At 65.4% G+C, this 54818-nt stretch carries 56 protein-coding genes (1 of these 56 running past the window's edge); 32 read left to right on the top strand and 24 right to left on the bottom strand.

All coding sequences use genetic code 11. From position 1 onward, the window contains the following. The first annotated feature begins 62 nt into the window (after window positions 1-62). On the top strand, window positions 63-368 hold the full coding sequence (locus tag ACT4OC_RS13005) for a DUF1244 domain-containing protein (RefSeq protein WP_444839401.1): 306 nt from the start codon (window positions 63-65) through the stop codon (window positions 366-368). 194 nt (window positions 369-562) lie between these two features. Further along, window positions 563-835 (top strand): DUF2312 domain-containing protein, encoded by a 273-nt coding sequence (locus ACT4OC_RS13010; RefSeq protein WP_444839402.1) that lies wholly within the window; start codon window positions 563-565, stop codon window positions 833-835. 173 nt (window positions 836-1008) lie between these two features. On the opposite strand, the gene ACT4OC_RS13015 is transcribed toward ACT4OC_RS13010, so the two are convergent. From ACT4OC_RS13015 to ACT4OC_RS13035, 5 genes are all read right to left on the bottom strand, one after another. After that, the gene (locus tag ACT4OC_RS13015) at window positions 1009-2628 is read right to left on the bottom strand and encodes a DUF882 domain-containing protein (RefSeq protein WP_444839403.1); all 1620 of its coding nucleotides are present in this window, start codon (window positions 2626-2628) and stop codon (window positions 1009-1011) included. Window positions 2629-2894: 266 nt separating this feature from the next. After that, window positions 2895-5039: a L,D-transpeptidase family protein gene (locus ACT4OC_RS13020; protein ID WP_444839404.1), complete on the bottom strand. Its 2145-nt coding sequence runs from the start codon at window positions 5037-5039 to the stop codon at window positions 2895-2897. 337 nt (window positions 5040-5376) lie between these two features. Beyond that, window positions 5377-6861 (bottom strand): sigma-54-dependent transcriptional regulator, encoded by a 1485-nt coding sequence (locus tag ACT4OC_RS13025; protein ID WP_444839405.1) that lies wholly within the window; start codon window positions 6859-6861, stop codon window positions 5377-5379. Between the two features lie 245 nt (window positions 6862-7106). Continuing rightward, window positions 7107-7751, bottom strand: coding sequence for a TerC family protein (locus ACT4OC_RS13030; RefSeq protein ID WP_444839406.1), 645 nt, complete (start codon window positions 7749-7751; stop codon window positions 7107-7109). Window positions 7752-7870: 119 nt separating this feature from the next. Continuing rightward, window positions 7871-8212, bottom strand: a complete 342-nt coding sequence (locus tag ACT4OC_RS13035; RefSeq protein WP_444839407.1) for a hypothetical protein — start codon at window positions 8210-8212, stop codon at window positions 7871-7873. A gap of 97 nt (window positions 8213-8309) precedes the next feature. Between ACT4OC_RS13035 and ACT4OC_RS13040 the strand changes: the two genes are divergently transcribed. From ACT4OC_RS13040 to ACT4OC_RS13055, 4 genes are all read left to right on the top strand, one after another. Continuing rightward, window positions 8310-8642, top strand: coding sequence for a helix-turn-helix domain-containing protein (locus tag ACT4OC_RS13040; RefSeq protein ID WP_444839408.1), 333 nt, complete (start codon window positions 8310-8312; stop codon window positions 8640-8642). Then, on the top strand, window positions 8639-9082 hold the full coding sequence (locus ACT4OC_RS13045) for a hypothetical protein (RefSeq protein WP_444839409.1): 444 nt from the start codon (window positions 8639-8641) through the stop codon (window positions 9080-9082). The genes ACT4OC_RS13040 and ACT4OC_RS13045 overlap by 4 nt, the downstream gene beginning before the upstream one ends. Before the next feature lie 66 nt (window positions 9083-9148). After that, a complete protein-coding gene (locus ACT4OC_RS13050) occupies window positions 9149-11011 on the top strand; it encodes a M3 family oligoendopeptidase (RefSeq protein WP_444839410.1) in 1863 nt (620 codons plus the stop codon). A 45-nt stretch (window positions 11012-11056) separates the two neighbouring features. Continuing rightward, window positions 11057-11644, top strand: a complete 588-nt coding sequence (locus ACT4OC_RS13055; RefSeq protein ID WP_444839411.1) for a dioxygenase family protein — start codon at window positions 11057-11059, stop codon at window positions 11642-11644. A 3-nt stretch (window positions 11645-11647) separates the two neighbouring features. Here the strand turns inward: ACT4OC_RS13055 and ACT4OC_RS13060 are convergent, their stop codons facing one another. Continuing rightward, a complete protein-coding gene (locus ACT4OC_RS13060; RefSeq protein ID WP_444839412.1) occupies window positions 11648-12430 on the bottom strand; it encodes a sterol desaturase family protein in 783 nt (260 codons plus the stop codon). An 84-nt stretch (window positions 12431-12514) separates the two neighbouring features. On the opposite strand from ACT4OC_RS13060, the gene ACT4OC_RS13065 reads away from it, so the two are divergent. The 10 genes from ACT4OC_RS13065 (at window position 12515) to ACT4OC_RS13110 (ending at window position 19559) form a co-directional block, all read left to right on the top strand. After that, a complete protein-coding gene (locus ACT4OC_RS13065; RefSeq protein ID WP_444839413.1) occupies window positions 12515-13234 on the top strand; it encodes a TetR/AcrR family transcriptional regulator C-terminal domain-containing protein in 720 nt (239 codons plus the stop codon). A 72-nt stretch (window positions 13235-13306) separates the two neighbouring features. Then, the gene (locus tag ACT4OC_RS13070) at window positions 13307-13531 is read left to right on the top strand and encodes an AbrB/MazE/SpoVT family DNA-binding domain-containing protein (protein WP_291613000.1); all 225 of its coding nucleotides are present in this window, start codon (window positions 13307-13309) and stop codon (window positions 13529-13531) included. An 11-nt stretch (window positions 13532-13542) separates the two neighbouring features. Continuing rightward, window positions 13543-13938 carry a type II toxin-antitoxin system death-on-curing family toxin gene (locus ACT4OC_RS13075; RefSeq protein ID WP_444839414.1) on the top strand — a complete coding sequence of 132 codons (396 nt, stop codon included), beginning with the start codon at window positions 13543-13545 and terminating at the stop codon, window positions 13936-13938. A 101-nt stretch (window positions 13939-14039) separates the two neighbouring features. Beyond that, window positions 14040-14192 carry an aa3-type cytochrome c oxidase subunit IV gene (locus ACT4OC_RS13080; protein ID WP_444839415.1) on the top strand — a complete coding sequence of 51 codons (153 nt, stop codon included), beginning with the start codon at window positions 14040-14042 and terminating at the stop codon, window positions 14190-14192. 126 nt (window positions 14193-14318) lie between these two features. Next, window positions 14319-15443 carry a Re/Si-specific NAD(P)(+) transhydrogenase subunit alpha gene (locus tag ACT4OC_RS13085; protein WP_444839416.1) on the top strand — a complete coding sequence of 375 codons (1125 nt, stop codon included), beginning with the start codon at window positions 14319-14321 and terminating at the stop codon, window positions 15441-15443. 11 nt (window positions 15444-15454) lie between these two features. Then, a complete protein-coding gene (locus tag ACT4OC_RS13090; RefSeq protein ID WP_444839417.1) occupies window positions 15455-15772 on the top strand; it encodes a proton-translocating transhydrogenase family protein in 318 nt (105 codons plus the stop codon). A 136-nt stretch (window positions 15773-15908) separates the two neighbouring features. Beyond that, complete coding sequence (locus ACT4OC_RS13095; RefSeq protein ID WP_444839418.1) at window positions 15909-17306, top strand: NAD(P)(+) transhydrogenase (Re/Si-specific) subunit beta; 1398 nt, start codon at window positions 15909-15911, stop codon at window positions 17304-17306. 53 nt (window positions 17307-17359) lie between these two features. Further along, window positions 17360-18172, top strand: a complete 813-nt coding sequence (locus tag ACT4OC_RS13100; protein ID WP_444839419.1) for an alpha/beta hydrolase — start codon at window positions 17360-17362, stop codon at window positions 18170-18172. A 62-nt stretch (window positions 18173-18234) separates the two neighbouring features. Then, the gene (locus ACT4OC_RS13105) at window positions 18235-18519 is read left to right on the top strand and encodes a cupin domain-containing protein (RefSeq protein ID WP_444839420.1); all 285 of its coding nucleotides are present in this window, start codon (window positions 18235-18237) and stop codon (window positions 18517-18519) included. Between the two features lie 98 nt (window positions 18520-18617). Continuing rightward, window positions 18618-19559 (top strand): hypothetical protein, encoded by a 942-nt coding sequence (locus ACT4OC_RS13110; RefSeq protein WP_444839421.1) that lies wholly within the window; start codon window positions 18618-18620, stop codon window positions 19557-19559. Between the two features lie 53 nt (window positions 19560-19612). On the opposite strand, the gene ACT4OC_RS13115 is transcribed toward ACT4OC_RS13110, so the two are convergent. From ACT4OC_RS13115 to purE, 4 genes are all read right to left on the bottom strand, one after another. Beyond that, window positions 19613-20200 carry a tetratricopeptide repeat protein gene (locus tag ACT4OC_RS13115; protein WP_444839422.1) on the bottom strand — a complete coding sequence of 196 codons (588 nt, stop codon included), beginning with the start codon at window positions 20198-20200 and terminating at the stop codon, window positions 19613-19615. A 166-nt stretch (window positions 20201-20366) separates the two neighbouring features. Continuing rightward, window positions 20367-20663, bottom strand: coding sequence for a 30S ribosomal protein S21 (gene rpsU / locus ACT4OC_RS13120; RefSeq protein ID WP_444839423.1), 297 nt, complete (start codon window positions 20661-20663; stop codon window positions 20367-20369). Between the two features lie 163 nt (window positions 20664-20826). Further along, a complete protein-coding gene (locus ACT4OC_RS13125) occupies window positions 20827-21954 on the bottom strand; it encodes a 5-(carboxyamino)imidazole ribonucleotide synthase (RefSeq protein WP_444839424.1) in 1128 nt (375 codons plus the stop codon). A gap of 23 nt (window positions 21955-21977) precedes the next feature. After that, window positions 21978-22466, bottom strand: coding sequence for a 5-(carboxyamino)imidazole ribonucleotide mutase (purE, locus tag ACT4OC_RS13130; protein ID WP_444839425.1), 489 nt, complete (start codon window positions 22464-22466; stop codon window positions 21978-21980). A gap of 140 nt (window positions 22467-22606) precedes the next feature. Here purE and ACT4OC_RS13135 point away from each other — a divergent pair, with 140 nt between their 5' ends. Further along, complete coding sequence (locus tag ACT4OC_RS13135; protein ID WP_444839426.1) at window positions 22607-23302, top strand: GGDEF domain-containing protein; 696 nt, start codon at window positions 22607-22609, stop codon at window positions 23300-23302. Window positions 23303-23307: 5 nt separating this feature from the next. On the opposite strand, the gene ACT4OC_RS13140 is transcribed toward ACT4OC_RS13135, so the two are convergent. The 3 genes from ACT4OC_RS13140 to ACT4OC_RS13150 form a co-directional block, all read right to left on the bottom strand. Then, on the bottom strand, window positions 23308-23559 hold the full coding sequence (locus ACT4OC_RS13140; protein ID WP_444839427.1) for a hypothetical protein: 252 nt from the start codon (window positions 23557-23559) through the stop codon (window positions 23308-23310). Between the two features lie 22 nt (window positions 23560-23581). Further along, window positions 23582-23791 carry a hypothetical protein gene (locus ACT4OC_RS13145; RefSeq protein WP_444839428.1) on the bottom strand — a complete coding sequence of 70 codons (210 nt, stop codon included), beginning with the start codon at window positions 23789-23791 and terminating at the stop codon, window positions 23582-23584. Between the two features lie 253 nt (window positions 23792-24044). After that, window positions 24045-24251: a YdcH family protein gene (locus tag ACT4OC_RS13150; protein WP_291612967.1), complete on the bottom strand. Its 207-nt coding sequence runs from the start codon at window positions 24249-24251 to the stop codon at window positions 24045-24047. Between the two features lie 242 nt (window positions 24252-24493). On the opposite strand from ACT4OC_RS13150, the gene ACT4OC_RS13155 reads away from it, so the two are divergent. Next, entirely contained in the window at window positions 24494-24679 is a 186-nt protein-coding gene (locus ACT4OC_RS13155) for a YdcH family protein (protein WP_291612965.1), read from the top strand. 117 nt (window positions 24680-24796) lie between these two features. On the opposite strand, the gene ACT4OC_RS13160 is transcribed toward ACT4OC_RS13155, so the two are convergent. Further along, entirely contained in the window at window positions 24797-25906 is a 1110-nt protein-coding gene (locus tag ACT4OC_RS13160) for an NAD(P)/FAD-dependent oxidoreductase (protein WP_444839429.1), read from the bottom strand. Window positions 25907-26160: 254 nt separating this feature from the next. Here ACT4OC_RS13160 and ACT4OC_RS13165 point away from each other — a divergent pair, with 254 nt between their 5' ends. Both ACT4OC_RS13165 and ACT4OC_RS13170 read left to right on the top strand, forming a co-directional pair. Continuing rightward, window positions 26161-28839: a sensor domain-containing protein gene (locus tag ACT4OC_RS13165; protein WP_444839430.1), complete on the top strand. Its 2679-nt coding sequence runs from the start codon at window positions 26161-26163 to the stop codon at window positions 28837-28839. 139 nt (window positions 28840-28978) lie between these two features. Next, complete coding sequence (locus ACT4OC_RS13170; protein WP_444839431.1) at window positions 28979-30448, top strand: glycerol-3-phosphate dehydrogenase; 1470 nt, start codon at window positions 28979-28981, stop codon at window positions 30446-30448. Between the two features lie 203 nt (window positions 30449-30651). Here the strand turns inward: ACT4OC_RS13170 and ACT4OC_RS13175 are convergent, their stop codons facing one another. Beyond that, entirely contained in the window at window positions 30652-31632 is a 981-nt protein-coding gene (locus ACT4OC_RS13175; RefSeq protein WP_444839432.1) for an AraC family transcriptional regulator, read from the bottom strand. A gap of 194 nt (window positions 31633-31826) precedes the next feature. On the opposite strand from ACT4OC_RS13175, the gene ACT4OC_RS13180 reads away from it, so the two are divergent. From ACT4OC_RS13180 to ACT4OC_RS13190, 3 genes are read left to right on the top strand one after another with little or no spacing between them, the layout of a single operon-like run. Beyond that, window positions 31827-33041, top strand: a complete 1215-nt coding sequence (locus tag ACT4OC_RS13180; protein ID WP_444839433.1) for an ABC transporter ATP-binding protein — start codon at window positions 31827-31829, stop codon at window positions 33039-33041. Then, window positions 33038-33949, top strand: coding sequence for an ABC transporter permease (locus ACT4OC_RS13185; RefSeq protein WP_444839434.1), 912 nt, complete (start codon window positions 33038-33040; stop codon window positions 33947-33949). Before ACT4OC_RS13180 ends, ACT4OC_RS13185 begins: the two co-directional genes overlap by 4 nt. Then, complete coding sequence (locus ACT4OC_RS13190; protein WP_444839435.1) at window positions 33949-34767, top strand: ABC transporter permease; 819 nt, start codon at window positions 33949-33951, stop codon at window positions 34765-34767. The genes ACT4OC_RS13185 and ACT4OC_RS13190 overlap by 1 nt, the downstream gene beginning before the upstream one ends. Before the next feature lie 10 nt (window positions 34768-34777). Here the strand turns inward: ACT4OC_RS13190 and ACT4OC_RS13195 are convergent, their stop codons facing one another. Further along, window positions 34778-36709, bottom strand: coding sequence for an AsmA family protein (locus tag ACT4OC_RS13195; protein ID WP_444839436.1), 1932 nt, complete (start codon window positions 36707-36709; stop codon window positions 34778-34780). Window positions 36710-37023: 314 nt separating this feature from the next. Between ACT4OC_RS13195 and ACT4OC_RS13200 the strand changes: the two genes are divergently transcribed. Together ACT4OC_RS13200 and ACT4OC_RS13205 are read left to right on the top strand one after the other, a co-directional pair. After that, the gene (locus ACT4OC_RS13200) at window positions 37024-37731 is read left to right on the top strand and encodes a CoA transferase subunit A (RefSeq protein ID WP_444839437.1); all 708 of its coding nucleotides are present in this window, start codon (window positions 37024-37026) and stop codon (window positions 37729-37731) included. Between the two features lie 73 nt (window positions 37732-37804). Continuing rightward, entirely contained in the window at window positions 37805-38455 is a 651-nt protein-coding gene (locus ACT4OC_RS13205) for a 3-oxoacid CoA-transferase subunit B (RefSeq protein ID WP_444839438.1), read from the top strand. 126 nt (window positions 38456-38581) lie between these two features. Here the strand turns inward: ACT4OC_RS13205 and ACT4OC_RS13210 are convergent, their stop codons facing one another. Together ACT4OC_RS13210 and ACT4OC_RS13215 are read right to left on the bottom strand one after the other, a co-directional pair. Next, a complete protein-coding gene (locus tag ACT4OC_RS13210; RefSeq protein ID WP_444839455.1) occupies window positions 38582-40171 on the bottom strand; it encodes an ABC transporter permease in 1590 nt (529 codons plus the stop codon). 163 nt (window positions 40172-40334) lie between these two features. After that, window positions 40335-41342, bottom strand: coding sequence for an extracellular solute-binding protein (locus ACT4OC_RS13215; RefSeq protein ID WP_444839456.1), 1008 nt, complete (start codon window positions 41340-41342; stop codon window positions 40335-40337). Window positions 41343-41713: 371 nt separating this feature from the next. On the opposite strand from ACT4OC_RS13215, the gene ACT4OC_RS13220 reads away from it, so the two are divergent. Next, window positions 41714-42199 (top strand): Crp/Fnr family transcriptional regulator, encoded by a 486-nt coding sequence (locus ACT4OC_RS13220; RefSeq protein ID WP_444839439.1) that lies wholly within the window; start codon window positions 41714-41716, stop codon window positions 42197-42199. On the opposite strand, the gene ACT4OC_RS13225 is transcribed toward ACT4OC_RS13220, so the two are convergent. From ACT4OC_RS13225 to ACT4OC_RS13240, 4 genes are all read right to left on the bottom strand, one after another. Next, window positions 42138-42965: a metallophosphoesterase family protein gene (locus ACT4OC_RS13225; RefSeq protein WP_444839440.1), complete on the bottom strand. Its 828-nt coding sequence runs from the start codon at window positions 42963-42965 to the stop codon at window positions 42138-42140. The genes ACT4OC_RS13220 and ACT4OC_RS13225 overlap by 62 nt on opposite strands. Before the next feature lie 76 nt (window positions 42966-43041). Beyond that, entirely contained in the window at window positions 43042-43914 is an 873-nt protein-coding gene (locus ACT4OC_RS13230) for an SUMF1/EgtB/PvdO family nonheme iron enzyme (RefSeq protein ID WP_444839441.1), read from the bottom strand. Between the two features lie 62 nt (window positions 43915-43976). Continuing rightward, window positions 43977-45080, bottom strand: coding sequence for a copper-containing nitrite reductase (gene nirK / locus ACT4OC_RS13235; RefSeq protein ID WP_444839442.1), 1104 nt, complete (start codon window positions 45078-45080; stop codon window positions 43977-43979). A gap of 114 nt (window positions 45081-45194) precedes the next feature. After that, window positions 45195-45335, bottom strand: coding sequence for a hypothetical protein (locus ACT4OC_RS13240; RefSeq protein WP_444839443.1), 141 nt, complete (start codon window positions 45333-45335; stop codon window positions 45195-45197). Window positions 45336-45770: 435 nt separating this feature from the next. Between ACT4OC_RS13240 and hemN the strand changes: the two genes are divergently transcribed. Further along, window positions 45771-47123 (top strand): oxygen-independent coproporphyrinogen III oxidase, encoded by a 1353-nt coding sequence (hemN, locus tag ACT4OC_RS13245; RefSeq protein ID WP_444839444.1) that lies wholly within the window; start codon window positions 45771-45773, stop codon window positions 47121-47123. 76 nt (window positions 47124-47199) lie between these two features. On the opposite strand, the gene ACT4OC_RS13250 is transcribed toward hemN, so the two are convergent. Next, window positions 47200-47904: a Crp/Fnr family transcriptional regulator gene (locus tag ACT4OC_RS13250; RefSeq protein WP_444839445.1), complete on the bottom strand. Its 705-nt coding sequence runs from the start codon at window positions 47902-47904 to the stop codon at window positions 47200-47202. A gap of 156 nt (window positions 47905-48060) precedes the next feature. Here ACT4OC_RS13250 and ACT4OC_RS13255 point away from each other — a divergent pair, with 156 nt between their 5' ends. After that, window positions 48061-48510, top strand: coding sequence for a pseudoazurin (locus ACT4OC_RS13255; RefSeq protein WP_444839446.1), 450 nt, complete (start codon window positions 48061-48063; stop codon window positions 48508-48510). Continuing rightward, window positions 48507-49739, top strand: a complete 1233-nt coding sequence (locus ACT4OC_RS13260) for an NnrS family protein (RefSeq protein ID WP_444839447.1) — start codon at window positions 48507-48509, stop codon at window positions 49737-49739. The genes ACT4OC_RS13255 and ACT4OC_RS13260 overlap by 4 nt, the downstream gene beginning before the upstream one ends. A 25-nt stretch (window positions 49740-49764) precedes the next feature. On the opposite strand, the gene ACT4OC_RS13265 is transcribed toward ACT4OC_RS13260, so the two are convergent. Next, window positions 49765-52665 carry an ATP-binding protein gene (locus ACT4OC_RS13265; RefSeq protein ID WP_444839448.1) on the bottom strand — a complete coding sequence of 967 codons (2901 nt, stop codon included), beginning with the start codon at window positions 52663-52665 and terminating at the stop codon, window positions 49765-49767. A gap of 207 nt (window positions 52666-52872) precedes the next feature. Here ACT4OC_RS13265 and ACT4OC_RS13270 point away from each other — a divergent pair, with 207 nt between their 5' ends. The 3 genes from ACT4OC_RS13270 to ACT4OC_RS13280 all read left to right on the top strand — a co-directional run. Beyond that, window positions 52873-53520, top strand: a complete 648-nt coding sequence (locus ACT4OC_RS13270; RefSeq protein ID WP_444839449.1) for a response regulator — start codon at window positions 52873-52875, stop codon at window positions 53518-53520. Between the two features lie 158 nt (window positions 53521-53678). Next, complete coding sequence (locus ACT4OC_RS13275) at window positions 53679-54755, top strand: GGDEF domain-containing protein (protein WP_444839450.1); 1077 nt, start codon at window positions 53679-53681, stop codon at window positions 54753-54755. Between the two features lie 61 nt (window positions 54756-54816). Then, window positions 54817-54818, top strand: partial view of a PilZ domain-containing protein gene (locus tag ACT4OC_RS13280; protein WP_444839451.1) — a 2-nt sliver only. The gene runs 265 nt beyond the window's last position; just 2 of its 267 coding nucleotides fall inside the window; the start codon is cut by the window's right edge — 2 of its three bases fall inside, at window positions 54817-54818; its stop codon lies off the right edge, out of view.

The raw sequence follows: 54818 nt of genomic DNA on the forward strand, positions 1-54818 counted from the left end.
ATATGGCAAAATCCGGGATGTTAACTATGTGATCGGGATCTTCGTTCATCGAGGCTAAACTCATGCCGCTCGACCAGGCGACCCAGACCGAACTCGAGGCCGCGGCGTTCCGCACCCTGGTGCAGCATTTGCGCGCTCGCACCGATGTCCAGAACATCGACCTGATGAATCTCGCCGGCTTCTGCCGCAATTGCCTCTCGAACTGGATGAAGGACGCCGCCGACGCCAAGGGCGTCGGCCTGTCCAAGGACGAGAGCCGCGAGGCCGTCTACGGCATGCCCTATGACGAGTGGAAGGCCAAGTACCAGGGAACGGCCACGCCGGAGCAGCTGGAGGCGATGAGGAAGGTCCATCCGCACGGCCACTAACGCTTTCTGAACGCGCAGAGCTTTTCCACGGCTCTTTTTGCCCGTGCGCGTTAGCTGTGGGTGCCCCTGTGGATGACGCGATGCTTCCTTGACGGGAGGGGCCGAAAAAATCGAGGGTCGAACCGGACAAGCGTCGTGCTTCTTCGCACGCGCCCCTCGAATTTCAACCGTCAGTTCCCCTTCAGGAGTACACGATGGCCACGCCTGCCGCCGTTCAGGAAGAAGCGCCCGCGACACGATTTGCCAAGGACCAGCTCAAGGCCATCATCGAGCGCATCGAGCGGCTGGAAGAAGAGAAGAAGACCATCTCGGACGACATCCGTGACGTCTACGCCGAGGGCAAGGGCAACGGCTTCGATGTCAAGGCGCTGCGCCAGATCGTCCGCCTGCGCAAGCAGGATCCCAACGAGCGCGCCGAAGCCGAGACGATTCTCGAAACCTACATGCAGGCGCTGGGGATGTTGTGACGTCCTCATCCTGTGAGGAGCGGCCGTCAGGCCGCGTCTCGAAGGATGGCGGCATCGGGATCGGCCTTCATGGTTCGCCCGGCGATGCGAAGCATCGTCCGGAGACGCGCTCCTCACCTTGAGGGTCTTCCAGCTATCGAGCTTCCAGAAGAGTGAAGAGCTGCCGTTGGGGCCTACCGCAGCGCCGCGGTGCGCATCACGAACGACATCGTCTCGAGCCGCGCCGTCGCCGAGCCGGTGAAGCGGTCGGTGACGAGGCCGAGCGCCGGATCGTCGGAGAAGGTCATGGCGACGATCGCCTGCGGTTTGATGAAATGCTGCCGCATCAAGGTGAGGTCGGCATCGCCGAACACGGTGACCGACATCGATGTGCTCGCGCTCGGCGCCAGCATCATCACGCGCAGCCAGATCTCGTTATTGCCTCTCGAGGCGGCGAGGCGGGCCGAGGTCGCGACCATGCCGCCATGGCCGATTCCGCTCTTGGCGACCACGGTGGTGACGTCGTTGACGGCCATCGAGTAGCGCGAAGGGGCAGCCGGACGCGTGCTGCGCGGGATCGGCGCGCTGGCGGCGACGATGTTGGCGCGGTCGACCGGCGAGGCGGCGGCCGGCGCATAGGCCATCGCCCTGTTGAAGTTGTCGGAGACGCTGGCGGTCGGCTGCGGGTCGGCCGAATTGACCGCTTTGCGGGCGTTGAGGGCGGCGATCTGGGCGGGACTGGCCTGCTGCGGGGCGGGGATGTTGTCCCAGAAGCCGCGGGCGTTGATGATGTCGGCGGGGGTCTGCGGGGCGGCGGAGCCTTGCGGCTTCGCCTCGACGGCGGCGGAAGCGGCGGGCGCAGGCTTCGGTGCGGGAACGATCTTGGCGTCGGCGGAAGCGAGCTGCAGGGTCGAAGCGGCCGGCTTTGCAGGCTTCTCGGCGTGCTTCTCCGCCTTGGCGGGCGCGGCGGCGACCACTTTGGTCTTGACCGGCTGTTCGACCTTCGCGGCGGGCGCGGGGACGCTAGCCTCGTCATCCTCGTCGCTGGCAGCGGACTTGCCCTTGAACAGGGCGGCCAGGAAGTTCGTCGCCTTGCTGGCGACCTGCGTTTCCTCGCCATTGCCGCGGCGTTCGAGTTCGGCCCTGGCGAGTTCATAGCCTTTCATCGGACCGCTGGTGGACTGATGCACGGTTCGGCCGTCCGGGAACACCTTCGACAGCTGGGCAAAGGTCATGCGCGGCCAGTGCCGGACACTGCCGGTATCGAGATGCACGAAGGGCGAGCCGGAGGTCGGATAGAACCCGACGCCGCCGCGCTGCTGGCGCAGGCCCGCGTAGCGAATCTGCTCCAGTGCAACGCCCGGAATGAAGAAGTCGATCGCGTGTCCCAGCATATGCTGGCTGTGACGGGCCACGCCGGAAGACCGGCGGCGGAGCATGGCGTTGGTGGCGGGGGAGCGGTAGGAGGAGATGATGTTGATCGGCTGCTTGCCGTCGACGTCGCGGTAGACTTCCCAGAGGATGTCGAACAGGCGACGATCCATCTCGGTCTTTTCCTGGTTGCGCCAGTCACGCAGGAAGTGGTTGAGCTGCTTCAGCGCCTCCTCGTCATAGCGCCCGTTGCGCTTGAAGGTGACGGTGAGGTCTTCGCCGGAATGGGTGTGGTGGAAGGAGAGGGTGCGGGTCTCGTTCAGCGCGGTGGCGTCGCGGACGGCTCCGGCTCCGGCCAGGAGCAACACAGCCGCAAGTCCGGCGCGGTAGCCGGAATTTGGCGAACAGAGCGGTTTGAATTGGCGCGCGAAGACAGCCAGCACTAGAAGCCCACCCAAGAGACGACCGGTCGAGAAACTCCCTCGCAACCCCGCGAAGCGAAAGAGCGTGAACGTAGTCTTAACGCGGGAGGGTTAACCAAGCGTTTACCATCCCGCCCCCAAGTCGGCTTCAACCTAACCCGCCAAGTGTGGCGAAAAAGTGCCTTGGGCCCAGCGGATGGTGGAGAATGGTTAACGTAAACGGCCCCGCTCTGGGAGCGAGGCCGTTGATTTTTCTCAGTCTTTTTGCAGCCCGGCGCGGGCTGTGATTAACGGGTAATCACCCGGCGCTGCTGCTGCGGTTGACGGCCGACCGGGGCAGGCGGCGTCGGCGGTCCGAACAGGCGCTCGAAGAAGGACGGGCCGGAATAGCCGTCGTTGAAGGCGACGTTGGACGGCAGCGAGACGTCGCGCGGCCGCGAGACGCTCGGCTGGGCGCGGGCGACCACGTTCTCGAGGTCGCGGCCGCGGCTTCCCTTCAGCAGGGCGAGCATGCTGGCATCGCGGCCATAGACGTCCTTGCGAATCTGCAGCTTGCCGGCGTCATCCACGAAAGCGGTCTGGTAGGTGATGTTGACCGGGATCGGGGTCGGGAATTTCAGGTCGACCTCGGAACGGCCGTACATGCTGCGGATCTTCTCCGGCGTGTAGCCGCCGTTCGGCAAGGTGATGTTGAGCAGCGTAGCGGCGTACTGATCCGGGTTCTGCACGCGCATGCAGCCATGGCTGAAGGCGCGCTCTTCCTTGGCGAACAGGTGCTTGTCCGGCGTGTCGTGCTGATAGACTAGGAACTTGTTCGGGAAGTTGAAGCGGATGCGGCCGAGCGCATTGGCTTCGCCCGGCGGCTGAGAAATATGGATGCTGCCGTCGCGATTGCGCTCCAGCCGCAGACCCATGCGCTGCAACACCGTCGGATCCTGCTGCAGGGCCGGCAGGTATTCGTTGTAGATGATCGACGGCGGCACGTTCCAGGTCGGGTTGACCGTGATGAACTTCATCGTCTCGGTCAGCATCGGGGTGGCGTGGCCGCCCGGCTTGCCGGTCACGACGCGCGTGGTCCAGACCTGCGAGCCGCCCTGCATCACCTTCAGCGTGAAGTCGGGGACGTTGAGGATCACATAGGCGTCGTTCAGATTGGAGGCGCCGAGCTGACGCGGCAGCCAGCGCCAGCGCTCCATGTTGACCAGAACGGTGTCGATGATCTTGTCGCGCTTCGGGCTGTTGAGCGCCTTGACGGTCTTGTCGTCGAGCACGCCGGTCGGCTTGAGGTCGGCGCTGCTCTGGAATTTGCGCACAGCCTCGGCGACCTTCGCGTCATACTTCGTATCGTCGGGGTTTTCGCCGATGCCGAGCTTGGCGCGCAGCTGCGGCACGCGCGGGTCGTCCGGGATCACCGCCGGTTGCTTCTTGGTGCCTGCCTTGTAGGCCAGCGCCGGGCCTTCGGCGATGGTGAGGACCGGACCATCGCCCTGGCCGCGCAGCTCGGCGAGCTTTGCCTTCAGCTGCTTGTAGAGCCTGTGCGGCGGGTTGTAGCTCTCGAGCGCCGCGGAGGCGTCCCTGGCGCCGGTGACATTCGCCAGCACTTCCGCCGGGTCGGTCGGATGCTCCGGATACAGGATGTCGTAGGCAACCTGCGAATAGTGCATGCGGCCGCTCTGCGCCTGGCGCGCATAGTCGAGCATGCCGGAGGTGAGCTTCAGCTCGGCTTCCGCCAGCGCCTCGGGCGTCGTCGCCGCAGTGAAATCCGGCACTGGATAGTCGGAGGCGTTGAGGCCTTCGGAGGCGGCGTCCTTCAGCCGCGCGATCACGCCCTTGGCCGTCGCGGTCAGGCTGCCGGCCGACGTCCACACCGGGGCGTATTCGCGTGCCGAATAGAATTTCTCGACCGCCTGGCGCTCGCCCTTGCGGTCGAACAGGCGCAGGGTCTTGGCCGCCAGCTGTTCGCGCAGCTTGTCGGCGACCGGCTGGTCCGCCGGCGGAACGGTGCTCGCGGCCTTGACCGGTTCAGCTGCGGGCGCGGCGGCGGTCGCAGGCGCCGGGGTTGCCGGAGCCGTCGTGGTGGCACTCTCGAGCTTCGGCGGCTCGGCGGGCTTTGCCTCGCTCGCGGGTGCGGCTGCGGTCTCGGCGGGCGCGACTTCGGCAGGCTTCGGGTCGGTGTTGGCCGTGGCGCGCGGCAGCTGGATTTGCTTCGGCGGCACCGACGCGGTTGCGTCCATCTTGAAATCGTCGGCGGTCGGCGGCGGCAGGTTGGCTGGCTGCGGCACCGGGATTGCTGCCTCGATGGCGAGTTCGGCGGCGCTGCGCGGCGCATTGGACTGGGCCAGTGCCGATGTCGCCGATACCGTGAGGAAGGTAGCCGCGACGGCCATCAATGCGCGGTCAAATCCACCACGGCCCTTCGAACTATCACGCATCGTCACACCCCCTTGGGCGATGCTGTCCCGGCAGCGGGACAGATCGAATATCGTTTGCCTTCAGCCAGCGCGGCGCGCCGGCCTCGTTCCTCGTTCAAGTCGCCACGCGCACTACGAGTCAACTCGGACGATACATGCGCCGTTCTCAAGCAGCTAGCAGAGCCCGGTGCAACTCACGACAAACTGACCTCAAACGACCCCTTTTTGTTCGGGATTGCGCGCTTTTGCCACGCTATCCGCCGTTTGTCTGTTACCTGCAAGCCACGGTCCGAGGGTTCCGGGCGGAGCGAGGGGCTCCGAAAGTGCCGCCACCGCAGCCCGCGAATTCCGAATTGTCTCAGCTCGCTTCATCCGCATTGCCGGGCTCGTTCGCAGCAGCTTCGTCGAGCTTGCGATAGAGCGTGGAGCGGCCGATCTTGAGCCGCCGCGCGACTTCCGACATCTGTCCGCGATAGTGCGAGATCGCAAACCGGATGATTTCGTTTTCGAGTTCTTCCAGCGGCCGCACGTCACCGGCGCTGGTCAGCATCGCCAGCGTGCCGGCAGCAGGTAACGGCGCGATCGGTATTTCAATACCTGAGACCATGGGCGCCGTCGAGGGAGCGAGCACCAGCGGCTCGGCGGGCTGATTGATGGCTGGCGCATGCGCTGCGCCTTGCGGGAAGTCGGAAAGGCCGAGCTGGTCGCCTTCGCTCATGACGACGGCGCGGTACACCGCGTTCTCCAGCTGGCGGATGTTGCCGGGCCAGTCGAGCTGCGAGAGATACGCCATCGCCTCGCCGCCGATGGCGGAGATCGGCCGGTTCTCCTCGGCGCAGAAGCGAGCGAGGAAATGGCGGAGCAAATGCGGAATGTCCTCGCGGCGCTGGCGCAGGGGCGGGATGGTCAGCGGCAGTACATGCAGGCGATAGAACAGGTCTTCGCGGAACTGCCCTGCCTTGACGAGGTCGAGCAGCCTTCGGTTGGTCGCCGAGACGATGCGGACGTCGACCTTGACCGGCTTGCGTCCGCCGACGGCTTCGATGGTGCCTTCCTGCAGCGCTCGCAGCAGTTTCACTTGCGCCGCCAGCGGCAATTCCCCGACTTCGTCGAGGAACAGCGTGCCGCCATGCGCCTCGAGGAACTTGCCCGTATGGCGCTCGGTCGCGCCGGTGAACGCGCCCTTCTCATGGCCGAACAGGATCGATTCCACGAGATTGTCCGGGATGGCGCCGCAATTGACGGCAACGAAGGGCTTTGCCTTGCGCTCGCCGCTGCCGTGGATGGCGCGTGCGAACAACTCCTTGCCGACGCCGGACTCGCCCTCGATCAACACGGGAATGGAGGAAGTCGCCGCCTTCTGTGCGGTGCGCAGCACGCCGGCCATCGCTTCAGAGCGGGTGACGATGTCGGAGAAAGTCAGCCGGCCCTCGCGACTATGCCGGATGCGCTGCAATTCGCCTTTCAGTGCGGAGGCATTTAGCGCGTTGCGCAGCGATACCTGCAATCGCTCGATGCCGACGGGCTTCACCACGAAATCCTGTGCGCCGGCGCGCATCGCGGAGACAACATTGTCGATGCCGCCATGGGCGGTCTGTACGATGACGGGAAGGTTCAATCCGGCTTCACGGATCTTCGCCAGCACGCCCATGCCGTCCAGGCCGGGCATCACGAGGTCGAGCACCAGGCAATCGATTCCCTGGCCATCGGGGCCGGTGAGGAGCTCGACGACGGCATCGCCGGAATCGACCACGACGGTTTCGTAGCCGCACTTCTGCACCATGTTTTCAACCAGGCGACGCGCTACGGCGTCATCGTCGGCGATCAAGATGGTGGCAGCCATTGGCACTCCCCGCACGTTACAGACTATTTGTCCCGAATCGGGGCAATGTGGACGATGCCGATTAATGCACTCTTAAGCGTTGCCGTTCGGCAAGCTCTTCGCCGCCGCCGAACAGGCAAGGGATGCGCGGCCACTGGAAAATGACCGCCGATTGCGTCGCGTTTGAGATGAACTACTACAAGGCAAAGCTGGCCGATTTTGCGGCAAGGAGCGGGGCGCCACTGGCCAGCGGGCGTGTCGCGGCCTCAGATATTGACCACCGGCCACAATTCCAGTGCGCCGCGATAGATCATGTCGAGCGCGACATACAGGATTATCAAGAGGCCGACATAGGCGACCCAGCGATGCTTTTCCAGAATGCGCGCGATGAAGTTGGCGGCAAGGCCCATCAGCGCGATCGAGAGTGCGAGGCCGAAGACCAGGACCATCGGGTGCTCGCGCGCCGCACCTGCAACGGCCAGCACGTTGTCGAGTGACATCGAGACGTCGGCGAGGGTGATCTGCCAGATTGCCTGGCCGAGTGTTTTTTGAGGTGGTGCGGCATCGACGGTGGCCGCGCGCGCGGCCGAGAGACTCTGGGGGGGCGCCCGATGTTGCTGGTGCGACGCCTGCAATTCGCGCCACATCTTCCAGCACACCCAAAGCAGGAGAAGGCCGCCCGCCAGCAGCAGTCCGATAAACTGCAGCAGTTGCACCGTGATGCCGGCGAAGCCGATGCGCAGGGCCGTGGCGGCCAATATGCCTACCAGGATGGCCTTTTTCCGCTGGTCCTCAGGCAGTCCGGCGGCGGCAAGGCCAATGACGATCGCGTTGTCGCCGGCCAGCACGAGGTCGATCATCACGACCTGGAAAAGCGCCGTCAGGGATTGTGAGGAGATCAACTCCAGCATGCGGGCCACTCCGTTTCAAAGTCCAATCCGACATCGCAGTTCAGGCGAACTGCCAGAGGGGCCCGGTCTTGGATGTGACATTCGACAAGCCGCAGCCAAGCTGCGGAAAACTGTTCCTGTTACTCAGGTTGATCGGAAACTCCGGTGAGCCTGACCAGCTGGTCCGGCTCGATCAGAACGGAAAGGACGACGCCGATGAACGTCAGCCCTCCGGCAAGCTCGAACCACATGACGCCGAATCGACCGTGCCGGCAGAGCAGCGCGATCCCGGCGGTCACCGCGGCACCCGCGAACAGCAATGTGACAACTGCGGGCGCCAGCGCCTCGATCGGCACCAAGTGCCGGATTGCGAGAGCGGCAGCCAGGGCCGCCAACAGGATGCCGGCTGTCAGCTCTTGGGCGCGGGTAGTGGCGTCGCGGCCGGTAGGCCGAACAATGTGGTCACGGTCTGCCAGTGGCATTCCTGGCCCTCTCGGCAATTGCGGAACTGATGTCGGGATGAGATTGTGCTAGGGGGCACTACCTGTCCTGACATTCAGATCAGATAGTTTAGTAATCATGAAACGAGCAAAACATCAAGATGTTCCTGCTGTACATCCGGCGGCCAAGGCTGCGCCGGAAGCCCGGGAATTGCGGAAACAGGCTGGAGATTGGCTCAAGCTGCGCAGGGCGGATGCCGGATTGTCGCAGGCCGATCTGGCCGCGCGGCTCAAGCTCAAATACTACACGTTCATTTCGCAGGTCGAGAACGGGTTCAGCCGCGTTCCCACGGAATTGATGGGGGCCTGGGCGGAGGAACTCGGCCTTGAACAGCGCGTCTTCACCAGACATCTGCTAATGTATTATGAGCCGGAGCTTTACCGGTTGCTGTTCGGAGCGGAGAGCAAATGAGCGTGGTTGCGTTCGAACGCGGACCAGACGTCAGTGTGTGGACCGAAGCGGAGCTCGACACCATCCTGACTACGCTGCACGCTGCGCTCGCGCCGGCCACCGGCCGCAGCTGGGAAACCGGCGCGACGGAGAATGGCGACGTCCAGTTCTATCTGCTGGGCCCGGGGCCGGACGAGGCGTGCGAGCTGTGTCTGTCCCGGGTCGGGCGGATGTACATTCTGGAAGACGGATTCGGCCGGCTGTTGTTCGAGCATCGCAATCTCGATCTCGTCGCCTTGCATGCAAGGGCTGCGGGGTCGTCCTCAGCGCAACTCATGGTGCGGGCGATCATACTGTGGTTCGCGATCCGGAGTACGATCCAAGAAAAATTCGATCCGATCCTCGTGGAGGGCGAAGAGTTCCTGGTCCAGGTGGCGCCTCAGCTCGCAGCTTTTGCTTGATCGCAGGATCAAGCCGACCGTTTCAATTCATTCTCCGCGTCCTCCCCGCCAATTTCGAAAGTGTCCATGACCGCGAAATCATCCGCGACATCTCGCGCCGCCAAAATGTCCCGCAAAGCCGCGGCCAGCAAGACGTCTGCAGCCAAATCGAAGACCGGCAAGCTTCCGGAGTGGAATCTCGCCGACCTCTATTCCGGCATCGATGCGTCGGAAGTCGCGCGCGACCTTGCAAGGATGGATGCCGACTGCCTCGCGTTCGAGACGGACTACAAAGGCAAGCTCGCCGAGTTTACCGCCAGGGAGGATGGCGGCCGCTGGCTCGCCGAAGCGGTCAGGCGCTATGAAGCCATCGACGATCTGGCCGGCCGGCTCGGTTCCTATGCCGGGCTCGTGCATGCCGGCGACAGCGTCGATGCCGCGATTTCCAAGTTCTATGGCGACGTCTCGGAGCGGCTGACCGCGGCCTCGACGCATCTGCTTTTCTTCGCCCTCGAGCTCAACCGCGTGGACGATGACGTGATCGAGCGCGCGATGCAGACGCCGGAACTCGGCTACTATCGGCCGTGGATCGAGGATCTGCGCAAGGACAAGCCCTATCAGCTGGAGGATCGCGTCGAGCAGCTCTTCCACGAGAAAGCCCAGAGCGGTTACGCCGCCTGGAACCGGCTGTTCGACCAGACCATCTCTGCGCTGCGCTTCAAGGTCGGGGCCAAGGAGCTCGCCATCGAGCCGACGCTGAACTTCATGCAGGACCGCGCCGGCGAGAAGCGCAAGGCGGCGGCGAATGCGCTGGCGAAAACCTTCAAGGAGAACGAGCGCACCTTTGCGCTGATCACCAACACGCTGACCAAGGACAAGGAAATTTCCGACCGCTGGCGAGGCTTCAAGGACGTCGCGGATTCCCGCCACCTCAACAACCGCGTCGAACGTGAGGTAGTGGATGCGCTGGTCGCCTCCGTGCGCACGGCCTATCCAAAGCTGTCGCACCGCTACTATCGGCTCAAGGCCGGCTGGTTCAAGAAAAGGAAGCTGCCCTATTGGGACCGCAACGCGCCGCTGCCGTTTGCGGCGACCGGCACCATCGCCTGGCCCGAGGCGCAGAAGATGGTGCTTTCAGCCTATCGCGGCTTCTCGCCCAAGATGGCCGACATCGCCGAGCGCTTCTTCACCGATCGCTGGATCGACGCGCCGGTCCGTTCCGGCAAGGCGCCGGGCGCGTTCTCGCATCCGACGACGCCCTCGGCGCACCCGTATGTGCTGATGAATTATCAGGGCAAGCCGCGCGACGTGATGACGCTGGCCCATGAGCTCGGCCATGGCGTGCACCAGGTGCTGGCGGCCAAGAACGGTGCGCTGATGGCGCCGACGCCGCTGACGCTGGCGGAGACGGCAAGCGTGTTCGGGGAGATGCTGACCTTCAAGCGGCTGCTGTCGCAGACGAAGAACACGAAGCAGCGCCAGGCCCTGCTCGCCGGCAAGGTCGAGGACATGATCAACACCGTGGTGCGGCAGATCGCGTTCTATACCTTCGAGCGCGCGGTCCACACCGAGCGCAGGAACGGCGAGCTGACCGCGCAGCGCATCGGCGAGATCTGGCTCAGCGTGCAGGGCGAGAGTCTCGGACCGGCGATCGAGATCAAGGCGGGCTACGAGAGTTTCTGGATGTACATCCCGCACTTCATCCATTCGCCGTTCTACGTCTACGCCTATGCGTTCGGCGATTGCCTGGTGAACTCGCTATACGCGGTCTACGAGAATGCATCGGAAGGGTTTGCCGAACGTTATCTCGACATGCTCGCCGCCGGCGGCACCAAGCATTATTCCGAGCTGCTGCGGCCGTTCGGGCTCGACGCCAAGGACCCGACGTTCTGGGATGGCGGGCTGTCCGTCATTGCCGGGATGATCGACGAGCTCGAAATCATGGGCTGACCGGCAAGTACCTTGTGGTGGGGGCGGCGAGAGTGGAGAAAGCTCATGATCGACACGCCAACGCGACGTACTTTTCTCGGAGCCGGAGCCTTTGCCGCGGGCTCGCTGCTCGGCATCGGCAGCGGCGCTGCGCAGGCGCCGCTCGCACCAACGCCTGCATGCCACGATGGCGACGAGCCGACCGTGGCGCAGACCGAGGGTCCGTTCTTCAAGCCGTCCTCGCCGGAGCGGATCGAACTGATCGAAGCCGGCATGGCCGGACAGCCGATCGTACTGGTCGGCTTCGTTCTCACCCGCAATTGCAAGCCGATCGCGGGCGCGCTCCTGGACTTCTGGCAGGCCGACGCCAAGGGCGAATATGACAATTCCGGCTTCCGCCTGCGCGGCCATCAATTCACCGATGCGGACGGGCGGTTCCGGCTGCGCACCGTCGTGCCCGGCAATTATGTCGGCCGCACCCGCCACATCCATGTGAAGGTGCAGCCGCGCGGCGGACGGGTGCTGACGACGCAGCTCTATTTTCCGGGCGAAGCCAAGAACCGTTCCGACGGTTTGTTCCGCAAGGAACTGTTGGTGCGCACCGCCAAGAACGAGGGTTGGCTCGCCGGCCGCTTCGATTTCGTCCTGGCCTGATCCTCAACCGGCGCGGTTGGTGTTTCGCCCGAGCGAGCCCGGCCCGGCCGCCGGCTCGTTCACGTCGACGAGACCGAGCATGGCGCCGAGGCGATCGGTGGCCGGCTTGTCGAAGCCGACGTCGCCGGCAAAGCCCTTGGGATTGCGGAAGGTGCCGAACAGCATGTCCCAGATCGGCAGGTCGCCGTAATTGTAGGCGTGCACGTCGCGCTGATGATGGATGCAATGCGCCTCGGGCCGCTGGATGACGTAGCCGAGCCACCCCGGCGTGCGCACGTTCATGTGCTGGAAGTAGCCGTAGAATGCCGCGATGTAGCCGGTCAGCGCCGCCGCCACCGGATCGAGGCCGAGGATCAGCGTGGTCGTGATCGTCGCCAGCGCGAAGAACATGATGGTCTCGAAGGGATGGAACAGCGCGGCGCCCGACATGTCGACGCGCTGCGGGCTATGATGGATCTGGTGGAATAGCCGCCACATCAGCGGGAAGGTGTGAGCGCTGCGGTGCCAGGTGTAGTTCACCAGCGAGAGCACGCCCCAGCCGAGCGCCGCGCCACCGATCACGCCGAGACTATCGAGATTGATCAGCCGATGCGCGTGCAGCCATGCTTCCGGGATCAGGAGCGGCGTCAGCGTCGCCAGCAATCCCTGCACGGTAAGGAAGACGAAGCCCTTCAGCCGCCACCACCGGATCGGCGGGAACTGCCTTGCCGGGAACAGCGCCTCGATCGCCAGCATCACGATATAGGTTACCGGCACCAGCAGCCCGAAAAAGTCGACGGCGGTCATTGGGATTCTCCAGACCTTACGGTGTAAGTCTGGACACCGGATACAGCCTTTCGGTGTAAGGTTGCAAGCGAATCGTGAGGTCGGATGATCACAAGGGTGAAAGCTACGCCCGTAGCGCGCCCCAAGGCGGCCAGGGGGCGGCCCGGGAGCCGGGCAGGGCGTTCGCTGCCGCTATCGCGGGAGCGGATTTGCGCGGCCGCCATGGCGCTGGTCGATCGGGACGGGCTGGAGGCTCTGTCGACGCGGCGCCTCGGCGAGGAGCTCGGCTGCGAGGCGATGAGCATCTACCATCACTTCCCCAACAAGGCGCATCTGATGGACGCGCTGGTCGACCTGATGTTGGCCGAAGCGCATGTTGAGCTGTTGCCGGAATGGGGCTGGCTGGAGCGTTTACGCCGCTGCGCCTACGGCTTTCGCGCCATGGCGCTGAAGCACCCGAAGTTTTTCCCGTATTTCGCGGTGCACCGGCTCAACACGCCCGCGGGCGTCGCCTTCATCGACGGCATCATCGGCGTCTTGCGCGAGGCCGGCTTTTCCGACCGCGACTCCGCCACGTATTTCCGGACGCTCGGCTACTATCTCGCCGGCGCCGCGCTGGACGAGACCGCCGGCTATGCCAAGGGGCCGTCAGCCGCCGAGCCGGTGTCGAACGAGAGGATCGCCGCCGATTTCAAGAACCTCGCCGCGGCCGCGCCGTTCTTCCTACCGGCGCATTTCCAGGCGACTTTTGAGACCGGCCTCGAAATGCTGCTGGCGGGAATCGAGCGGGCGCACGGGCGGATGGGAACGTTAGCCGGTGGGTAAAACAACTGTTGAACAGCTCTTAAGTCAATGTTATACATCTGTATAATGCTCTGCCTTGAGGGAGTTTCAGCGATGAAGATCGAGATCAAGAAGATCGGCAATTCCGATGGTCTGCTGCTTCCCCGCGAACTGATGCAGCGGCTTGATCTCAAGCGCGGCCAACAATTGCACATCACCGAGCTTCCCGGCGGCGGATTTCAGGCGCTTCCCTACGACCCCGACTTCGAGCGGACGATGGAGATCGCCGACGAACTCATGGACAAATATCGCGACACGCTCGCGGCGCTCGCCAAATGACGGTTTGTTAAATGAGCGAGCCGTCCGAGCCGCTTTGGATCACTTACGAACAAGTGATCGCGATTCACAGCCGCCAACTTCGCCGTTTTGGCGGGGCGCCCGGCTTGCGCTATGAGGGGATGCTACGTTCGGCGCTCGAGCGCCCCATCAACAAGTGGCAATACGAACAGGCCTCGCTGCCGGAGCTGGCGGCAGCCTACGCTTTTGGCCTCGCGAAAAACCACGCCTTCGTCGATGGGAACAAGCGCATTGCCTTCATGGCGATGATGACGTTTCTGATCAAGAATGGCGTTGCCTTCAGCCCGGACCCGGCGCATGCGACCCAAATCATCATGTTGCTCGCCGCCGGCGAAGTCAGCGAGGAAAGCCTCACCCGCTGGATCAGGGACAATTGGCCTTCCCAATGAACCGATAAGGCGGTGGCATATTGGCCGCGCGCCGTTGCCCTGCTGGCGGGATTGCGGTATTGGCTCGCAAGATTAGACTTTAGACCGACTGGGGACTTTCGATGGCAGACCATAGCGAAGTGGCCTACACCACCGCCGACGGCAACGACTACGAAGCGCATGAGCAGACCTATGAAGGGTTCATCATGCTGGTGAAGTACGGCACGGCCGCCGTCGTGGCGATCGTCGCCCTGATGGCGATTTTCCTGACCTGATCCGTCACCGCTGCGCCGCCTCCCTCGCGGCGCGGAGCTAAATTTTGCCCGCGTGCCGGCCGCAAATCCGGTATCCATCCCAATGGAAATAGCGCTAGCCTGCGCGTTCGCGCCAGCGGAGGCCTCATGAAGATTGCCGTTGCCAGGGAAATCGATCCGTCGGAGCCGCGGGTTGCGGCATCGCCCGACACCGTCAAGAAATTCAAGGCGCTCGGCGCGGAGGTCGCGGTCGAGCCCGGCGCGGGCGTCAAGTCGGGCCTGCCGGATTCCGAATTCACCGCGGTCGGCGCCATTGTCAGCGCCGACGCGCTTGTTGATGCCGACATCATCATCAAGGTGAAGCGGCCGGAAGCATCCGAACTTTCGCAGTACAAGCGCGGCGCGCTGGTCGTCGCGATCATGGACCCTTACGGCAATGACGCCGCGCTGAAGGCAATGGCGGATGCTGGCGTCGCCGCTTTCGCGATGGAATTGATGCCGCGCATCACGCGTGCGCAGGTGATGGACGTCTTGTCCTCGCAGGCCAACCTTGCCGGCTATCGCGCCGTCATCGAGGGCGCCGAAGCCTTCGGCCGAGCTTTCCCGATGATGATGACCTCGGCCGGCACTGTTCCGGCCGCAAAAGTGTTCGTGATGGGCGTCGGCGTCGCCGGCCTGCAGGCGATCGCGACCGCGCGGCGTCTCGGCGCCATCGTGACCGCGACCGACGTGCGGCCTGCGACGAAAGAGCAGGTGGAATCGCTTGGCGCCAAATTCCTTGCGGTCGAGGACGAGGAGTTCAAGAACGCGCAGACCGCCGGCGGCTACGCCAAGGAGATGAGCAAGGAATATCAGGCCAAGCAGGCCGCGCTCACCGCCGAGCACATCAAGAAGCAGGACATCGTGATCACCACCGCGTTGATTCCGGGCCGTCCCGCGCCGAAGCTCGTCTCCGCCGACATGGTGAAGTCGATGAAGCCGGGCTCGGTGCTGGTCGATCTGGCGGTCGAGCGCGGCGGCAATGTCGAGGGCGCCAGGCCCGGCGAAGTCGTCGAGCTCGATGGCATCAAGATCGTCGGCTACACCAACGTCGCCGGCCGCGTCGCGGCGTCGGCCTCCGGCCTCTATGCCCGCAACTTGTTCTCGTTCATCGAGACCATGATCGACAAGGCTAACAAGGCGCTTGCCGTGAACTGGGACGATGAGCTGGTGAAGGCGACCGCGCTGACCAAGGACGGCGCGGTGATCCATCCGAACTTTCAGCCGAAATAAGGAGAGCAGCCATGGATCACCTCGCGCAGGCCGTCGATCCCTTCGTGTTCCGGCTGTCGATCTTCGTGCTCGCCGTGTTCGTCGGCTATTTCGTGGTGTGGTCGGTGACCCCCGCGCTGCATACGCCGCTGATGAGCGTGACCAACGCGATCTCCTCGGTGATCGTGGTGGGCGCGCTGCTCGCGGTCGGCGTCCCCATGATCTCGAGCGGCAGCGGCTGGGCGCGCGGTTTCGGCTTCGTCGCGCTGATCTTCGCCTGCATCAATATCTTCGGCGGCTTCCTTGTCACCCAGCGCATGCTGGCGATGTACAAGAAGAAGGCCAAGTGACGACGACAATGATAGCGCTTCAAGAAATATCGTCGTCATCGCCGGACTTGATCCGGCGATCCATCCCACTTCGCAAGATTCGCCTTTCTCTGATGGATGCGCGGGTCAAGCCCGCGCATGACGGGGTGTGTGCATCATGAGCGCCAATCTTTCCGCACTTCTCTATCTGGTGGCAGGCGTGCTGTTCATCCTGTCGCTGCGCGGGCTGTCGAGCCCGGCGAGCTCGCGTCAGGGCAATCTGTTCGGCATGATCGGCATGGCGATCGCGGTCGGCACGACGCTGGCCAATCATCCGCCGGCGGATGCGCTCGCATGGATACTGGTGATCCTCGGCATCGCCATCGGCGGCGCCATTGGCGCGGTGATCGCGCGTCGCGTGCCGATGACCTCGATGCCGGAACTGGTCGCCGCCTTCCACTCGCTGGTCGGCATGGCTGCGGTGCTGGTCGCCGCCGGCGCCTTCTATGCGCCCGAGGCCTTCGACATCGGCAAGCCCGGCGCCATCCACGCCTCCAGCCTCGTTGAAATGTCGCTTGGCGTTGCCATCGGCGCGCTGACCTTCACCGGCTCGGTGATCGCGTTCCTGAAGCTTTCGGCTCGGATGAGCGGCGCGCCGATCATCCTGCCCGGCCGTCACATCATCAACATCGTGCTCGCGCTTGCGCTGGTGTTCTTCATCTACGGCCTGGTGCGCTCCGGCAGCGCGCTCGACTTCTGGCTGATCACCATCATCGCGCTGGTGCTCGGCGTGCTCATGATCATTCCGATCGGCGGCGCCGACATGCCGGTCGTGATCTCGATGCTGAACTCCTATTCCGGCTGGGCGGCGGCCGGCATCGGCTTCACGCTCGGCAATTCCGCGCTGATCATCACCGGCGCGCTGGTCGGATCAAGCGGTGCGATCCTGTCCTACATCATGTGCCACGCGATGAACCGCTCGTTCATCTCGGTGATCCTCGGCGGCTTCGGCGGCGAGACCGCGGCGGCCGGCGGCGGCAGCGGCGAACAGAAGCCCGCCAAGCTCGGCTCCGCCGACGATGCCGCCTTCATCATGAAGAACGCGCAGAAGGTCATCATCGTGCCCGGCTACGGCATGGCGGTGGCGCAGGCCCAGCACGCGCTGCGCGAAATGGGCGACCTCTTGAAGAAGGAGGGCGTCGAGGTGAAGTACGCGATTCACCCGGTCGCCGGCCGCATGCCCGGCCACATGAACGTGCTGCTCGCCGAGGCCAACGTGCCCTATGACGAGGTGTTCGAGCTCGAGGACATCAACTCCGAATTCGCGCAGGCCGACATCGCCTTCGTGATCGGCGCCAACGACGTCACCAACCCCGCGGCCGAAGAAGACAAGACCTCGCCGATCTACGGCATGCCGGTGCTGCAGGTCTGGAAGGCGGGCACCGTGATGTTCATCAAGCGCTCGCTGGCCTCGGGCTATGCCGGCATCGACAATCCGCTGTTCTACCGCGACAACACCATGATGCTGCTCGGCGACGCCAAGAAGGTCACCGAGAACGTGGTCAAGGCGATGTAGGGTAGCCAGTCGACAAGCTCCTCAAGCGCCCGCACAAGCGCTAGAACGGCGACATGACAACGGTCAAATGGCTGCTGATTGTCGTCGCCCTCGGTTATGCGGGTGGGCTCGTGGCGCTATTCCTGCTGCAGCGGGCGGTGCTGTTTCCGATTCCGCCGGGCGGGCGGATCGCGCCGGCCGCGGCTGGCTTTCCGCAGGCCGAGGAGCATCTCCTGACCACCGCCGACGGCGAAAAGATCGTCGTCTGGCACGTGCCCGCGAAACCCGGCCGTCCCGTCATCCTCTATTTTCACGGCAACGGCGATCACCTCGCCGGCTTTTTCGTTCGCTTCCGCAACATCATCGCCGACGGTACCGGCGTGATCGCGCCGGCCTATCGCGGCTATTCCGGCTCGAGCGGCAGACCGAGCGAGAAGGGGCTCTTGCTGGATGCGCAAGCAGCGTGGGCCTTTGCGGGCGCGCGCTATGCGGGCGACAAGATCGTCATCTGGGGTTTCTCGTTAGGCAGCGCGGTTGCCGTGGCGCTGGCGGCGGAGCACAGCATCGGGAAGATGATCCTGGAAGCGCCATTCAGCTCCGTGGCGGATGTCGCGGCCTCGGCGTTCCCGATCTTTCCGGTCCGCTGGCTGTTGCGGGATCCGTTCCGCTCCGACCAGCGCATTGCGCGGGTCCAGGCGCCGCTGCTGGTCATGCACGGCGAACGCGATTCCGTCATCTCGATCGCCTTCGGCGAACGCTTGTTCGAATTGGCAAACGAGCCGAAGCAGCTGGTTCGCTTTCCGGACGGCGGCCACAACGATCTCGACTATTTCGGCGCATCGGAGCGGGCGCGCCGGTTCATCGGAGCTTCCGCCGTGAACGAATGAATGCCAGGCGACCGGCCGCGTAAGGCACGATAGTCTGGCGCCACCAGCAGAGAGGTAGCCAGATGCTCAGCGCGAGATCGGACGTCCAGGTCGATACGGCGGAGGTGCGCGTCACCGAATGGCGGCTGGCGCCGGGCAGCGCCACCGGCCATCACATCCACGAGATGGATTATGTGATCGTGCCGGTCACCGCGGGCGAGATGACCATCGTGGCGCCCAATGGCGAGCGCTCCAAGGCGCAGCTTTCCGCCGGAAAATCCTACTTTCGCAAGGCCGGCGTGGAACACGACGTCCTCAACGAGGGCGCTTCCGAGATCGTGTTCCTCGAGGTCGAACTGAAGCCCTGAGACGGAAATACGGACAATTGCCACCGATCCGTCGCAGTTGATCCCTCAATGTGCCCAAAAGTTCCCGCAAAGAGACCGCCGTCGGGAGTGGCCGGGTCATGCTGAATTATCTGAAGAATTTTGCGGTGCAGATCGTGCCCTCGGTGGCTGCGACGGTCATCGGGGCCTACATCGTTAACCACTACATCAATGCAAGGCCCACCGCCGATGCGCCGAAGGCGGCAGCCGTGTCGACCGCCCAGCCGAAATCCGACGCCGCCAGACCCGACGCTGCCAGACCCGACGCCGCCAAATCCGATACTGGCAAGTCCGATACTGGCAAGTCCGGCACCGACGTGAAGACGAATTCCGGCGCCGAGATCGCGGGCATTCCTGCATCCGGCGTCAAGGCCAAGGGCATTTCCGAAAAGGCTCTCCTGGAAAGGAATGCCGCCGCCGAGAAGGCCGTCGTGGTCGAAAAGCCCGCGGAAAGGGCGGTCGACAAGCCGGAGAAGGCCGACAAGCCGGCGGAAACTACCGCCAGCCTTCCCGCCGAGACCAAACGCCCGGCCCCGCCGCGCGTCGCCAAGTCCTCGCCGCCTCCAGCGCCGTCGGTCGTCGCGGCAGCACCGGCCGACGCTGCTTCTGCCATCGACGACCGCCGCGATGCCAACGACCTTGCCCGCGCCGCGATCGAGCGCCTGCGCGGCAATGGCGAGGCCTCGCAACGCCCCGAGGCTTCGCAACGCCCGCAGCCGGCCCCGCGCGCGCCGGAGGTCGTTCACGTGCCCGAAGAGCCGCGCGTAGTCGTCGCGCCGCCGTCGGCGGTGCGTCCGCTGCCGCCGCCGATTGCGGTCGCCGTGCCTTCCGAGGCGCCGGATCCCGCTGCGATCCGGGTCGATCCGTCACGCCCGACGCCGCCGGCGGAAATTCCGACGGCCCGTCCGCCGCTCGATCTGCGCGCCGAAGCAGCCGCCGAGCCGTCGAAGCAGAAGACCAACGTCGCCGAGGACATGCTGTCGGCGGCGAAGTCGATGTTCCACGCTGTCCTGCCCAAGTAAGCGAAGCTGGTAAGCGAAGCACCAAGTAAGCGAACGCTGGCCTTCGAGCGACGTCAGCCGCCTACCCGCGAAAGGCCGCTGCGTGCCGCATCATCGCGCGGGCGGATCGCAAGCGCGCGGTTGTACGACGCCGCCGCCTGCTTCTTGTCGCCGAGCCGTTCATAAACACCCCCCCGCAACGACCATGCATGCCCGTTGTTCGGCTCGGATTGCACGGCCTCGTCGAGATCGGTCGCTGCTTCCTTGACCTTGTCGATCGCGAGGTAGCTGGTCGCACGTGCCACGAGCGGCTCGGCCCGCTGCGGGACGAGGCCATGCACGGCGGTGAAGTCCTCGATCGCCTCGGCATGGCGCTTCTCGCCCTGGTGGATCAGGCCGCGGCCGCTGAGCGCCTGCACATTGTAGGGATCGATCGCCAGCGCCTTCTCGAACTGCGCCATGGCTTCCTCGGCTTTGCCGGATCGGGCCAGAACCTGCCCCTGCGCGGCATAGCCTTGTGCGTCCCTGACGTTCTCCGCGCTGATCTCGGCGGTTGGAGTCGCCGCCGGCTTCGGCGCCGTCTCCTTGTCCGGGCCAAGCGAGAACGAGCCGAGATCGAACGAGCAACTGCACAGCGTCAGGCCAACGAGAACGAAGGCCACACGCGAAGCATTCCTGCGGGCATCGGAACTCGAAATGGCCATTCCGGCGAATTGCTCCCGTGTCCTGTGCCGCAAGGGTAACGTGCTGCGACCTAAAATACATCGAACAAAAAAAACGCGGACCGCAAGGCCCGCGTTTTCGGAACTCGGATTTGCTCGGAACGGATCAGCGCGGACCGCGGGGAGCGCCGCCACGGCCGCCGCCTGCACCGCGATCGCCGCCGGGACCGGCGCCGAACGCCGGCTTCGGCTTCATCGGCAGCAGGCCTTCGCGCTGCAGCTTCTTGCGCGCCAGCTTGCGGGCGCGGCGCACGGCTTCCGCCTTTTCGCGGGCCTTCTTCTCGGAGGGCTTCTCGTAGTGACCGCGGAGCTTCATCTCGCGGAAAATCCCCTCGCGCTGCATCTTCTTCTTGAGCGCCTTGAGGGCTTGATCGACGTTGTTATCGCGGACGAGAACCTGCACGCGGCATCCTCTTTTCGGTGTGAGCGGTCTGGAATTCTGGGAGGCCAGAGGTCGGCAAACCGCGGACACCTAGCCTGAGCGCGCGCATGTATCAGACAAATGTTGAATTGTCCACCTATTCGGGCCCTTTTGACGCGGCAAATTCGATCAATCGGAGCTGAAATCAGCCGCTTTTCGGCCGATCCGGCATCACCTGCGTCACATGTCCCATCTTGCGGCCGGGCCGGGCCGGGCCCTTGCCGTAGAGATGGACGGTGGCGCCGGGCACCGCGAGCCAGTGCGCGTAGTCGTTGACGTCGTCGCCGATCAGGTTGGTCATGGTGACCCGGCCGTGGCGGACCGGCTTGCCCAGCGGCCAGCCGGCAATCGCCCTTATGTGCTGCTCGAATTGCGAGATCGAGGCACCGTCCAGCGTCCAATGCCCGGAATTATGCACCCGCGGCGCGATCTCGTTGACCAGCACCTGCGCGCCTTTCCCGTTCGGCACCACGAACATCTCGACCGCGAGCACGCCGACATAGTCGAGTGCGGTGGCGATCTTTTCGGCGATGGTGCGGGCCTCTGCAGCGAGCGAATCGGGGATGTCGGCGGGCGCGCGGGATGTCTTGAGAATGTGGTCGCGGTGCTCGTTTTCGGTGACGTCGTAGCATTCGACCTCACCGTCGGCAGAACGCGCCGCCACCACCGAGATCTCGCGCTCGAACGGTATGAAAGCTTCCAGGATCGCGGATTTGGTGCCGAGCTCCTTCCAGGTGCGGTCGATGTCGTCGCCCTCGCGGATCATCGCCTGTCCCTTGCCGTCATAGCCGAAGCGCCTTGTCTTCAGAACGGCAGGAAGGCCGATGCGCTCGATCGCCGCCCGCAGGGTTTCCGGCGAGGATACGTCGGCATAGTCGGCGGTGCCGATGCCGAGCCTGACCACGAAATCCTTCTCGATCAGGCGGTCCTGCGTGGTTTCGAGGATCTTGTAGGCGGGCAACACCGGCTTGTGCGCCGCCAGCACCATGGCGGTTGCGGCCGGCACGTTCTCGAATTCGTAGGTGACGACGTCGACGTCGGCGGCGAACATTTCCAGCCTCTCGACGTCGGCATATTCGGCGCAGACGGCATTGAGCACGACGTCGAAGGCGGGCGAATCCGGCTCCGGCGAGAACACCTGGCATTTCAGCCCGAGCCGCGCCGCCGCCATCGCCAGCATCCGGCCGAGCTGGCCGCCGCCGAGAATTCCGATGGTGTCGCCCGGCTTCAGCTTCACGTGGCCGACGCCCAGCTTGGGAAGTCCGTAATCCATGACAAGCGACCTCTACGCGAACGTCACGCCGATCCCGCGGGGCGTTCGGCGACGGCGTCCGTCTGCTGCTTGCGCCAGGCGACAAGCCGCGCGGCAAGCGGGGGATCGTTCAGCGCCAGCACGCTGGCTGCGAGCAGCGCCGCATTGATCGCACCGGCCTTGCCGATGGCCAGCGTGCCGACGGGAACCCCGGCCGGCATCTGCACGATGGAGTAGAGCGAATCCAGGCCCGACAGCGCCTTGGATTCGACGGGGACGCCGAACACCGGCAGTTCCGTCAGCGAGGCGGCCATGCCGGGCAGATGCGCAGCCCCGCCTGCACCGGCAATGATCACCTTGAATCCGGCAGCCTTCGCGCCCTTGGCAAAGGCGAACAGCCGCTCGGGCGTGCGGTGGGCGGAAACGATGCGCTTGTCGCAGGGAACCCCGAGAGCTGCGAGCGTCTCGGCGGCATGGCGCATGGTTTCCCAGTCGGACTGGCTGCCCATGATGATGGCGACGGGGGCTGTCATTGAGCCAATTCTTTACGGGAATCCAAAAACATGGGCCGATTATAGGGTCGGCCCCGGGTTGAACCAAGGCGGTGGCAAGAGGTCGGGAATGGACTATCCTGTCTTGGTGAATCCGAGCAAGCCTTCTTGAGAAGTTGCCCATGAAGAAGAAAGCCAGGGCTGGCGCCTCGAAGGCTGCAAAAGGCCGGAAAACCGGCGCGAGGGGGCGGAAGGCAGCGCTGCTCCGGGCGCCGAACGGCACCCGGCGGTCGGCGGCGCCTCGGAAGGCGGGGACCGCCAGCCCCAAATCGGTGGTGCGGCGGCTGCGCCAGGAACTGGCGGCGGCGCGCGCCGAAATCGAATTGTTGAAGGCCGCCGCCGAGACCGACTTCCTGCTCGACATCCTCAACCGGCGCGGCTTCGAGCGCGAGCTTTCGCGCTCGATCGCATTCATCAAGCGCTATTCAGCGCGCGCCGCCCTGCTGGTGCTCGACGTCGACCGGCTGAAGCCGATCAACGACGCGTTCGGCCATGCCGCCGGCGACACGGTGCTGAGGACCGTCGTGCAAACACTGTCCGCGCAGGTGCGCGCCTCCGATGTCATCGGCCGGCTCGGCGGCGACGAGTTCGCGGTGCTGTTGTGGAATCTCAGCGAAACCGATGCGCGGGCGAAGGCGGCTGGGCTGGAGCAGGCGATCGACGGCCTGCGTTTCTCGTTCGACGGCAGCACGGTGCGGACAGGCGCGTCGGTCGGGGTTGCGATCCTGGATAGACATTCGGAAACGCGCACCGCGCTCGAACAGGCCGACAGCGCCATGTATGTGCGCAAGACGCAGCGCCGGCACGAGGCCGCGTAAGGGGTTCATAGCCCGCCGAGATCATCCGGCACGTTGCCGAATCTTCGCAGCAAATGCGCATCGCCGAACTCGCCGATCATCGGATCACCGGTGCGGCTGAAAGCGATGGCGCCGATGCTGCCGGGAATCCGCGACATCATCTCGGCGCGGCGCAGCGCCGTGGTAGCGCTCTGGCATTCCTCGGCATTGCCCGCGACCATTTCGCCGCTCTCGTCGCGCATGAACGGCAATGCGACGTAGTAGGTGACACTGGCCATCGCTTCGCTCCTGGGGACGGGTTCAGGCGGCGGTGCTCCTCGCATGCGTGGGGAGGGTGGGGACGCATCCGGCAGCGACCGCCGCCTGCAGTTCGGCAAGCTCGATCTCGAGATACTCGTTCGCCATGATCAGCGCCTTGATGGTCGAGCGCAGATTACCGTCGCACATGGCAATGGCCTGGTCGCAGGCCTGCTCGTAGCGGCGGGTATCGGAAAACGCTGGGGCGGACATGACAGAACTCCGAGCTGGGATGACCGGAATGTTCTCTTTTTGTTCCCGAGAAGTCAAGCCGGATTTTCCGGAACGATCACGCCCTGGCCGCGTTACCGGGGCGCTTGTACAGACTTCCACCACCCACTTCAGCCCCGGTTCGCATGCTGCGAGCCGGGGCCCTTTGTTGCGCCGGCGGAGCTTCTGTGGACAACGGGGACAAGCCATCCCCCGCGATCGGCGCGCGGCCGGCGGGCCGTGCCGGATACCGCGCTCAGGCAATGATGTCGGGCGTGATCTGGTCTTCGATGAAGGCGATGCGGTCGCGCAGCAGCAGCTTGCGCTTCTTCAGGCGCTGCAAGCGCAGAAGATCGGGCGCGGGCGACTGATGCAGGGCATCGATCGCCGCATCGAGGTCGCGATGCTCCTGCTGCAGCCGGGCAAGCTCGGCCTGGAGTTCGCGCTCATCTTCGTCGGTCATGGTGTGTGTTAACTAATAAGCACGATCAGGTTGTGAACGGTCCAGCGGCCGAAGCTCATCGCAAATATCGTCCTTGCCGCCAGCCTGCGCAAGCTGACCGGGTTCCCTGGTCACGATTGGTTACAGATAATTCCGAAAAGAATCACGGCGGCGGATTCTCGATTCCCATCGACAGATTCACCGTCTGGTGTACACTTCGCCGTCCGGATCGAATCTGAGGTTTCCACCGAGGAGGAATGCGAATGGCAATACAGGCCCATCTCGTTGAACTGGAACGCAAACACAAGATTCTCGAAAGTGAACTACACGAAGCGTTGCTCCACCTCAGTACAGATGACCTGGAAATCGTCGAGTTGAAGCGTCGAAAGTTGATGGTCAAGGACCAGATCGAGCGGTTGAGGCATACCGCCGAAGAAACGGTCCATTAACCGGCTCCTCGTAAGCATTCGCAAGAACACCGCCCTCGCTACCGGCTGAGCCTCGGGCTCATCCGCGCGGGGGCTTGTTGTTTGTAGGCGTTATTTTGTTTGTAGGCGTTATTGCCGTCAGCTTCTCACGCCGGCCAGGCCGGCGACATGGTCCGCAATCGCCAGCGATGACGTCAGGCCCGGCGATTCGATCCCGAACAGATTGATCAGCCCGGCGACGCCATGCTCGGCCTGCCCCTGCATCATGAAATCCTGCCGCGCCACCGCAGGCGGCACGATCTTCGGCCGGATGCCCGAGTAGCTCGGCATCAGCGCGCCGTCCGGCAGCGTCGGCCAGTATTTGCGGATCGCCGGGTAGAAGCGCGTCGCACGCGCGGGATCGACGGCGTAGTCGATGCTTTCGATCCATTCGACGTCAGGGCCGAACCGCGCCTGGCCCGCCATGTCGAGCGTCAGGTGCACGCCTAGTCCCCCGGGCTCCGGCACGGGATAGATCAGGCGTGAAAACGGCGCCCGCGCGCTGCAGCTGAAATAATTGCCCTTGGCGAGATAGGCGGCGGGGATCTTCTCGACAGGCATGCCTTCGATCGCACGCGCTACGGCCGGCGCGTTCAGCCCGGCCGCGTTGACCAGGAGGTCGCATTCGAGCGTCATCGGCGAGGCGCCGCCGGCCTCGAGCTCGATGCGCCCCGCCGCCGCTTTCGCACGAACGATCGGGGTGTGGAATGCGAAGGCAGCGCCGGCGCCCTCCGCCTCGCCGCGCAGCGAGAGCATGTAGGCGTGGCTGTCGATGATCCCGGTCGAAGGCGAGAGCAGGGCGGCATCGCATTTCAGCGCCGGCTCGAGCCCGCGCGCCGCTTCGCCCGACAGCGTCTGCATGTCGGCGACGCCATTGGCTTCGGCATGCTTGCGGATCGCCGCGAGCTTGGCGGCCTCTTCCGGCGCGGTTGCGACGATCAGCTTGCCGCAATTGCGGTAGGGTATGCCGTGTCCCCGGCAGTAGCGGTACAGCGCGTGCTTGCCCGCGACGCACATCCGCGCCATCCAGCTGCCGGCGGGATAATAGATGCCGGCATGGATCACCTCGCTGTTGCGCGAGGAGGTCACGGTGCCGATACCCTCGGCTTCTTCGAGCACCACCACCTCGCGGCCGGCCTGCGCCAGTCGTCTGGCCACTGCCAGGCCGATCACGCCGGCCCCGACAATGACGCACTCAACCCTGTCCATCTGTAGTTGAAACCCTAAGGATTTGCCGCTTGCCCGGGCAGCAGGTTCTTATCCCTTTGTTTGGCGTCGCTTGCCGCCAAGCCCTTGGTTTGTCTCGCATCGGCACTGCGAGAGCCCGCCCATTAGTGAAGCATTAATCATGTCAGGGCAATTGCCGTAATTTGAGCCACATTTTGGGGTTGCACGGGTACGCGTTTACCCGATCCAAACCCGCCAAAGCCGAAACTCCGGCGCTGAAATGCGTTAGGTGACTGATGGCTGGCAAGGATTGGCAGGCAGGCAGCAAGACTTCTCTTGCCACGGCCGTCGTGTGCCTGATCGCCAGCGTGTCGCCATCGGCGCGAGCCGCGACCGCCGGATTTCAGCCTTCCAGCTATATCGGCCAGCTCGATCCCAACCTGATCTGGGAAGTCCTGATCGGGAGCATCGTCGTCGCCTCCTTCCTCGGCGCGGTCGCGATCTGGGTGGTCTCGGCCCTGCGCCGGGCCCGTCGCTCGCAGCTGCGGCGCAATGCCTTCATCAGCACGGCGCTCAACCAACTCAACCAGGGCGTGGTGATGGTCGATCCGCGCGGAAGGGTCATCTTCTGCAACGACCAGTATCTCAATCTCTACGGCCTGACCCGCGCCGACGTGCCGCGCAACATGACCGGCGAGGAACTGCTGGAGATGCGGCGCACGCGCGGCGTGCTGGAGGGCTCCGACGACGAATTCTACACGCGCGCGGCGACGCCCGAGGGTCTGATCACGGAGCTGCCCGATGGCCGCTCGGTGCTGGTGAAATATTTCGCACTGCCCAATGGCGGGTCGGTCGCGACCCATCTGGACTGCACCGAGCAGCGCAAGCTGTCGCGAAAGCTGTCCTCCACCACCCAGTTCTTGGAATCGGTTCTGGACAACGTGCCGGTCTGCGTCGCGGCCAAGAACATCGAGGACGGCCGCTACATCTTCGCCAACCGCGCCTTCGAGCGCTTCTCGCGCTTCTCGCGCGACCACATCGTCGGCAAGTGCGCCGAGGAGATTTTCAGCCCTGCCACGGCCGAGGCCATCGTCAGGGCGGACGAGGCGGCGCTGACGGCGCCGGAGGGTTATCATCGCACCGAGTTCCAGGTCGAGCGCGGCCCGGATCTGCGCACGCTCGCCTCCAACCGCGTGGTGGCGCGCAACGAGAAGGGCGAGCCGGAATTCCTGATCGCGCTGTTCGACGACGTAACCGACCGCCGCTCGCTGTCGCGCGAGCTGGAGAACACCAAGAAATTCCTCGAGCTAGTGGTCGACAACATCCCGGTCGCGCTGATCGTAGAGGCCGTCAAGGACGGCAAATATCTGCTGGCCAACCGCAGCGCCGAGACCATCCTCAACCGCCGCCGCGAGGATGCCACGGGCCTGACCGCAACCGACATCTTCAATCCGCGCGAGGCAAAACTGATCGTCGCGCGCGACGAGGCGGCGATCAAGAAGCGCGGCCTGCTCGCCGAGGAGCATCCGATCTCGACCAAGGACGGGCTGCGCCTGTTCCTGACCCGCCGCATGACCGTGCTCGACGATGCCGGCGAGCCGCAATACCTGATCAAGACCCACGAGGACGTCACCGATCGCCGCCAGACCGAGTCGCGGATGGCGCACATGGCCTATCATGACGGCCTCACCGACCTGCCGAACCGCGCCGCCTTCCTGCAGGCCCTGGCGCAGATGATCGAAGCCTGCTCCGGAACCGACGAGGAGTTCGCCGTGCTCTGCGTCGACCTCGACGGCCTCAAGGAAATCAACGACGTGTTCGGCCACGCCACCGGCGACAAGGTTCTGATCGAGGTCGCCCGCCGGCTGCAGCACGCCGCGCGCGGCGGCGTGGTGGCGCGGCTGTCCGGCGACGAGTTCGGCCTGATCATCGACGGCAAGCAGCCGGAAGCGGGCCGCGCGCTGGCCGCGCAGCTCGCCGAGGCGCTGGCCAGGGAATTTTCGATCGACGGCAAGGCGGTGCGCACCGGCGTCACCACCGGAATCTCGGTATTCCCGCATAACGGTTCGGACGCCGCCGCACTGCTCGCCAATGCCGGCGCGGCGCTGTTCCGCGCCAAGCAGAAGTCGCGCGGCACCATCAACGTGTTCGAGCCGGAGATGGACCAGCAGATACGCGACCGCCGCGTGCTGCACCAGGATCTCTCCGTCGCCATCAAGAATGGCGAGCTGTCGCTGCATTACCAGCCGCAGGCCGCCTCGGGCGATGCGGTGGGCAGCAGCAAGATCATCGGCTTCGAGGCGCTGGCGCGCTGGATGCATCCGTTGCGCGGCTTCGTCTCGCCCGCCGACTTCATCCCGATCGCGGAGGAAAGCGGCCTGATCGTCGAAATGGGCGAATGGATCCTGCGCGAGGCCTGCCGCGAGGCTGCATCCTGGCCGGTGCCGTTGCAGATCGCCGTCAACCTGTCGCCGGCGCAGTTCATGCACCGCGACGTCGTCAGCGCCGTGCATTCGATCCTGCTGGAGACCGGATTGTCGCCGGGACGGCTGGAACTCGAGATCACCGAAGGCGTGCTGATCGAGGATTTCGACCGCGGCCTTGCGCTGCTGCGGCGGCTGAAGGCGCTCGGCGTGCGCATCTCCATGGACGATTTCGGCAGCGGCTATTCGTCGCTCAGCTATCTGCAGGCCTTCCCCTTCGACAAGATCAAGATCGACCGCGCTTTCGTCACCAATCTCGGCAGGAACCCGCAATCGGCCAACATCGTGCGGGCGGTCATCGATCTCGGCCATGGCCTCGACATGTCGATCGTCGCCGAGGGCGTGGAGACGGCCGAACAGCTCGCATTTCTCGCCAGTGAGGGCTGCGACGCGGTGCAGGGCTATCTGCTCGGCAAGCCGGCGCCGATCGGCCAGTACGGCGCCCTGGTCGGCCGCGACAACGCCGTGGAGCCCGCGCGCAAGACCGGCTAAAGCGTTTTCAAGCGAAGTGGGTACCGGTTCGCGTGAAGAAAACGCGTCAGATCAGGAGTTTAGAGCTTCGGTTCTGATTCAATCAGAACCGAAAATGCTCTAGAGATGAGAGCGGGCGTTCTCTTTCTCAGCGTAGCGTATGGCGGACTACGATCTTGCAATCCTCGGCGGCGGCCTCAACGGCGCCAGCGTGGCGCGTGACGCGGCTGGACGCGGTCTTCGCGTGCTCCTGGTCGAGCAGGGCGATCTTGCCGGCGGCGCCTCCTCGGCTTCGCCGCGGCTGATCCATGGCGATCTGGCGACGCTGGAGCGGCGGGACTTCCGCCGGGTGCGGGCAGCCTTGGCCGAGCGCGACATCTGGCTGCGCATTGCCCCCCATCTGGTGCGGCCGATGCGCTTTGCGATTCCCGCCCATGCCGACGAGCGGCCGCCCTGGGTGCTGCGGGCCTGGCTGTGGCTGTATGACCGGCTGGGGGCGCGGCGGCCGCTGCCGCCTTCAGAGACGGTCGACATCACCCACCATCCGGCCGGCGATGCGCTGAAACGGCCCTTCGGAACCGCTTTCGAGTATTCCGACTGCATCGTCGACGACACCCGCCTGGTCGTGCTTTCGGCGCTCGATGCCGCCGAGCGGGGCGCTGCGATCTGCACCGGGGCGCGCTGCGTGCGCGCCGACCGCGGCGAGGTCTGGCGGCTTGCCATCATCGACCGCGGCCATCGCCGTATCGCCACCGCGCGCGCATTGGTCAATGCCACCGGCGCCTGGACCGCCTCCGTCGCCGACACCGTGCTGCGCGTGCCGGCCCCGCCGCTGGCGACCGCCCAGATCGGCCAGATCGTGGTGAAGCGGCTGTTCGACAGCGACAATGTCTACGTCTTCCAGAACCACGACCGCCGGCTGATCTTCGCAAGCCCCTACGAGCGCGATTTCACGCTGATCGGCAGCGTCGGTCACGCCTTCAAGGGCGATCCGGCCGTGGTTGCGATGGCGGCGGGCGACGTCGCCTATCTCTGCGACGCCGCCAACCGCTACTTCCGCGAGCGGGTGGAGACGTCCGACGTGGTGCGCACGGTGTCCGGCGCCAATTCCGTGATCGGACGCGGCACGAGCGGCTTGCGCCGCGACGGCGTGCTCAGCTTCGACACCCGGCGCGGCAAGGCGCCGCTGGTGACGATCTTCGGCGGCGACATCACCACGGCCCGCCTGCGCGCCGAGCGGGCGGTGTCGCAGCTGTCGAAATTCTATCCGATGTCGCCGCGCTGGACCGCGACGGCGCCGCTGCCCGGCGGCGATTTCAACTGGGCCAAGTTCGAGGACGAGGTCGACAGCGCGCGCGAGCAGTGGCGGTTTCTGTCCGAGAACCAGGCCCGCCGCTTGGTCGGCGCGTACGGCTCGCGGCTCGTCACCATCCTCGGCGACGCCAAATCGAAGGACGATCTCGGCCCCGCCTTCGGGCCGGAGCTGACGGGCGCGGAGGTGCGCTACCTCATGACAAGGGAGTGGGCGCGCTTTCCCGACGACGTGCTATGGCGCCGCACGAAACTCGGCCTCACCATGCCCCAAGCCGACCGCGAGAGGCTTGCGGCGTTCATGGCGGGCGGGGTGTAGCCAGCGACCTCTTACAATCCGTGCTTGGCCCAAACGGCTTTGACTTGTGCGTCCGTGGCAAACTCGCCGCGAGCCGCCGCCGCCTTCGATGCGGCAATGGCCGCCTTCTCACCGGGCGAGAGAGGCACCGGCACATCAGAGGCGTGCCTGGATTCAGATGCTTGATCGGATTGCCTAGTCATAGAGGAAATGAATACGCCCTTTCAGCCATCCGGCGAAGGAGATTTTTCCTCTCGCACATCCGTTGGCGTCGCGCCGAAGTGGCGGCGGAAGGCGCGGTTGAAATAGGAGATGTCGTTGAAGCCGCTGGCTTGCGCGATCTGGGCGATGGTCAGGTGCGCGTAGCGGGAATCGCGCAGCATGCGGCGCACCCGGGTCAGCCGCTCGCCAAGCACGAACGACGTGAACGATGTTCCTTCCTGCTCGAACAGCTTTCGCACATAGCGCGATGAGATGCCGTGACGGCCGGCGATCAGCTCCGACGACAGCGCGCTGCTGCCGAGCATCGACATGACGTCGGCCTTCAGCGCCTTCAGCCGCGCCGCCTTGGCGCCGCCGAGCGCCGTCTCCGCCCGGTCGCCGCGCGCGCCGAGCACCAGCGCGACCAGATCGAGAATATGGGTGGAGACCGAGCGGGCGACTTCCGGATGGGAAAGCTCGTCGGCGGTCATGACGGCGTCGAGATATTTGATCAGCAGGCGCAGCGCCGGATCGTCGGCAGGAATCGGCTGGTCGAAGGCGGCGGCGTAGTCCGGCGCCAGCTCCGCGATGGCAGAGCGCGACATGGCCAGCGTGATGAAGCTTCCGTCGGTGGTCAGCGCGCTGACGGAGGGATCGCCCCCCGTCAGCGCGCTGGCGCTGCCGACGCCGCCGATCGACTCCTGGCCGAATTGGGTCGCGGTCGCCTCGCCTGACCGAAAAATGCTCACCGCGACGATGTCGCCGGCGTCCTGGAGCAGCTCGCGCGTGGCGCGATCATGCGCCGGCGAGCGCGAGCCGGATGCAATGGCGACGTTGGGCAGCAGGTTGAAAGTTACGTCGACGTGAAACGGATCGTCGGTGCGCGGATCGATGTCGGCCTGCGCGATATCGCGGCCGTGGGCTTCGCGCCACAAGGCAAGCCGCTTCTCGTCCGGAAACATATCCGTCGAAATCCGAATGCGGCGCGGCTGTCCATCCTGCATCGGTCCCCCCGATCGGCCATCAACTCCAGCCGATAGTCGTTCCCGGATCGGAACGCGTTCACGTCGCAGACAAGAAATTTTTTGGGGATTTGGACCGGTTGGGACCGTCGGCGGCGCCCGCCGCCCGCTGCCTGCCAGTTGAGCCCCCGCCGATCCATCGCTAGCTTGCGGGCTCGACGGGGCCGGGCAGGGACATGGCTGAGGAACAGGGAAATAGCGAGGCGGCGGGGCTGTCCAAAGCGGAAGGCGTCGAGCCTGCGAAGCAGGACGCGGTGGCCGCTGTGCTGGTCAAGCCCGAGCTGCGCCTCGAACCCCCGCTGCTGCGCATCGAGGGCGTGGCAAAAAAATTCGGCAATTTCCGCGCGGTGGATCGCGTCACGCTCGACATCCGCGCCGGCGAATTCTTTGCACTGCTCGGCCCCTCCGGCTGCGGCAAGACCACGCTGCTGCGCATGCTCGCCGGCTTCGAGACGCCGGACGAAGGGCGCATATTGCTGGGTGGCAGGGACATCGCGCCGGTGCTGCCGCATGAGCGGCCGGTCAACATGATGTTCCAGAATTATGCGCTGTTTCCGCATCTGTCGGTCAGGGACAACATCGCGTTCGGCCTGAAGCGCGCCGGCATGGCCAGGGCCGACATCGACGCCCGCGTCGCCGAGATGGTGGCCCTCGTCAGGCTCGAGGGGATGGAGAAGCGCAAGCCGGACCAATTGTCCGGCGGCCAGCGGCAGCGCGTGGCGCTGGCGCGCTCGCTGGCGCGGCGGCCGCAGGTGCTGTTGCTCGACGAGCCCTTGGCGGCGCTCGACAAGAAGCTGCGCGAGAGCACTCAACACGAATTGATGGAGCTGCAGCATCGCCTCGGTATGACCTTCATCGTCGTCACCCACGACCAGGAGGAGGCCATGACCATGGCGAGCCGGATCGGCGTGATGGACGCCGGCCGGCTGGAGCAGGTGGCGAGCCCGCGCGACCTCTACGAGACGCCGGCGTCGCGCTGGATCGCCGAGTTCGTCGGCGACATCAATCTGTTCGAAGGCCAGGTCGGCGCGGCGGAGGCCGGGCGCCTTGCGATTGCGACCCGCGATGCCGGCACGCTCTATGTCGCCGAGTCGCGCACGCCGCCGGGCAGGAACGTCGTCAGCGTCGCCATCCGCCCCGAGAAGGTCAAGCTGTCGCGCCGTGCGCCCGCCGCGGAGGGGACAAGCGCCCGCGCGTTCAACTGCCTGGAGGGCGTCATCACCGATGTCGGCTATCTCGGCGGGCTCACCACCTACAAGGTCAGGCTCGATTCCGGCGCGGTTCTGCGCTCGTCGATGGCGAACACCACGCGGATCGTCGATGCCTATAATGCGAGCCAGCGCGTGGTGGCCTGGTTCACGCCCGACGACTGCCTGGTGCTGGAACAATGAGTGCGCGCCGCATCTTCGCACGGCCGGCGCGCTACGCCGCGATCGCGCCGTACCTGTGGATGGTGCTGTTCTTCCTGGTGCCGTTCGGGTTCGTGCTGAAGATCGCGCTGTCGCAGACCGCGATCGCGCAGCCGCCTTATGCGCCGGTGTTCGACCTCTGGGACGGGCGCGAGGCGACACGAGCGGCGCTGCAGCAGCTTTCGCTCGACAATTTCAAGCTGCTGATCGCGGACAATCTCTACATCCTGTCCTACTTGCGCAGCCTGATGGTCGCGCTGCTGTCGACCGCGATGCTGCTCCTGATCGGCTACCCCATCGCCTATGGCATGGCGCGGCTGCCGCAGCGCTGGCAGGCGATCGCGATGATGCTGGTGATCGTGCCGTTCTGGACCTCGTTCCTGATCCGCATCTACGCCTGGATCAACATCCTGCAGCACGACGGCCTGCTCAACACGGTGCTGCTGAAACTGCATCTGATCTCGGCGCCGCTGGTATGGCTCTCCACGGACACGGCGATGTATATCGGCATCGTCTATTCGTACCTTCCGTTCATGATCCTGCCGCTGTTCGCGACGCTGGCCAAGCAGGATCCCGCGTTCCTGGAAGCCGCCGCCGATCTCGGCGCCTCGCCGCGGCAGGCGTTCTGGCAGGTGACGTTCCCGCTGTCGCTGCCGGGAGTGGGAGCGGGCGCATTGCTCTGCTTCATCCCGATCGTCGGCGAATTCGTCATCCCCGACCTGCTTGCGGGCTCTGGCGCACAGATGATCGGTCAGACGCTGTGGCTGGAATTCTTCACCAACAGGGACTGGCCGGTCGCCTCTGCGGTCGCCATCGTGCTGCTGGTGCTCCTGGTCGGGCCGCTGCTGCTCTACGAGCGGGTGCAGCACCGCCAGCTGGAGGCGCGCTGATGGCCTCGCGCAGGATCAACCGCATCACGCCCTTCAACATCACCGCGCTCGCGCTGGGCCTTGCGTTCCTCTACCTGCCGATCGTCATCCTCGTGATCTACTCCTTCAACGCCTCGCGGCTGGTGACGGTGTGGGGCGGCTGGTCGCTGCGCTGGTACTACGAATTCTTCAACGACCGCGCGATGCTGGATGCGGCCTGGATGAGCCTGCGCGTCGCCGCAGTGTCGGCGACGATCGCGACCATCCTCGGCACGCTCGCGGCGGTGGCGCTGACCCGCGGCGAGCGCTTTGGGGGACGCATGCTGTTCTCGGGCATGCTCTACGCGCCCTTGGTAATGCCGGAGGTGATTTCCGGCCTGTCGCTGCTGCTGCTGTTCGTCGCGCTCGACGCCGGCCGCGGCTTCTGGACCGTCACCATCGCCCACACCACGCTCACCATGTGCTTCGTCACCGTGGTGGTGCAATCGCGGCTCGGCTCGATCGACCGCAGCCTGGAGGAAGCCGCGATGGACCTCGGCTGCAATCCCCTGCGCGCCTTCCTGTCGGTGACGCTGCCGCTGATCGTCCCCTCGATCGCGGCGGGCTGGATGCTTGCCTTCACCCTCTCGCTCGACGACGTCGTGATCGCGAGCTTCACCACCGGCCCGGGATCTGCGACGCTGCCGATCCGCATCTATTCCGAGGTGCGATTAGGGGTGAAGCCCGAGATCAACGCCATAAGCACCATGGTGATCGCGCTGATCGCGGTCGTCATCACGGTGGCGTCGTTCGCCTCGAAGCTGTCGCGCGGGCGAGGCGAAAGCGCCGTGCCGCTGTGAGCGGCAGCGCTCAGTTCGGCTTGGCTGCTTCCGCAGCGGGCGCCGCATCCGGTGCAGGGCGGCGGAAACCGCCGCCGGTGAAGCGCTCGATCACCGATTTGACGGCGTCGCGCGTCTTCTTGTCCTTCACCGCATCGAGCAGCGGCTCGGTCGCGGGCGAGCGGCGGATCAGGCTTTCCGGATCGGGAAAGATCAGCGGATCGTCCCACGGCCCCTGCACCACGAAGGGCAACTCGAAGCCGGGGTTGCCGCTCGATGCAGAGATCAGGCTGGCGACGCCCTTCATGTCGTATTCGCGCGCCGGCACCGATGCCGTTCCCGTCAGCTTTAGCCGCGAGGTCGGGCTCTCGACGCGAATGTCCTCGGCGGTGGCGATGCCGTCGGCGAATTTCACCGATACCGTGATGCTGTCATAGGGCGTCGAGCCATGCCGGAAATTGCCGGCGCCCGACAGCGGCCGGCGTTCCAGCCGCTTCAGCAACTGCTCGACGTTGAAACCCGAGATCGCGCCGTCATGGCCGGTGAGCGTTGCCGTGCCGTCGAGCGACGATGCCAGCCCGAACGGGCTCGAGCCGGAGGCGACCAGCGAGACGTTGAGGTTGCCGCGCCCGGAGAGCTTGCTGATGCCGAACAATTCACCGGCGGCGGCCTGCAGGTCGACGTCCGTGAGCTGGAACTGGGCGCGCACGTCGGCGACGGTGTCGGCGCGCGAGATGCCGAGCGAACCCCTGGCGATGCCGCCATACATCTGCGCCTCGCCGACGCTGAGCGCCAGCGCGCCGTTGCGCAAGTTGGCGCCGAACGCGGTGCGGCCGAGCCTGGTCGGCCCAACCGTCACTTTCGCAGCCGACAGGCGCATGTCGAGGTCGGTGGCCGACAGCGCATTGAGGTCGAACAGCTGCCGGTTCCAGTCGCGTGCGCCCGTGGCGAGCAGGCGGACGGTGGAGATGTAGGGCGTGAAGTCGAGATTGCCGGCGGCGAGCGTCGCCTGCACGGTCTGGCGGCCGTTATTGGCGAAGGTCATGACGCCCTCGGCGACATTGCCGTCGAGCTCGACATTGACATTGGTGAGTGCGACCGAGCCGCCGACGACATTGGCGCGCGCCTTCAGCGCGAAACGGCCGAAGCCGCCGCCGGCCGGCGGCTGCTGTCCGGTCCAGCGCAGCGCGTTGCGCAGCGACAGCGAGTCGACGGTGACGGTGCCTTCCATCATCAGGCTGGTGCGGTTGGCCACCGCGCCGTCGAAAGCGAGCTTCAGCGGCGCCGAGGCGAGGCGCGCCTTCAGGCCGGAGCGCTCGCCCGAGAGCAGCGCCACGAAATCGCCGGCGCTGACCGAGCCGTCGATGCGCTCGCCGCGCCAGTCGAACTGCCCGGTCGCGGCAAAAGATCGCGAGATCGAGGGCCAGGCCAGCGAGAGGTCGATGTCGGCAAGCGTCTCGGTGGAGCTGGTGGCCGCGTCCTGGTACTTCAGCACGCCGTCCTGGATGCGGATTTCCGAGAACGACACCTGGTTCTCCGCGCCGGGCTTCATGGTTTTCGCGATGGTCTCGACGAAGGGCGTCCAGTTGCTCTCGCCATTGCCGTCGCGCACCACGCGGATGGTCGGCCGCAGCATCATCACGTCGGAGATTTCGAACCGCCGCAGCAGGAGCGGCAAGAGCCGCAGGTTCGCGGTCAGCACGTCGACATGCAGCGCCGGGTCGTCGCTCATCCCGCCCTTGAGGCCGACGTCGTGGAACGAGACGTAGCTGGCGGGAAACACCGAAATGTCGATCGATCCCTTGACGACGAGATCGAGCCCGGTGACGGCGCGGATCTGCGCCTCGACCGATTTCTGCAAGGCGTCACGGTTGAGGAACCAGATCGTTGCGACCAGGCACAGCGCGGCCACGCCGAAGAAGGCCGCAACCGGCATCCCGAGGCGCTTCATTCGTTCGGCCATCGTCAATGCCATGATCCAGCGAAGAGGTCTTGAGGTGGTCCGGTGAAAACGTCGGGCGCCGCGCCAAATGGACCCCGAGCCTACCCGCCCGCGCCAACGACGGCAACTTGATGGGTTTTCTTGTCGCTTTCAAGGCCGTACTGACGCGGGAACGGCGCCGGAACGGCCATATGCCCGTCATTGACGCGCTGCGAAGAATTCGCCTAATAATCGCCCCAATAAAGCGGACCGAACGCGCGATCCGGAAACGCGGTTTCCAGGTGGATCATGCGACGGCTGCGGAAAAAAGCCTCCCCTCCATCAGGTCATTTCCCATGAACAAGGTCTATCCCGACGCCAAGTCGGCTCTGTCAGGCATTCTCAAGGACGGCATGATGATCATGTCGGGCGGCTTCGGCCTGTGCGGCATTCCCGAGCATCTGTCGGATGCGATCCGCGACGCCGGGGTCAAAGGCCTCACCTTCATTTCCAACAATGCCGGTGTTGACGGTATCGGGTTGAGCCGCCTGCTGGAGACGCGGCAGATCAAGAAGATGATCTCGTCCTATGTCGGCGAGAACAAGCTGTTCGCGCAGCAATACCTCGCCGGCGAGCTAGAGCTCGAGTTCAACCCGCAGGGAACCCTGGCCGAGCGCATCCGCGCGGGCGGGGCCGGCATTCCGGCCTTCTACACCAAGACCGGCGTCGGCACGCTGATCGCCGAGGGCAAGGAAGTGAAGGAGTTCGACGGCGAGAAGTACGTGATGGAGCGCGGCCTGTTCGCCGACCTTGCCATCGTGCATGCCTGGAAGGGCGACACCGCCGGCAACCTGATCTACCGCAAGACCGCGCGCAACTTCAATCCGATGATGGCAACGGCTGCGAAGGTCACCGTGGCCGAGGTCGAGCACCTCGTGCCGGCCGGCGAGCTCAATCCCGACCACATCCACACCCCCGGCATCTTCGTCAAGCGCATCGTCGAAGTCGGCACGGCGAAGAAGCATATCGAATTCCGCAACACGCGCCCGCGGCCGGCCGCATGATCCGGAAAAGTGCGAAGCGGTTTTCCGATCAGATCATGCGCAACTGAAAAGCCTTTCGACAGGAGCTCCTCAAATGGCCTGGACCCGTGAACAGATGGCAGCGCGCGCCGCGAAGGAATTGCGCGACGGCTACTACGTCAATCTCGGCATCGGCATTCCGACGCTGGTCTCGAACTACATCCCCGACGGCATGGACGTGAACCTGCAAAGTGAGAACGGCATGCTCGGCATGGGCCCGTTCCCATACGAGGACGAGGTGGACGCCGACCTCATCAACGCCGGCAAGCAGACCGTGAGCGAGCTGCCGTCGACCAGCTATTTCTCCTCGGCGGACTCCTTCGCCATGGTGCGCGGCGGCCATATTGATCTCTCTATCCTCGGCGCGATGCAGGTGGCGCAGAATGGCGACCTCGCCAACTGGATGATCCCCGGCAAGATGGTGAAGGGCATGGGCGGCGCCATGGACCTCGTCGCCGGCGTCAAGCGCGTCGTCGTGGTGATGGAGCATTCTGCCAAGGACGGCCCGAAGCTCCTGAAGACGTGCAACCTGCCGCTGACCGGCGAGCGCGTGGTCGACATGGTCGTGACGGATCTGGCCGTATTCACCATCGACAAGCACGGCAAGGACGGCATGGCGCTGATCGAGCTCGCCGACGGCGTCACCCTCGACGAGGTCAAGGCCAAGACCGAGGCCGAGTTCCGCGTCGCGCTGAAGAACGCGTGAAGTCGGAGCAGCAAGTCTCGTAGGGTGGGCAAAGGCGCTCTTGCGCCGTGCCCACCATCTCTATCCTCAACCATCGTCATGAATGGTGGGCACGCTTCAGCGTGCCCACCTACAGTTGGCTATGGCTCACGCCGGTCCGGCCGGCACGTCCGAGAAGCGCGTCAGCCAGGCCACCGGGCCGATGCTGGCGGCGACGATTAACAGTGCCGCGAGCGCGCCTTCCTCGAAGCTGCCGCGGCTGGCGTACTGGTAGATCGAGGTGGCGAGGGTCTCGACGTTCAGCGGGCGAAGCAGCAGCGTCGCCGGCAGCTCCTTCAGGCAGTCGACGAACACCACGATGACCGCGCCGACCATGGCGGGGCGCAAGAGCGGCAGATGGATCAGCCGCATCGTCGTGCCCTGGCCGGCGCCGGCGGCGCGCGCGCTGTCGTCATAGTCGCGCGGAATCCGCTCGAAGCCCGCCTTGATGAAGCCGGTCGGCACCGCGAGGAAACGGATCACATAGGCGATCACCACGGCGGCGCCGGAGCCGACGATGATCAATCCCGGCAGCGAACCTCCGAGCCAGCCGGCGAGCGTGTTCAGCGCGTTGTCGACGGCGAGCAGGGGGGCGAGCAGGCCGATCGCCAGCACGAGCCCCGGCAGCGTGTAGCCGGTTTGCGCGATGTTCATCGCTATGAAGTGCGGCATGCTCGGCCGCCAGCGCCAGGCGAGGATGGTCGCAAAGCCCAGCAGCAGCGCGGCCAGCGTGGCGATGCTCGCAAAGGCGACCGAGTTGAAGGCATCGCGCCACAGCGCCACGTCGACGTCCGCCAGCAGACCGCGCTTGAAGCTCTGTTGCGCGAGAAACAGCAGGGGGACGAAAAACCCGAGGATCACCGGCATGAGACAGGCCACCAATGCACAGGCGCCCTTGAATCCCTCGAGTTGCGTTCGCTGCGTCAGCCGCGGGCTCTCGGCGGAAAATTCCGTCGTGACGTTGCGCCGCCCGTAGCGTTCGATCGCGATCAGCCCGGCGACGATCGCCAGCATGAAGCAGGACAGCTGGGCGGCGCCGGCGAGGCTGCCGCGGTTGAGCCAGGTCGTGAACACCGACACCGTGAGCGTGCGGACGCCGAGATATTCGCTGGCGCCGATATCGTTCAGGGTTTCCAGCGACACCAGCGCGACGCCGACGGCCAGCGCCGGCCGCGCCATCGGCAGCGAGACGCGACGGAAGATCGTCCAGCGGCCGGCGCCGAGCGTTTTCGCGGCCTCGGCGAATTCAGCGCTCTGGAACTGGAACATGGTGCGCGCCGAGAGATAGACATAGGGGTAGAGCACCAGCGCGATGACGATGACGGCGCCGGGCAACGAGCGCAGGTTGGGCAGCAGGCGAACCGCGTCGGCAAGCGGAACCCAGCCGGACAGCGCGCGGTGGACGAGGCCGAGCGGCTCGAACAGGTCGACATAGACGTAGGCGGCGAGATAGGTGGGGATGGCGAGCGGCAGCGGCAGCAGCCACCGCAGCATGGCGCGGCCGCGGAATTCATGCAGCGAAACCGCCCACGCCGTCCCGGTGCCGATCGCGAGCGACAACGTGGCGACGCCGCCGAGCAGGAGCGCAGTATCGAGCAGGCTGCGCGGCAGCACGTATTCGATCAGGGGCTGCCAGACGTCCGGCGCAGGCTGCATCGCCAGCGCGATGATCGAGATGACGGGAGCGGCCACCAGCATCGCGGTCGCGACCGCAATCGCTCCGGCCAGCCGCCCGCTCTGCGTCGTCCGCCTCACGCCGGCTCACGTCGATAGGGCGCGGAAAGCCCACGCAGCATCATGCCCTCTCCCGGGAGGAAGAGGGCATGATGGCCGAACCGCTTTGCGCCCTTGTTGCGATCGGTCAATTATCGAACCCGACCTTGTCCACCAGCGTGGCAGCGGCCTTGCGGCTCGCGATGATCTTGGCGATCGGCATCGGATCGGCGACGAGCTTGCCGTAACCCGCGATCGTCGGGTTGACGGGGACGCCGGCGCGGATCGGATATTCGTAGTTGGCATCGGCGTAGATCTTCTGCGCCTTGTCGCCCACCAGCCATTCGATCAGCTTCATGCCGCTCGCCTTGTTCGGCGCGTGCTTCGCCAAGAGCACGCCGGAGAGGTTGACGTGGGTGCCGCCGCCTTCGAAGGTCGGCAAGATCACCTTGGTGGCTTCCGCCCACGGCTTCTTCTCCGGATCGTTGTTCATCAACAGCGCCCAGTAATAGGTGTTGCCGATGCCGATGTCGCACTTGCCGGCTGCGACGTCGCGCGCCGCCTCGCGGTCGCCGCCGGAGGGTTTCTGTGCGAGGTTCGCCTTCACGCCCTTGAGCCAGTCCTCTGCCTTGGCCTCGCCGTACTTGGCCACATAGGCCGCGAACAGTCCGTTGTTGTAGATGTGCTGGCCCGAGCGGATGCAGATCTTGCCCTTCCACTTGGGGTCGGCGAGCTCCTCGTAGGTGATCTTGTCCTGCTTGACGCGGTCCTTCGAGGCGTAGACCACGCGCGCGCGCATGGAAATGCCTGCCCACTGGCCGTCCGGGTCGCGGTATTGCGGCGGCACGATCTCGTCGATCGCGACCGACTTGATCGGCTGGGTGACGCCGGCCTTCACGGCATCGTCGAGGCGGCCGAGGTCGACCGTGAGCAGCACGTCGGCCGGGCTGTTGGCGCCTTCGGCCTTCATGCGCTGCTCCAGCCCCGAGCTTGACGAGACGACGTTGACCTTGATGCCGGTGTCCTTGGTGAAGGCATCGAACAGCGGCTGGACCAGCTTGGTTTCGCGATAGGTGTAGACGTTGACTTCGCCGCTCTGGGCGCTGGCGCTTGTCGGGGCCAGCAACGCGGCCGAGGATGCGGCCAGGCAAAGCATAGCCGCGGTTGCAGAGAGGGCGCCAAGTTTCGTCATGGATGGCTCCGGCACGAGAATGTTGTGTTGCCGCTGAGTAGCGCGGCAGGCATGACGTCGTCAGCGACGCGATGTCGCGAAAGGGCTGATTTAGAGCGATTCAAAGCATTGAATTTAGAGCGATTCCAGAAACGGGCGGCACGCGGGAGGCATCGCGACAGCTCCGCGGCGATCGGAGCGAGCGGGAACATGCCGGCCGGCAGTCCAGGGTCTTGCCGGCGTGCCTGCGGCCGGCGGCCGCCTGCCATGCCGGCAATTTGAGCAACGCGGCCATAATATCGGTTCGACCGGTGCTATCCTCCCGTCTAGTCTGATGAGGGGCTTTGGGCGGTCACATGCGCGATATCCTGGAATATTGCATTGGCGGGACGCGGCGGAGCGTCGCCGCAGGCACCGAGGTTTTGCATGAAGGCGACCGCACCGGGCATCTCTATGTCCTGATCGAGGGCCGGCTCGAGGTGATCAAGGGCGAAGCCGTGGTCGCAAGCATTGCCGAGCCCGGAGCCGTGCTCGGCGAGATGTCGGTGCTGCTCGATGTGCCGCACACCGCGACCGTTCGCGCCGCGCAGCACTCGGCGATCTACGAGATCGACGATGCGGCCTCGTTCCTGCGCAGGCAGCCGGCGGTGTCGATCCTGATCGCGCGGATGCTGGCGCAGCGCCTCAACGTCGCCAACACCTATCTCGCCGACCTGAAGCGGCAATATGCCGGCCACGGCACCCATCTGGCCATGGTCGGCGAGGTCCTGCAGAGCATGATCAATCTGCCGCCGTCGGAGGTTTCGCCAGGATCGGATCGGCAATCCGATCCAAGGCTATGAGCCAGGGCGGCGGCGCCACGATCGGCAGGGCCGGGCGCGCCAGCGGCGCCTTGAGGTCGATGTAGCGCGCATCGCCCGCCGGCAGCCAGAACGCCGTGCCCTCGTCGATGTCGAGCACGATACAGACCGGCGGCCTCCCGGGCTGCAGGCCGGTATTGAACACCCAGGTGTCGCCGAGCCGGTCGTACCACGAGCCTTCGGCGATGAACGGCGATTGATGGACGTGGCCGGAGATCACCATCGACGGCCGGTAGCGCGCGATCCATTGCACGAGGTCGACGTCGCCAAAGAAACGCTTGCCGCCCCAGCTGGTCGGGGAGTCCGCGGGCGGAGCATGATGCACCCAGATCCAGCGCTGCAATCGCCTCGCCGAATCCTCGCGCAATTGCATCTCGAGCCGCTGCTTGACCACTGGCCCATCCCACCACGGGCATACCGTGAAGAAGGTGTCGCCGATGGCAAGACTGTCGCCGTCGCAGGCAATACCCAGCTCGCGCACCTCGCCGATCCACCGCGCGATCTTCTCGCCGTCCGCGCTGCGCTCGTCGAGATCGTGATTGCCCGAGCACAGGATCACCCTCGTGATGCCGGACAGCAGTGCGAGATACTTCTTCACCACCACGATCTGGGCGCGGAAATCCACGAACGAGCCGACGTCGAGCGCATCGCCGGCAAAGATCACGAGATCGAACCGGGGCGCGGCCGCCAGCAGCCAGTCGAACTGCGGCAATGAATAGTGCAAATCCGCGACAATCAGACAGCGCATCGCAATGCCCAATAAATGGCCGCGCCGAGGGGCGCGCATGCATTGCATACAAGAAACGTACCGGAATGGACGGGGGTTAGCCGCGCGCGATATGCAGCGCCCCGGCAACGCGGCCGATCCACGACCGCGGCTCCCGCACCAGGCGAAAGCCCAGATTATCGGGCGGCACGCCGGCGGCGCAGCCGCCGCCGCGGGCGTTGCGGATGAAGTCGGTGACGTAGGAGCGGTGCTGGCCCTCGACGACGCGGACGCCGCAATTCGGCGTGGCCGATACGGTCTTGCCGGCATCGTCGAGCCGGTAGCGGGTGAAGCAGGTCGAGGTCCACTCCCAGACATTTCCGGCGAGGTCGGCGAGCCCGTTCTCGTTGAGGCCGAAGCTGCCGAAGGCGCGCGTCTCGGCGTCCGCCGTGCGCTCGGATTCGCGCTCGTATTTCGCGATCCAGCGCTTCGACGGATCGTTGTCGTCGACGGGCAATCCGTCGTCCTTGAACCTGCTGCCGGCAGCGAGCGCCCATTCCTCGTCGGTGGGCAGGCGATACGTCTCGCCGGTCTTTCGCGACAGCCAGGCGGCATAGGCGTTGGCATCGTGCCAGCTCACCTGCACGGCCGGGCGGTCGGCGGCGATGGTGACGCCGCGATCGAGGGCGCGGCAGGCGCCGTCGTCGACGCAGGTTTGGTACTCGGCCGCGCTGACCTGGTGCTTCATGATGACGAGCGGCTGGTCGAAGCTGATCTGCCTGAGCGGCGCCGATGCCTGCCTGCCGTTGCGCGTGAAGTCGCCGGCAACGCGGTAGACCACGTTGCCGGCGCGCACCTCCACGAGGGCCTGTTCGGTGCCGGCAGGGCCGCCGCGAGAGCCGGCATCCGACAGGAGGGGTGCAACCGCGAGCGGGCCGGCAAGTCCGGCGACGCAGGCGAGAGCGAGCTTGAGCTTGAATGCGATCAGCATGGCGGTGCATTCGAGGGATGAGAGAGGACGCCGGCGCGCGGCGCCCTCTCGGTCAGGTGGTCTCAGTTCGTCTTGGCCGGCGGGATGTCCGCCGGGGCCTTCACCTGGGTCATCAGGTCGTCGTTCCACTTGCCCTCGATCTTGAAGTGAGCGGCCGCGCCGAGCTCGACGGCCTCGATCAGGTTGTGGTTGACATAGGCGTAGACGCCGGGCTGCAGGAACTTGTAGGTCGCAGCTCCCGCCGAGCCGCCGCGGATGAACCATGTCTCGAGGCCCGTGTCCGGCGGATTGGAGAACTTTCCGCTCTCCCAGACGTAGTCGCCATGGCCGCCGATCAGATGCGGGCGGCTGTCGCGGTTGGCCTGCGAATGCACGATCAGCACGGTCTCGCCGACCTTGGCGGTCAGCGCATTCTTGCCGGTCAGCGCACCCACCTTGCCGTTGAACACGACATGGGTCGGCGTCAGCTTGCGCATCACCTCGACAGTGTCGTTGTAGGCTTCGCCGGGCGAGTCGTAGGCCTTGAAGTTGCCCTTCTCGTCGCGCGGCACATACAGGTCGAACTCGCCGATATAGTAGGCGCGGTCATACTTGACCTGCTTGCCCTTGCCGTCGGTCAGGCCCTCGCGCGGCAGCACCATCACGGCGCCGGACATGCCGGACACAACGTGCCACGGGGTCATCGGACCGCCCGGCGCGCAGTGATAGACGAAGGTGCCGGTGCGCGTCGCCTTCCAGCGCAGCGTGACCTGTTCGCCGGGATTGACCAGCGTCAGCTCGGCGCCGCCGCCCCCGCCGGTTGCGGAGTGGAAGTCGATATTGTGCGGCATCGAGTTCGAAGACGGGTTGACCAGCGTCAGCTCGACGTAGTCGCCCTCGTGCACGACCATCATCGGGCCCGGCATGCTGCCGTTGAAGGTCATGGCCTGGAAGGTGGTGCCCTTCTCGTCGATGACCACCTTCTTCTCCTCGATGTTCATCTTGAACTCGATGATCTTCGGGCCCTGCCTGGTCGCCTGCTCGTGCGCATGCACGAAGGGCGGCGCCACCAGTTCGATCTTCTGGCGCGGCAGCTTGAGGTCGTCGGCGGCCCTGGCGGGCGCGGACACAGCCAGCATCATGGCTGCAGCGGCTGCGCTCATTAATGCGGCTCTGCGGGTCAACATTGCAATGGCTCCTTGCGTTTGATTGCGGGAGCACATTGCTCATTTCGCCGTCGAATTATTTGCGCTGAAACAACTTGCGACCGGTTGGCAATCACTTAAGGCGTCATACGTAGGTCAGCGCAGCAGGACCGGTGACTCCACGTTAACCGTGTCGCTCGCCGAGATGGCGATGCCGAGCACGAGCGACCAGCGCCCCGCCTTCGGCACCGAGGCGTAGCGCCCGTCACCGCAAAGGCCGAGCGGATCGATCACCACCGCTGGCTGGTCCGGGTGTCGGGAAAATTGGCGCGGCTACGGTGCCGCGATCGCCTCGCTAGGCGAGGTAGGAGGCGAGCCAGACGGCGCTCGCCAGCGACAGCGACAACAGCACCACACCGGCCGCGAAGCTCGCCCAGACCCGCACCGCCCGATCATTCTCGCCCACGGATTTGGTCCGCCTGGGACGCACGTCCTCGTACGGGGGAATCTGGCAGCACATCGCCGGCTCTGATGGTTGTCGATACCTGCCTTGTCGCCCGAAGGCGGGGCCTCGGCCTTGAGCAAACGCAAGGATTTGCAGGCGATTTCGGGGTTTCCTCGGCGGGGCGAATTTGAGCGAGCGCAAGTCGCCCCGGCTTCCCTGCCTGTATGAAAGCCTGATCCGGGCGCCGGTCAGGTTCCCGCAACAATCCAGCCGGGAATGACGTCGCGATGAGGCCAGATCTTGCGGTTTGCTACGGGCAGGAGCGCCTGCCGCGCTATACCAGCTATCCCACCGCCCCCCATTTCTCGCCCGCGATCGGGCCTTCCACCCATGCCGAATGGCTAAAGGCGATCCCGCGCGAGGCCAGCGCCTCGCTGTATCTCCATGTGCCGTTCTGCCGGGCGATGTGCACCTATTGCGGCTGCCACACCACGGTGGCCAGGCGCGACGAGCCGATCGCGGTGTATGAATCGGCGCTTCGCTGCGAGATCGACCAGGTCGTCCGGCAGATCGACCGCCGCATCAGGGTCGAGCATATCCATTTCGGCGGCGGCACGCCGACCATCATGGCGCCGGAGTCCTTTACCGACCTGATGGGACTGATCCGGCACTGCTTCTTCGTCGCTCCTTCCGCCGAGGTCGCGATCGAGATCGACCCGCGCACGCTGTCGTCGCAGATGATCGAGGCGCTTGCGCTCGGCGGCGTCAACCGCGCCAGCCTCGGCGTGCAAAGCTTCGATCCGAAGGTGCAGCGCGCCATCAACCGCGAGCAGAGTTTCGAGCAGACGGAACGGGCGACCACGGGCCTGCGCCGGGCCCGCGTCTCCGGCATCAATTTCGACCTGATCTACGGCCTGCCGCACCAGACCGTGGACTCCTGCCGCGACACGGTTGCCCGTTGCATCGAGCTGCGACCGGACCGCTTCTCGGTGTTCGGCTATGCCCATGTGCCGGCCTTCAAGAAGCACCAGCGCAAGATCAAGGAGGACTGGCTCCCGCACAGCCTCGAGCGCCATGAGCAGTCCACCGCTATCGCAGAGAGCCTCCGCGAGGCCGGCTACGTGCAGATCGGGCTCGACCATTTCGCCCTCCCTGAGGATTCCATGGCGCGCGCGCTGAAGGCCGGCACGCTGCGGCGCAACTTCCAGGGCTACACCACCGACCAGAGCAGCGTCCTGCTCGGCTTCGGCGCCAGCGCGATCGGGAGGCTGCCGCAGGGTTTCGTGCAGAACGAGGTCGTCATATCGGCCTATTCGCAGGCCGTGGCGCAGGGGCGGCTGGCGACCGCGCGAGGCTATCAGCTGACCTCCGACGACCGTCTGCGCGCCGAGATCATCGAGCGCATCATGTGCGACTTCGCCGTCGACCTCGCGCCGATCTGTGCGCGCCACGGCTCGCTCGCGGACGAGATGCTGCAATCGGCGCCGCGCCTGAAGGATCTCGTCTCCGACGGCATCGTCGAGCTCGAAGGCTCGTCGCTCGCGGTCCCCCAGGATTCGCGCTTCCTGGTGCGTAGCGTGGCCGCCGCTTTCGACGCTCATCTCGACCGGTCGCAGCGCCTGCACAGCCGCGCGGTGTGAGAATCGAATCCGTCACACTGCAGCCGGTCGGGGCGCGCTCATCCGCGTCCAACTTGATAGTTGCTACGAAGCTGTGTCACACCTCGCCCGGCGGCTGCTCGGCGAGCGCATAGATTCGCTCGGGCTCGCACAGCACGATGCGCTGACGTCCGCTTTCGATCAGGCCGGCCTGTTCCCAGGCGGAGAGAATGCGGCTCACGGTATGCAATGTCGTTCCCGTCATCTGCGCGATGTCCTGGCGGCTGATCGGAAAGTCGATCTCGATGCCGCGCTCGACCCTGCGGCCGGATTGTCTGGCGAGCCGCACCAGCGCGTGAGCGACGCGCTGCTCGACCTGCTCGGTCGACATCTCCACCACGCGGGTGAACGACTCCTGCAGGCGGCTGCCGACCGCCTGCAGCGTGTTGGTAGCCAGTGTCGGGAACTTCGCCACCAGCCGCGGCCAGGCCGCCGACGGCCAGACCAGCGCGACGCTGTCATCGGCCGCAGTTGCCGTAGCCGGATACTGGCGCAGCCCCATTGCGGGCGCGACGCCGAAGATCTCGCCGGGCGAGACATAGCGCATCACCACCTGCTCGCCGGTCGGCGTGGTCTTGCTGGCCCGCACATGGCCGGCCAGCAGCAGGAAGAAGGAGTGGGCGTCCTCGCCCTGCGAGAACACCTCGCTGTTCCTGGGATAGCGCGCCGAGCGCGCCTCGCGCAGGACCTCCGCGAGTTCCTCGGCCGTCAAGCCGGCGAACATCGGCATGTCGGCCACCAGCGAAGCATCGACCGAGGCCATGCGTTCTCCCACCCAGAGCGATTTCAACGGAGTCTAAGGTCCGATACCGCGCGATCAAGCCAAAGTTTGCGCTGGCTCAACCCATGCCACGCCGATCGCACCTAGACAATTGCTGAGAACGCCTCGCAGGGGCGAGAATCATTGGAGAAAACGAGCATGCGCAAGATGATGTCGCTGGCCGCGTTCGCGCTGCTGATGAGCGCGGGCATGACGCTGGCCGGCGAGGTCGAGGTCAAGATGCTCAACAAGGGCGCCGAGGGCCTGATGGTGTTCGAGCCGTCGCTGGTCAGGATCGAGCCCGGCGACACCGTCAAGTTCGTCGCGACAGACAAGAGCCACAATGCCGAATCGATCAAGAACATGCTGCCCGAGGGCGCCGCGCCCTTCGCCGGCAAGATGAACGAGAATGTCGCCGTGACCTTCGACAAGCCCGGCGTCTACGGCGTCAAGTGCATGCCGCACTATGCCATGGGCATGGTGGCCCTCGTCGTGGTCGGCAAGCCCGAAAATCTCGAGCAGGCCAAGGCGGTGCCGCAGACCGGCAAGGCCAAGCAGATCTTCGCGACGCTGTTCGACCGGCTCAGCCAGCAGGCCGCGGCGAAGTGAGCGGCGCGGCGGCGACGGCGGGCCAGGCCCCGGCGGGCGGCATTCCCCGGTACCGCGCGTATCGGGGGCCGGCGCTGTTTGCCAGCGGCTTTCGGCCGTTCTTCCTGCTGGGCGCGATCCAGGCCGCACTTTCGATCCTGGTCTGGCTGCCGGTGTTCTATGGCGAGCTCAAGCTGGTCTCGGCCTTCGCGCCGCGCGACTGGCACGTGCACGAAATGCTGTACGGCTATCTGCCCGCCATCATCACCGGCTTCCTGTTCACGGCGATCCCGAACTGGACCGGGCGGCTTCCGCTGCAGGGAGTGCCGCTGGCGAGCCTCGTCGTCATCTGGATCGCCGGACGCCTTGCGGTGACGTTCTCCGCCGTCACGGGATGGTGGGTCGCGATGCTGGTGGATTCCGGCTTCCTGCTGCTGGTCGCGGCTGCGACCGGGCGCGAGATCGCGGCGGGGCGCAACTGGCGCAATCTAAAGGTCGTCGCGCTGGTCGCGCTGCTGTTCGCGGGCAACGTCGCCTTCCACCTGGAAGCGCAGTTCTTCGGCGCCGCCGATCTCGGCATCCGCATCGGCATTGCCGTCGTCGTCATGCTGCTGTCGCTGATCGGCGGACGCATCATCCCGAGCTTCACCCGCAACTGGATGGTGCGGGAAAATCCCGGCCGCCTGCCGGTGCCTTTCGGCCGCTTCGACATGGTCGTCGTCGCGCTCGGCGCGCTGGCGCTGGCGGGCTGGATATTCCTCCCGGACAGCCGCGTCGCAGGGACCGCGCTCGGCATTGCCGGGGTGATGCACCTGGTCCGGCTGGCGCGCTGGGCCGGCGATCGCACGTTGCGCGAGCGGCTCGTGACCATCCTGCATGTCGGCTATTTCTTCGTGCCGCTCGGCTTCCTGCTCAATTCGGCCGCCGCGTTCCACCTCGTGGAGGACGGCGCCGGAATCCATGCCTGGATGGCGGGCGCCGCCGGCATCATGACGCTCGCGGTGATGACCCGCGCCTCGCTCGGCCATACCGGCAATGCGCTGACGGCGACCGCCGCCACGCAGGCGATCTATGCCGCGATCGTCGTTGCGGCCGTGGCGCGCATCTGCGCCGTGATCCACACCGCGCAGAGCGAGTGGCTGCTCTACGTTGCGGCGCTGGCCTGGGCCGCGGCGTTCCTCGGCTTTGCGCTGGCCTACGGGCCGCTCTTGCTCGGCCGTCGCGATCCGCTGCGGCGGGCGGCGGGGTAACGGGGGGACAAGCGTTCGGGCCGGCTCAGGCCGTCGTTCGTTCCGCCTGGACCGGTTCTTCCTCGGCGAGAAGTCCCGCGACGATCCGCAAGGCGGCGTCGCGGGCTTCCCTGCAGCGGCCGAGGCATGCGTCGAACAGGTCGGGGCGGGCGCCCTCGAGGTTCCTGCAAGCGTCGGACAGCTGTTGAAAGCCAAGCATTCCCGCGGCTCCGCCCAGCGTATGGGCCTCCCTGCAGATCGCGTCGCGATCTTCGGCCGTTTCCGGCGGCGTCAGGAATCGCACCCGGGCCTCCACCGAAAACAGGTGAAGCAGGCGGCCGGCGTTTGCGTGCCCGATCGATTTTCGCAGCTGCGCGAGCGTGGCTTCATCGAAAGCCGGCGAAGGTGACGACGCGTCCGGCTCCGCCAGCGGGTCTGCTCCGCCGGATGGGCCCGTCTCTGCCCGCCGTTCCTCGCGCACCAGACGGTCGATCGTCTCGAACAGGTCCGGCCAGTTCACCGGCTTGGGCACGTGGACGTCCATGCCGGCCTCCAGGCATCGCTCGGATTCGCCCGGAAGCGCGTTGGCCGTCAGCGCGATGATAGGAAGTCTCGGGCGGCCGCCGATCGCGGTTCGGATCGTCCGCGCTGCGGCATAGCCGTCCATCTGCGGCATCTGCACATCCAGAAGAATGGCGTCGAACGAGCTGCGCACCGCCATTCGCACCGCTTCGGCGCCGTTGTTGGCCGTGACGACCTCGTGCCCGGCCTGTTCCAGCATGGCCTTGATGAGGTCGCAGTTCGGCTCGTAATCCTCTGCGAGGAGCAGGCGATAGGATGTACCGCTTGCAAGGGAGGCTCGCGAGGTCTCCGGCGACGCTGCCTCGCAAAGCGCTAGCTCCACGACGAACGAGAATTCCGAGCCGCGCCCCGGTGCGCTCGCTACGTCGATCTTTCCGCCCATCAGGTTCACGAGCTGCCGGGAGATTGCAAGGCCAAGGCCGCTGCCCCCGACTCGGCGCGTCGCCGTATTTTCGGCCTGCACGAACCGCTCGAACAGCGAGGGCAGATCGCGCGGCGCGATGCCGATGCCGGTGTCCGTGACCGCAAAGCGGAGCGCCCCGATGGAGCCGGGCACCAGGTCGACCGTCAGCCGCACCGAGCCCGACGGGGTGAACTTCACCGCGTTACCGAGCAGGTTCACCAGAATCTGCCGCAGCCGGACGGCATCGCCCCATACCCAATCGGGAACGTCGGAGGCGATATGCGAGGTCACGTCCACGCCCTTGCGCAGGGCCTGGCACCAGAACATGGCCAGGCATTCCTGTGTCAGCCTGGAAAGGGACAACGGTCCCGGGCTCAGCGTGAATTGTCCGGCCTCGATCTTGGAGAAGTCGAGGATGTCGTTGACGATGCCCAGCAGCCCCTGGCCGGCCGAGCGCTGCATCTGGAGATATTGGCGTTGCCGGTCGCGGGATTGCTCGCCGCTCAGCAGCATGTCGGATACGCCGATGATGGCGGTGAGCGGCGTCCGCAGTTCATGGGTCATGTTCGACAGGAAGTCCGCGGTCGCGCGTGCGGCGGCTTCGGCGCGATCCTTTGCCTCCCGCAGCTCGCCTTCGATGCGCATTTGCTCGGAAATGTCCTCGTGGGCGGCGATCCAGCCGCCTTCCGGGGTGGGACGCCGTCGCATGGCGACGGTTCGTCCGTCGGCCAGCACGTGCGTCTGCATGGCCTCGGAAACGATCCTGCTGATGAACCCGTCCCCGTTCGGCCCGAGGTTTTGACCGTTGGCAGCTTGCGAGTCGAGAAGCTGACGGAGCGAGGTCCCCGGTTTAACCTGTTCGGGCGCGAGCCCGTACATCTGGTGAAACCGGCTGTTGGCGATCACGATTCTCTCGTCGGCATCCCACACAATCAGGCCGTGCGGCATGTGACTGAGCGCAATGTCGAATCGCGTGTTGGTGCGCTCGAGTTCCCGGGAGTTTCGTGCCAGCCGTCGGGTCTGTTGCACCAGCAGGAAAGTCCCGATCAGCATGGCGGCGAACACGATGGCCACCACCGGCCCGAACAGCGTGATGTGATTGTACCAGGGCCGCAGCAGGTCGGCGCGCGCATAGGTCACAAGCATCACCAGCGGCAATCCCCGCACCGCCTTGTAGCCGGCGATGCGGGGCCGGCCGTCGAGGACGCTGATCGTTTCGTAGGCCCCCGAATCCGATTTGGGCAGGTATTGCGTCAGCAACGGTGCGTGGGCGAACGATCGGCCAACCACGTCTTCCACGAACGGCTCCCGCGCCAGCACCAGGCCGCCGGTATGCATGAGCAGGATGGACCCCTCGGTGCCGAGATCGATCGAGCGATAGAGCTTCGCGAAGTAGGATTGATCGAGCGGCGCCGTTACGATGCCGGCAAACGAACCGTCGGCGTCGCTCAGCCGCAGCGAGGCCGCGGTCAGCCATTTCCCGTTCGCGGCCGACAGGAAGGGAGGAGAGACATAGAGCCGATCCTCGGTGCGGTCGCGCTGCACCTTGAAATGGTCCATGCCGGACACGTTGGTTCGGGGCGCGGGCCGATCGTAGGAATGCGCGATCAGGTTGCCTGCCGCATCGGTCCAGCCGACCGCCACCACGATGGGCGAGGTATTCATCAACAGTCGCAACGCCGCATTGGATTCGTCGGCCGTCACATAGTGGGCGTGCAGCGCGTCGCTCCTGATCTTCGCCACCTCGCGCAGCGTGCGTTCGACGTTCTCGAACGTCAGCGCGGTGTGCTCCGACAGAACCTCCGCAAAATTCTCGGCGGACCGTTTTCCCTGTTCGATCGTCGCGTCGTAGCGAAGCCGGAGATCGAACAGGAACAGGAATAAGATTGATCCGGCGAGCAGCGCTCCCGTCATTGCCTGCCAGAAGGCCTGCCGCTTCCAGCGCCGGTTCAACCTGTGCATGAGCTAGCCGAACCTGTGCCGTGGAAGGTGCCGCCTGCCGTCCGATGGACGAGAATCAATGTCCCGTTCATGATATAGCAAGGGACATTGCCGATATATCCCGCCTATAACGGGGCGCCTTGAAGGTGCGATCATCGCCCCGGTCCACGAAGCACCAGCGCAACTGAGGCACCTCACGGGGCCCAACGTTCACACCTGGTTCGCCAAGTGACAGACACGACAGACAAGAAAGTCAGAATTGTTCTGGCCGACGATCATCCGTTCATCCTGTTTGCCCTGAAGCAACTGGTGACGGCGGAGGCCGACCTCGAGCTTGCCGGCGAAGCCGCAACCGGACTCGAGGCGCTCAGCCTGGTCAGGTCGGCAACGCCGGACGTTGCCGTCATCGACGTCGGCATGCCCGGAATGAACGGCATCATGCTGGCCCGGAAGATCCGCGAGGAGCGGCCGTCGGTGCGGGTGCTGATCCTCACGGCCCACGAGGACGAGGCCCATCTGAAACAGGCGCTTGCGGCGGGAGCCGGCGGCTTCATCCTGAAGCGCTCCGCGACGACGACGCTGATACCTGCGGTTCGCGCAGCCATTGCGGGAGGCACGTTCGTCGATCCGCTGATGACGCATCGCATCGATCGCAAGATGCCTGCGGGTGAACTCGGGGCCGTCGAACTGAGCCCGCGCGAGCGCGAGGTTCTCAAATTGACGGCGCTGGGCCACGCCACCAAGGAAATCGCGCAGTCGATGGCGATCGGTGCCAAGTCGGTCGAGACCTATCGCGGCCGCGCGCTGGAGAAGCTCGGGCTGAAGACCCGCGCCGAGATCGTCAGGTTCGCGCTCTCGGAGGGCTGGCTGACCTGATCGCCACGGTCTCCGCAGAAGCGAGGCCGTGTTTCTAAACAACTGGTTATTGGGTCAGGAACAGCCGGACACCGCGCCCCCGCCGGGCCGGCGCGCGATGTTGTATTCTCGCGATGAGACCGGGGGTCCTCTCCGCAGTCTCTACGTGAGGGTATGCAATGGCTTTTTTGGACAGCGGATCGAACGGAGAGCACGAGCGCGAACGCTCGATCGCCTTGGCCGAATTCGTTCGATCGACCCTGCGGGAGGTCGGCCTGGCGCCGACGCCGAGAAACTACGAAATCTGGTACGCCTACGGCCTCAAGAACAACCGTGCCCTCAATCAAGACATCGAGGCGATGCTTGCATCCGGCGGCGCGCCCGCCGAGTCCGAGCTGGAACGCCTGCATGAAGCGCATTTCGGGGCGGCGCGCATGCTCGGAAAGATGCAGGCGATCGGCTGCGGGCTGAACACCAAGCTCGGCGACGTCGTCGGCTTCATGACCGCAACACTGGGTAGCGCCTCGGCCTATGGCCAGCGGCTGGACACCGCATCGCAGGATATCGCGGCGACGGATGATCCGGCGGCGGTCGTGGCGACGGTTCAGGCTTTGGTCGCTGCGACCATCGAGATGCGCCAGGACAGCCAAAGGCTGAAATTGCAGCTCGATGGCGCCATGCAGGAGATCGCCGAGCTCCAGCAAGGTCTGCACACGATCCGGATGGAGAGCAGGGCGGATTCGCTGACGCAACTCGGCAACCGCAAGCATTTCGACGAAGCCCTCAGCGAGGCCGTCCGCAATGCGGCCGACCGCGGCGAACCGCTTTCGCTGCTGATGATCGACATCGACCATTTCAAGTCCTTCAACGACACGTATGGTCACGCCACTGGAGACCAGGTTCTCCGGCTGGTGGCGGCGTCGTTGAAGCAAGGCATCAGGGCCGCGGACGTGGCGGCGCGCTTTGGCGGCGAGGAATTCGGCATCGTCCTTCCCAACGCACCGCTCCAGCAGGCGGTCGCGGTCGCCGACCAGTTGCGCCGCTCGATCATGGCGCGCGAGCTGAAGAAGAAGTCGACCGGCGAGGTCATCGGGCGGATCACCGTCTCGATCGGCGTCGCCACGCTGCTCCCATATGACAGCAAGGAGTCCCTGCTAGAGCGCGCCGACGGCTACCTCTATGCCGCCAAGCGCGCCGGGCGCAATCGCGTGGTGGGCGCCGCGCAGCTTCAGGACATGTCCGCTCGGGTTGCCTGACATGCGGGCTGCAGATGCAAAGATTCAGACGGGGGCGGAGATGGATGACCAGCGAGGTGAGAT

Origin of the sequence: Bradyrhizobium sp. (assembly GCF_052389815.1) — a bacterium.
Lineage (GTDB): Bacteria > Pseudomonadota > Alphaproteobacteria > Rhizobiales > Xanthobacteraceae > Bradyrhizobium.

Coding starts and splice junctions, on each gene's coding strand:
- ACT4OC_RS13005 (WP_444839401.1), top strand. CDS start 63: ATGCCGCTCGACCAGGCGACCCAGACCGAACTCGAGGCCGCGGCGTTC.
- ACT4OC_RS13010 (WP_444839402.1), top strand. CDS start 563: ATGGCCACGCCTGCCGCCGTTCAGGAAGAAGCGCCCGCGACACGATTT.
- ACT4OC_RS13020 (WP_444839404.1), bottom strand. CDS start 5,039: ATGCGTGATAGTTCGAAGGGCCGTGGTGGATTTGACCGCGCATTGATG.
- ACT4OC_RS13025 (WP_444839405.1), bottom strand. CDS start 6,861: ATGGCTGCCACCATCTTGATCGCCGACGATGACGCCGTAGCGCGTCGC.
- ACT4OC_RS13030 (WP_444839406.1), bottom strand. CDS start 7,751: ATGCTGGAGTTGATCTCCTCACAATCCCTGACGGCGCTTTTCCAGGTC.
- ACT4OC_RS13035 (WP_444839407.1), bottom strand. CDS start 8,212: ATGCCACTGGCAGACCGTGACCACATTGTTCGGCCTACCGGCCGCGAC.
- ACT4OC_RS13040 (WP_444839408.1), top strand. CDS start 8,310: ATGAAACGAGCAAAACATCAAGATGTTCCTGCTGTACATCCGGCGGCC.
- ACT4OC_RS13045 (WP_444839409.1), top strand. CDS start 8,639: ATGAGCGTGGTTGCGTTCGAACGCGGACCAGACGTCAGTGTGTGGACC.
- ACT4OC_RS13050 (WP_444839410.1), top strand. CDS start 9,149: ATGACCGCGAAATCATCCGCGACATCTCGCGCCGCCAAAATGTCCCGC.
- ACT4OC_RS13055 (WP_444839411.1), top strand. CDS start 11,057: ATGATCGACACGCCAACGCGACGTACTTTTCTCGGAGCCGGAGCCTTT.
- ACT4OC_RS13060 (WP_444839412.1), bottom strand. CDS start 12,430: ATGACCGCCGTCGACTTTTTCGGGCTGCTGGTGCCGGTAACCTATATC.
- ACT4OC_RS13065 (WP_444839413.1), top strand. CDS start 12,515: ATGATCACAAGGGTGAAAGCTACGCCCGTAGCGCGCCCCAAGGCGGCC.
- ACT4OC_RS13070 (WP_291613000.1), top strand. CDS start 13,307: ATGAAGATCGAGATCAAGAAGATCGGCAATTCCGATGGTCTGCTGCTT.
- ACT4OC_RS13075 (WP_444839414.1), top strand. CDS start 13,543: ATGAGCGAGCCGTCCGAGCCGCTTTGGATCACTTACGAACAAGTGATC.
- ACT4OC_RS13080 (WP_444839415.1), top strand. CDS start 14,040: ATGGCAGACCATAGCGAAGTGGCCTACACCACCGCCGACGGCAACGAC.
- ACT4OC_RS13085 (WP_444839416.1), top strand. CDS start 14,319: ATGAAGATTGCCGTTGCCAGGGAAATCGATCCGTCGGAGCCGCGGGTT.
- ACT4OC_RS13090 (WP_444839417.1), top strand. CDS start 15,455: ATGGATCACCTCGCGCAGGCCGTCGATCCCTTCGTGTTCCGGCTGTCG.
- ACT4OC_RS13095 (WP_444839418.1), top strand. CDS start 15,909: ATGAGCGCCAATCTTTCCGCACTTCTCTATCTGGTGGCAGGCGTGCTG.
- ACT4OC_RS13100 (WP_444839419.1), top strand. CDS start 17,360: ATGACAACGGTCAAATGGCTGCTGATTGTCGTCGCCCTCGGTTATGCG.
- ACT4OC_RS13105 (WP_444839420.1), top strand. CDS start 18,235: ATGCTCAGCGCGAGATCGGACGTCCAGGTCGATACGGCGGAGGTGCGC.
- ACT4OC_RS13110 (WP_444839421.1), top strand. CDS start 18,618: ATGCTGAATTATCTGAAGAATTTTGCGGTGCAGATCGTGCCCTCGGTG.
- ACT4OC_RS13125 (WP_444839424.1), bottom strand. CDS start 21,954: ATGGATTACGGACTTCCCAAGCTGGGCGTCGGCCACGTGAAGCTGAAG.
- purE (WP_444839425.1), bottom strand. CDS start 22,466: ATGACAGCCCCCGTCGCCATCATCATGGGCAGCCAGTCCGACTGGGAA.
- ACT4OC_RS13135 (WP_444839426.1), top strand. CDS start 22,607: ATGAAGAAGAAAGCCAGGGCTGGCGCCTCGAAGGCTGCAAAAGGCCGG.
- ACT4OC_RS13140 (WP_444839427.1), bottom strand. CDS start 23,559: ATGGCCAGTGTCACCTACTACGTCGCATTGCCGTTCATGCGCGACGAG.
- ACT4OC_RS13145 (WP_444839428.1), bottom strand. CDS start 23,791: ATGTCCGCCCCAGCGTTTTCCGATACCCGCCGCTACGAGCAGGCCTGC.
- ACT4OC_RS13150 (WP_291612967.1), bottom strand. CDS start 24,251: ATGACCGACGAAGATGAGCGCGAACTCCAGGCCGAGCTTGCCCGGCTG.
- ACT4OC_RS13155 (WP_291612965.1), top strand. CDS start 24,494: ATGGCAATACAGGCCCATCTCGTTGAACTGGAACGCAAACACAAGATT.
- ACT4OC_RS13160 (WP_444839429.1), bottom strand. CDS start 25,906: ATGGACAGGGTTGAGTGCGTCATTGTCGGGGCCGGCGTGATCGGCCTG.
- ACT4OC_RS13165 (WP_444839430.1), top strand. CDS start 26,161: ATGGCTGGCAAGGATTGGCAGGCAGGCAGCAAGACTTCTCTTGCCACG.
- ACT4OC_RS13170 (WP_444839431.1), top strand. CDS start 28,979: ATGGCGGACTACGATCTTGCAATCCTCGGCGGCGGCCTCAACGGCGCC.
- ACT4OC_RS13175 (WP_444839432.1), bottom strand. CDS start 31,632: ATGCAGGATGGACAGCCGCGCCGCATTCGGATTTCGACGGATATGTTT.
- ACT4OC_RS13180 (WP_444839433.1), top strand. CDS start 31,827: ATGGCTGAGGAACAGGGAAATAGCGAGGCGGCGGGGCTGTCCAAAGCG.
- ACT4OC_RS13185 (WP_444839434.1), top strand. CDS start 33,038: ATGAGTGCGCGCCGCATCTTCGCACGGCCGGCGCGCTACGCCGCGATC.
- ACT4OC_RS13190 (WP_444839435.1), top strand. CDS start 33,949: ATGGCCTCGCGCAGGATCAACCGCATCACGCCCTTCAACATCACCGCG.
- ACT4OC_RS13195 (WP_444839436.1), bottom strand. CDS start 36,709: ATGGCCGAACGAATGAAGCGCCTCGGGATGCCGGTTGCGGCCTTCTTC.
- ACT4OC_RS13200 (WP_444839437.1), top strand. CDS start 37,024: ATGAACAAGGTCTATCCCGACGCCAAGTCGGCTCTGTCAGGCATTCTC.
- ACT4OC_RS13205 (WP_444839438.1), top strand. CDS start 37,805: ATGGCCTGGACCCGTGAACAGATGGCAGCGCGCGCCGCGAAGGAATTG.
- ACT4OC_RS13210 (WP_444839455.1), bottom strand. CDS start 40,171: ATGCTGGTGGCCGCTCCCGTCATCTCGATCATCGCGCTGGCGATGCAG.
- ACT4OC_RS13215 (WP_444839456.1), bottom strand. CDS start 41,342: ATGCTTTGCCTGGCCGCATCCTCGGCCGCGTTGCTGGCCCCGACAAGC.
- ACT4OC_RS13220 (WP_444839439.1), top strand. CDS start 41,714: ATGCGCGATATCCTGGAATATTGCATTGGCGGGACGCGGCGGAGCGTC.
- ACT4OC_RS13225 (WP_444839440.1), bottom strand. CDS start 42,965: ATGCGCTGTCTGATTGTCGCGGATTTGCACTATTCATTGCCGCAGTTC.
- ACT4OC_RS13230 (WP_444839441.1), bottom strand. CDS start 43,914: ATGCTGATCGCATTCAAGCTCAAGCTCGCTCTCGCCTGCGTCGCCGGA.
- nirK (WP_444839442.1), bottom strand. CDS start 45,080: ATGTTGACCCGCAGAGCCGCATTAATGAGCGCAGCCGCTGCAGCCATG.
- hemN (WP_444839444.1), top strand. CDS start 45,771: ATGAGGCCAGATCTTGCGGTTTGCTACGGGCAGGAGCGCCTGCCGCGC.
- ACT4OC_RS13250 (WP_444839445.1), bottom strand. CDS start 47,904: ATGGCCTCGGTCGATGCTTCGCTGGTGGCCGACATGCCGATGTTCGCC.
- ACT4OC_RS13255 (WP_444839446.1), top strand. CDS start 48,061: ATGCGCAAGATGATGTCGCTGGCCGCGTTCGCGCTGCTGATGAGCGCG.
- ACT4OC_RS13265 (WP_444839448.1), bottom strand. CDS start 52,665: ATGCACAGGTTGAACCGGCGCTGGAAGCGGCAGGCCTTCTGGCAGGCA.
- ACT4OC_RS13275 (WP_444839450.1), top strand. CDS start 53,679: ATGGCTTTTTTGGACAGCGGATCGAACGGAGAGCACGAGCGCGAACGC.